The organism is Bifidobacterium amazonense (assembly GCF_018555435.2).
GTDB classification, from domain to species: domain Bacteria; phylum Actinomycetota; class Actinomycetes; order Actinomycetales; family Bifidobacteriaceae; genus Bifidobacterium; species Bifidobacterium amazonense.
Window position 1 is genome coordinate 1 of record NZ_JAFEJT020000024.1, and the last position, 43,655, is coordinate 43,655.

The 43,655-nt window shown below is 65.1% G+C and carries 35 protein-coding genes; 8 read left to right on the forward strand and 27 right to left on the reverse strand.

Annotated features, from left to right (window positions below):
* Positions 1-89: 89 nt before the first annotated feature.
* The 3 genes from lgt to JS533_RS06925 form a co-directional block, all read right to left on the reverse strand.
* Positions 90-1,028 (reverse strand): prolipoprotein diacylglyceryl transferase, encoded by a 939-nt coding sequence (gene lgt, locus JS533_RS06915; protein ID WP_241513708.1) that lies wholly within the window; start codon positions 1,026-1,028, stop codon positions 90-92.
* A 118-nt stretch (positions 1,029-1,146) separates the two neighbouring features.
* A complete protein-coding gene (gene trpA / locus JS533_RS06920; protein WP_241513709.1) occupies positions 1,147-2,016 on the reverse strand; it encodes a tryptophan synthase subunit alpha in 870 nt (289 codons plus the stop codon).
* Positions 2,017-2,037: 21 nt separating this feature from the next.
* Positions 2,038-4,125 (reverse strand): bifunctional indole-3-glycerol phosphate synthase/tryptophan synthase subunit beta, encoded by a 2,088-nt coding sequence (locus tag JS533_RS06925; protein WP_241513710.1) that lies wholly within the window; start codon positions 4,123-4,125, stop codon positions 2,038-2,040.
* A 493-nt stretch (positions 4,126-4,618) separates the two neighbouring features.
* On the opposite strand from JS533_RS06925, the gene JS533_RS06930 reads away from it, so the two are divergent.
* Positions 4,619-5,425: a hypothetical protein gene (locus JS533_RS06930; protein WP_241513711.1), complete on the forward strand. Its 807-nt coding sequence runs from the start codon at positions 4,619-4,621 to the stop codon at positions 5,423-5,425.
* Here JS533_RS06930 and JS533_RS06935 read toward each other — a convergent pair.
* The 15 genes from JS533_RS06935 to JS533_RS07005 form a co-directional block, all read right to left on the reverse strand.
* A complete protein-coding gene (locus tag JS533_RS06935) occupies positions 5,403-6,077 on the reverse strand; it encodes a DUF1287 domain-containing protein (protein WP_241513738.1) in 675 nt (224 codons plus the stop codon). The two genes, JS533_RS06930 and JS533_RS06935, sit on opposite strands and share 23 nt — an antisense overlap.
* A gap of 346 nt (positions 6,078-6,423) precedes the next feature.
* Complete coding sequence (gene trpE / locus JS533_RS06940) at positions 6,424-7,980, reverse strand: anthranilate synthase component I (protein WP_241513712.1); 1,557 nt, start codon at positions 7,978-7,980, stop codon at positions 6,424-6,426.
* Entirely contained in the window at positions 7,977-8,414 is a 438-nt protein-coding gene (hisI, locus tag JS533_RS06945; RefSeq protein ID WP_241513713.1) for a phosphoribosyl-AMP cyclohydrolase, read from the reverse strand. The genes trpE and hisI overlap by 4 nt, the downstream gene beginning before the upstream one ends.
* A 91-nt stretch (positions 8,415-8,505) precedes the next feature.
* On the reverse strand, positions 8,506-9,276 hold the full coding sequence (hisF, locus tag JS533_RS06950; RefSeq protein ID WP_241513714.1) for an imidazole glycerol phosphate synthase subunit HisF: 771 nt from the start codon (positions 9,274-9,276) through the stop codon (positions 8,506-8,508).
* Positions 9,277-9,398: 122 nt separating this feature from the next.
* A complete protein-coding gene (locus JS533_RS06955) occupies positions 9,399-10,268 on the reverse strand; it encodes an HAD family hydrolase (protein ID WP_241513715.1) in 870 nt (289 codons plus the stop codon).
* The gene (locus tag JS533_RS06960) at positions 10,265-11,215 is read right to left on the reverse strand and encodes an L-lactate dehydrogenase (RefSeq protein ID WP_241513716.1); all 951 of its coding nucleotides are present in this window, start codon (positions 11,213-11,215) and stop codon (positions 10,265-10,267) included. Before JS533_RS06960 ends, JS533_RS06955 begins: the two co-directional genes overlap by 4 nt.
* 101 nt (positions 11,216-11,316) lie before the next feature.
* On the reverse strand, positions 11,317-11,565 hold the full coding sequence (gene secG / locus JS533_RS06965; protein WP_033493659.1) for a preprotein translocase subunit SecG: 249 nt from the start codon (positions 11,563-11,565) through the stop codon (positions 11,317-11,319).
* A gap of 150 nt (positions 11,566-11,715) precedes the next feature.
* Positions 11,716-12,513, reverse strand: a complete 798-nt coding sequence (gene tpiA / locus JS533_RS06970; RefSeq protein ID WP_241513717.1) for a triose-phosphate isomerase — start codon at positions 12,511-12,513, stop codon at positions 11,716-11,718.
* A 100-nt stretch (positions 12,514-12,613) separates the two neighbouring features.
* Positions 12,614-13,819 carry a phosphoglycerate kinase gene (locus tag JS533_RS06975; RefSeq protein WP_241513718.1) on the reverse strand — a complete coding sequence of 402 codons (1,206 nt, stop codon included), beginning with the start codon at positions 13,817-13,819 and terminating at the stop codon, positions 12,614-12,616.
* 159 nt (positions 13,820-13,978) lie between these two features.
* A complete protein-coding gene (gene whiA / locus JS533_RS06980; protein WP_033493653.1) occupies positions 13,979-14,926 on the reverse strand; it encodes a DNA-binding protein WhiA in 948 nt (315 codons plus the stop codon).
* 185 nt (positions 14,927-15,111) lie between these two features.
* Positions 15,112-16,059 (reverse strand): RNase adapter RapZ, encoded by a 948-nt coding sequence (gene rapZ, locus JS533_RS06985; protein WP_241513739.1) that lies wholly within the window; start codon positions 16,057-16,059, stop codon positions 15,112-15,114.
* Between the two features lie 20 nt (positions 16,060-16,079).
* A complete protein-coding gene (locus tag JS533_RS06990; protein ID WP_241513719.1) occupies positions 16,080-17,036 on the reverse strand; it encodes a shikimate dehydrogenase family protein in 957 nt (318 codons plus the stop codon).
* 130 nt (positions 17,037-17,166) lie between these two features.
* The gene (uvrC, locus tag JS533_RS06995; protein ID WP_241513720.1) at positions 17,167-19,488 is read right to left on the reverse strand and encodes an excinuclease ABC subunit UvrC; all 2,322 of its coding nucleotides are present in this window, start codon (positions 19,486-19,488) and stop codon (positions 17,167-17,169) included.
* A gap of 6 nt (positions 19,489-19,494) precedes the next feature.
* A complete protein-coding gene (gene uvrA / locus JS533_RS07000; protein WP_420838633.1) occupies positions 19,495-22,491 on the reverse strand; it encodes an excinuclease ABC subunit UvrA in 2,997 nt (998 codons plus the stop codon).
* 390 nt (positions 22,492-22,881) lie between these two features.
* Entirely contained in the window at positions 22,882-23,514 is a 633-nt protein-coding gene (locus tag JS533_RS07005) for a pyridoxamine 5'-phosphate oxidase family protein (RefSeq protein WP_241513721.1), read from the reverse strand.
* A 238-nt stretch (positions 23,515-23,752) separates the two neighbouring features.
* On the opposite strand from JS533_RS07005, the gene JS533_RS07010 reads away from it, so the two are divergent.
* The 4 genes from JS533_RS07010 (at position 23,753) to JS533_RS07025 (ending at position 27,594) form a co-directional block, all read left to right on the forward strand.
* Positions 23,753-25,177: an amino acid permease gene (locus JS533_RS07010; RefSeq protein ID WP_241513722.1), complete on the forward strand. Its 1,425-nt coding sequence runs from the start codon at positions 23,753-23,755 to the stop codon at positions 25,175-25,177.
* A 95-nt stretch (positions 25,178-25,272) separates the two neighbouring features.
* Positions 25,273-25,689 carry a peptide deformylase gene (locus JS533_RS07015; RefSeq protein ID WP_241513723.1) on the forward strand — a complete coding sequence of 139 codons (417 nt, stop codon included), beginning with the start codon at positions 25,273-25,275 and terminating at the stop codon, positions 25,687-25,689.
* Between the two features lie 134 nt (positions 25,690-25,823).
* On the forward strand, positions 25,824-27,203 hold the full coding sequence (locus JS533_RS07020; protein ID WP_241513724.1) for an MATE family efflux transporter: 1,380 nt from the start codon (positions 25,824-25,826) through the stop codon (positions 27,201-27,203).
* 25 nt (positions 27,204-27,228) lie between these two features.
* Positions 27,229-27,594, forward strand: a complete 366-nt coding sequence (locus JS533_RS07025) for a phage holin family protein (protein ID WP_241513725.1) — start codon at positions 27,229-27,231, stop codon at positions 27,592-27,594.
* Here JS533_RS07025 and JS533_RS07030 read toward each other — a convergent pair.
* From JS533_RS07030 to pcp, 9 genes are all read right to left on the reverse strand, one after another.
* Entirely contained in the window at positions 27,562-31,095 is a 3,534-nt protein-coding gene (locus JS533_RS07030) for an ATP-binding protein (RefSeq protein WP_241513726.1), read from the reverse strand. The genes JS533_RS07025 and JS533_RS07030 overlap by 33 nt on opposite strands.
* Before the next feature lies 1 nt (position 31,096).
* The gene (locus JS533_RS07035; protein ID WP_338024168.1) at positions 31,097-31,771 is read right to left on the reverse strand and encodes a DUF4194 domain-containing protein; all 675 of its coding nucleotides are present in this window, start codon (positions 31,769-31,771) and stop codon (positions 31,097-31,099) included.
* Positions 31,772-31,812: 41 nt separating this feature from the next.
* Positions 31,813-33,354, reverse strand: a complete 1,542-nt coding sequence (locus JS533_RS07040; protein WP_241513728.1) for a DUF3375 family protein — start codon at positions 33,352-33,354, stop codon at positions 31,813-31,815.
* An 85-nt stretch (positions 33,355-33,439) separates the two neighbouring features.
* Positions 33,440-34,675: an ABC transporter permease gene (locus JS533_RS07045; RefSeq protein WP_241513729.1), complete on the reverse strand. Its 1,236-nt coding sequence runs from the start codon at positions 34,673-34,675 to the stop codon at positions 33,440-33,442.
* Positions 34,668-35,369, reverse strand: a complete 702-nt coding sequence (locus JS533_RS07050; RefSeq protein ID WP_241513730.1) for an ABC transporter ATP-binding protein — start codon at positions 35,367-35,369, stop codon at positions 34,668-34,670. The genes JS533_RS07045 and JS533_RS07050 overlap by 8 nt, the downstream gene beginning before the upstream one ends.
* Positions 35,366-36,487, reverse strand: coding sequence for a peptidoglycan-binding protein (locus JS533_RS07055; protein ID WP_241513731.1), 1,122 nt, complete (start codon positions 36,485-36,487; stop codon positions 35,366-35,368). Before JS533_RS07055 ends, JS533_RS07050 begins: the two co-directional genes overlap by 4 nt.
* Positions 36,488-36,550: 63 nt before the next feature.
* The gene (locus JS533_RS07060; protein ID WP_241513732.1) at positions 36,551-37,363 is read right to left on the reverse strand and encodes a hypothetical protein; all 813 of its coding nucleotides are present in this window, start codon (positions 37,361-37,363) and stop codon (positions 36,551-36,553) included.
* 166 nt (positions 37,364-37,529) lie between these two features.
* Complete coding sequence (locus JS533_RS07065; RefSeq protein ID WP_241513733.1) at positions 37,530-38,321, reverse strand: M15 family metallopeptidase; 792 nt, start codon at positions 38,319-38,321, stop codon at positions 37,530-37,532.
* 191 nt (positions 38,322-38,512) lie between these two features.
* Entirely contained in the window at positions 38,513-39,190 is a 678-nt protein-coding gene (gene pcp, locus JS533_RS07070; RefSeq protein WP_241513734.1) for a pyroglutamyl-peptidase I, read from the reverse strand.
* A 226-nt stretch (positions 39,191-39,416) separates the two neighbouring features.
* On the opposite strand from pcp, the gene JS533_RS07075 reads away from it, so the two are divergent.
* From JS533_RS07075 to JS533_RS07085, 3 genes are all read left to right on the forward strand, one after another.
* Complete coding sequence (locus JS533_RS07075) at positions 39,417-41,018, forward strand: ABC-F family ATP-binding cassette domain-containing protein (RefSeq protein ID WP_241513735.1); 1,602 nt, start codon at positions 39,417-39,419, stop codon at positions 41,016-41,018.
* Positions 41,019-41,095: 77 nt separating this feature from the next.
* Entirely contained in the window at positions 41,096-42,133 is a 1,038-nt protein-coding gene (locus JS533_RS07080) for a cation diffusion facilitator family transporter (RefSeq protein WP_241513736.1), read from the forward strand.
* A gap of 130 nt (positions 42,134-42,263) precedes the next feature.
* On the forward strand, positions 42,264-43,391 hold the full coding sequence (locus JS533_RS07085) for a 5-methyltetrahydropteroyltriglutamate--homocysteine S-methyltransferase (RefSeq protein ID WP_241513737.1): 1,128 nt from the start codon (positions 42,264-42,266) through the stop codon (positions 43,389-43,391).
* The last annotated feature ends 264 nt before the right edge of the window (positions 43,392-43,655 follow it).

Here is a 43,655-nt window from a genome sequence, read left to right on the forward strand (position 1 = left end):
TGCTGGGTGCGATTTGAATAGTCATGGTTGTCATTCTATGGAGTCTGAGCGACGAGCAGGGCGATCATGTCGCCGCCCGTCGCGGTTGTTCACTGATTGTTCTTCTTGCCTGCGGCCTCGGCCTGCGATTCGGCAATGGACTCGCGTTCGAGCTCGTCTGCGGTGACCGCCGTGAGCCGGCGGGACAGCTGCTCGGAGTCGCCGCCGAACCGCCACAGCACCACGAACAGGATGCAGCCGAGGATGAAGCACAGGATCGCGGTCCACACGTTGATGCGCAGGCCGAGGATGATGGTCGAGTAGTTGATGCGGATCATCTCGATCCACGTGCGGCCCAGACCGTACCACATCAGATACATGGCGAACTGCTGGCCCGCCTTGAGCGTGCCCCACAGCTTATGCCCGAGCCACACGATCAGCGCCGCGCCGATCAGGTTCCAGATCATCTCGTACAGGAACGTCGGATGGAACAGCGTGCCGGTAGGGCATGTCTGGCCGTCGTAGCAGATCTCGGTCTTGCCGATCGCGTCCGCGTCGTTGAGCTTCAGGCCCCACGGCAGGGTCGTCGGCTTGCCGTACAGCTCCTGGTTGAACCAGTTGCCGAGACGGCCGATGGCCTGGGCGACCATGAGCCCCGGGGCCAGCGCGTCGGCGAACAGCGCGAACGGGTAGCGCTTGTGGCGGCACCACAGGAACGCGGCCAGCGCGCCGACGGAGATGCCGCCGAAGATCGCCATGCCGCCCTCCCATACCTTGAGGATGTTGACAAGGTTGCCGGTGGGCGGGAAATACTGGTCGGGCGTGGTGATGCAGTGGTACAGGCGCGCGCCGACGAGTCCGCTCGGCACGGCGACCAGCGTGGTGTCGAGCACCTGGTCGAACGTGCCGCCAAGCCGCTTCCAGCGTTTCGTCAGGATCGTGACGGCCGCGAAGATGCCGATGAGGATGCAGATCGCGTACATGCGGATGGTCACCGGGCCGATCTGGAAATATGAGAACGTCGGTGACGGGATATAAGCCAAGTTCATCGTGTGATGCTCGCCTCTCTACTCGTGTATGCCGCTGTCATCCTACCCCAGTCCGGACGGAACCCGCGTGATTGCGCGTGGGTTCCGTCCAAGCACGGGCATGTCCGTCCGCCTCGGGCTATCGGGCGTTGTGGATGCCGTCGGCGAGCGATTCGGCCTTCGCTGCGAGGTCCTTCAGTCCTTCGGCCGGATCCTTCGCCGTACGGTCGTCGTTGTTGAGCAGCGTGTGCACGAGCGCGGAGCCGACGATGACGCCGTCCGCGTACGCGCCGACCTTCGCGCCCTGTTCCGGCGTGGACACGCCGATGCCGACGCACACGTTCCTCGCACCGGCCTTGCGGGTGCGTTCGACCAGCGCCTCCGGAGAGGCGTCGATCGTCGAGCGTTCGCCGGTCACGCCCATGCGGGCGGCCGCGTACACGAAGCCGCGGGCGTTGCGCGAGACGACCTCGAGACGTTCGTCGGCGGAATCCGGCGACACCAGGAAGATGCGGTCGAGGCCGTGACGGTCGGAGGCTTCGATCCACTCCCCCGCCTCGTCCGGGATGAGGTCCGGGGTGATGAGTCCCGCGCCGCCGGCGTTCTCGAAGTCACGGGCGAACCGCTCGACGCCGTAATGGTAGATGAGGTTCCAGTAGCTCATGATCAGCGGCACGCCGCCGGCCTTTGCCACGGTCTCCACGGCCTTGAACACGCCGTGGATGCTTTCGCCGTTGTTGAGGGCGATCTGGCTGGCGGCCTGGATGACCGGTCCGTCCATGACCGGGTCGGAGTACGGCAGGCCGATCTCGACCGCGTCGACGCCGTGCTCGACCATCGTCCTGAGCGCGTCGAGCGAGACGTCCGGGTTCGGGAAGCCGTATGGCAGATAGCCGATGAACGCGGGCTTGTTCTCCGCCTTGAACGCGTCGAACATCGCCTCGGTGCGGCTGGGCTTGTGGCTGATGCCGAGCGGCTGGCCGGACGGCGTGGTTGCTGTGTTCGTCATGGTATGTTCTCCCCTCGTTCCTCAGGCCACGGTGTTTCCGTGCGCGCCGGTCACGTCGAGCGCGGCGGCCTGCTCGTCGGTCAGGTAGCCGAACCACTTGCCGGCGGTGGCCATGTCCTTGTCGCCTCGACCGGAGATGTTGACGATCATCACGGCCTTGTCGTAGCCCTTCGCCTTGAGGTCGGCGGCGGCCTTGTAGGCGCCGGCGACCGCGTGCGAGCTTTCGATGGCGGGGATGATGCCCTCGGTCTGGCTCAGGTCGCGGAACGCGTTCATCGCCTCGTCGTCGGTCGCCCAGCTGTAGTTCACGCGGCCGATGTCCTTGAGCCACGCGTGCTCCGGCCCGACGGATGCGTAGTCGAGGCCGGCCGAGATCGAATACGTGTCGAGCGTCTGGCCCTCGTCGGTCTCCAGCAGGTAGCTCTTGGCGCCCTGGAACATGCCGAGCTGGCCGGTGCCGGGGGCGAAGCGGATCGCGTGCCTGCCGGATTCGGGGCCGTTGCCGCCGGCCTCGTAGCCGTACAGGTTCACGCGTTCGTCGTCGAGGAACGCGTTCATGATGCCGATAGCGTTCGAGCCGCCGCCGACACATGCGCAGATCGCGTCCGGATGATCGATGCCGTACCAGTCCTTGAGCTGTTCCTTGGCCTCCTCGCCGATGATCTTCTGGAAGTCGCGCACCATCGCCGGGAACGGGTGCGGGCCCGCGACCGTGCCGAGTAGGTAGTGCGTGTCCTTGACGTTGGTGACCCAGTCGCGCAGCGCCTCGTTGATCGCGTCCTTGAGGATGCGATCGCCGAGCGTGACCTCCACGACCTCGGCGCCGAGCATGCGCATGCGGGCGACGTTGAGCGCCTGGCGGCGCGCGTCGATCTGGCCCATGTAGATGCGGCACTTGAGGCCGAGCATCGCGCATACGGTCGCGGTGGCGACGCCGTGCTGGCCGGCGCCGGTTTCGGCGATCACGCGCGTCTTGCCCATGCGCTTGACGAGCAGCGCCTGGCCGAGCGCGTTGTTGATCTTGTGCGCGCCGGTGTGGTTGAGATCCTCGCGCTTCAAGAAGATGCGCGCGTCGAGGCCGGTCTTCTCCTTGACGAGTTCGGCGAAGCGCGGCGCCTCCGTGAGCGGTGACGGGCGGCCGACGTAGCGCTGCTGCAGCGTCATGAACTCCTTATGGAATTCGGGATCGGCCTTCGCCTCGTCGTAGACGCGCTCCAGCTCGTCCAGCGCGGTGATGAGCGCCTCCGGCACGTACCGGCCGCCGAACTGGCCCCAGTACGGTCCCTGATGCTCGCTTAACGGAGTGGTTTCGGATGCTTTCACTCTTGCTCCTGCCTTTACTAGTCGTTCCACTGCAAGTTCATGATCGGAGGCCGTGGCGACTCCCTCGCCCACCAGCACGGCGTCCGCGCCGGCACGGCCGTAGTCCTCGACCTCGACCGCGCCGAACACGCCGGATTCGGCGACGCGGATCACGTCGTCCGGCAGGTTTGCGGCCAGCTCGTTGTATTTGTTCACATCGACCTTGAGGTCCTTGAGATTGCGCGCGTTGATGCCGATGACCCTCGCGCCGGCGGCGATCGCGCGCTCGATCTCCTCACGGGTGTGCGTTTCGACGAGCACGGTCATGCCCAGCTCGTGCGCGAGATCAAGCAGATGCCTCAGCTTCGCGTCATCCAACGCCGCCACGATGAGCAGCACCAGGTCGGCGCCGTGGGCGCGCGCCTCGAACACCTGATAGTCGGTGACGATGAAGTCCTTGCGCAGCACCGGAATATGCACGGCGGCGCGCACCTTGTCGAGATCGTCGAGCGAACCGAGGAACCGGCGGCCTTCGGTGAGCACGGAGATCGCGCCCGCGCCGCCCGCCTCGTATTCGCGGGCCAGCGCGGCCGGATCGGGGATGTCGCTCAGATGGCCCTTGGACGGGGACGCGCGCTTGATTTCGGCGATCACCGGGATGCCGTCGGCGCGCTTGAGCCATCGCTTCGCGTCGATCGGGGCCGGGGCCGCCAGTGCGGCCTTCCTCACATCATCAAGCGACACGACTCGCTCGCGGGCCTGCTGGTCCTCCAGCGCGCCCGCCACCAATTCGTCCAGAACCGACATGATCCTCCCTTTGCTTGTGGTCGATCATGCGTCACTGTAAACCACCTTGCCCAGCGTTCGCCGGCTGTGTCCTACATTCTGGGCGCCGAGCCGACGGCATATGCCACGATCCAACGGCGGAGGTTGGGCAATCATGGTCCTACTGTGCCGTACTCATATTGCGATCGTATGCACCGAATTGGCGTGTCGCAATGCGAAAACGCTGACGTCAATTGCAAGCGATGCAGTCGGCAAATATGAAGACTCACGTCCGCAAGCGTTATTTTCGTTGATATTACAGGTGATTGCTGCCGGCATATCAATCCTGCGATACAGGTGCAAATTCTTTGATCGGACTGGTAACATGTCGATCACGTTTGCAGTTTACCGTGACATTTTTTCTCCACATATCCACATTTTTGCCAAATTCGATTGCGCTGAGGCGATATTGCCCATACAGTGTGCCCCACCGCAAGCGACACTGTTGGCGGTATTTGGAAAGGAAAAAACGACCATGACGAACACGATGATCAGCATCGGTGACGAAGAGAAGGCTCCGGTGATGCTGGACACCAAGGACGTGGCCGACATTCTCAGGACGCATGCGCCGGAATTCTACGCGGAATCACGGCGAACGTTCTACGGCGAGGTGAACCTGCATCCGTTCAAGAAGCACTCACGGCACACACTGGATTTCGTCGAGTGGATGTTCTGGGATTGGCTGGCCCTCGACCAGCGCATAGGTCTGTCCGGTCCCGACGAGGGGCGACTCGGAATCAGCCAGTACGACGACGGCATATCGCCGTATCTTGCTTTCGCGCGGGTGCTGCACAATGATGGAAGAATATCTGACCGACAGTTCGGCGACATGCGTGAAACGGACGAAACCAATTTCACGTCCGTGTTCTGGATCCGCAGTGCCAGCGCCGTACGTGGGACCATGCGACTTGAGGATGCGATGAACGGCGGCGAGTACATCGTGTCCACTCCGGACAAGTCGGCGGAATACGACGGTGCCCGAGGCGGCATGATCGTCACGCGAATCGCCAGGGTACGCGGCTCATGGAGGCCGTGCGCGATTCCGGTCTACGAGGCGCGACGGCCCGACTCCCCGCAGACCAGATTGGCGGTCATCGACGCATTCGGTTCCTACCGGACTGATTTTCCGGGACTGGTCCGGTTCTTCTACGGTCGGGCAAAAGACACCGGACTCGATTGGGAGGACGCCGAGGCGCTGCTGCACGGCCGGACGCCCAGCGCCCGGAGCCTGAGACGGTCGATCCGGAATGCGGGAACGGCTAGTTTCCCCGCCATGCCCTGAGTACGTTCTGCGGCACTTTCGACGCGTCGAAGCGATAATGGCCGGTGACGGTCATGTGACGGCGGAACGCGAGATAGTCGTTCTCGCGTTCACGCTGTCCCATGTTGTGGATGACGTACGGGATACCGTCGCGGTCGCGCTTGTCGGAGACCACGCCGATGTGGCGGCTCGTCTCGAACACGACGATGTCGCCGCCCTGCCATTGCGCATGGTCCGAGATGTCCGTGGTGAGCGTCTGGGCGTATTTGGCGAAGAACACGTCGAGCACGCCGGTGCGACGGAAGTCGATGTTCGGGTCGGGCTTCGCCGCGACAGCAGCGTAGGAATCTGGATCGGCGGCGATGTCCGCATCGACCATGGCCTTGAGATCGTATCCGGCCTGACGGAACGCCCGCCAGACCGTATCGGTGCATGCGCCGCGGTCGGAAGGCGGATAGCCGCCCTCGTAATACCCGCTGTCGTATTGCGGATGGTTCGTCGCGTCCGCCCGCGCACCGGCGACGATGTCGGCGTAGTCGTCGACGCCGTTGCCGTTGTAGTCCACCGGACTCGCCTCGCGCGGATACTCGCGATCGCTGTCGGCCTGCGGCATGACCGACGATGCACCGCCCGACGACGAACCCAGCAGCGCACGCCACGGCAGTCCCGCCATCTGCCGCACGGCGACCGACCCGGCGCACACCAGCGTCGCGGCCAGGACCACAGCCAGCACCGCGCCGAACGTCCGACGTCGTGCGCGACGTATCCGTGCGTCTGACCCGCTTGCGTCATACGTACCGTGCTGTGCCATGGTTCGTCATCCTTCCGCTACTTTTCCATTATCCGCATCCCGTCGCCGCCGGATCGCCCGGATCGTGGGAACGGTGGACGCCGGAACGCCGCCCGGCCATCAGCGTACCCGCATACGAACGGGTCCGGAATGGACATACAGAAAACCTGTATGCCCATTCCGGACCCGTTTGCGTTCATGCGGGCCGCATAAGCGCCGCAGAGCGTCTTTACAACTCGCGCAACTGTGCGGCGATCTTGACGGCCTCGACGCTCGCCTCGGCCTTGTTGCGCGTCTCCTGCCATTCGGTCGCGGGCACGGAGTCGAGCACGATGCCGGCGCCGGCCTGCACGCTCGCCTCATGGTCGCGGATGAACGCGGTGCGGATCGCGATGGCCATGTCGAGGTTGCCGGAGAAGTCGAAATAGCCGACGGTGCCGCCGTAGATGCCGCGGTCGGCCGGCTCCAGCTCGTCGATGATCTCGATCGCGCGCGGCTTGGGCGCGCCGGAGAGCGTGCCGGCCGGGAACGCGGACGTGAACACGTCGAACGCGGTCAGATGCGGATCGACACGGCCGGTGACGGTCGAGCAGATGTGCATGATGTGGCTGAAACGCTTGATGTCCATGAGCGAGACGACCTCGACGGTGGTCGGGTCGCACACGCGGCTCAGATCGTTGCGGGCGAGGTCGACGAGCATGATGTGCTCGCTGCGCTCCTTCGGATCGGCGAGCAGCTCCTTGGCGAGCCTCTCGTCCTCCTCCGGGGTCGCGCCGCGCGGGCGGGATCCGGCGATCGGGAAGGTCATCGCGTGCCCGTTGTCGACCTTGATGAGCGTCTCGGGGCTGGAGCCGATCACGTTGAAGTTGCGTCCGGCAGCATCGGTGAGCGACATGAAATACATGTACGGGCTCGGATTGAGCGTGCGCAGCACACGGTACACGTCGAACGGGTCGGCGGGCGAGTCGATGTCGAGCCGCTGCGAGATGACGACCTGGAACACGTCGCCGTCGACGATGTGCCGCTTGGCGGCTTCGACGGCCTGCTCGTAGTGGCTTTTCTCCGTACGGAAACGCAGCGGGGGCTGCGTCACGGACTCGTCGAGCACGTTGACGCGCGCCTCGCCCACGGTGGGGGTAGCTGCGTCACGCTGCATGCGGTTGAGTCGGGCGACGGCTTCGTCGTAGGCGGCATCGGCGCGCGTCGGCTTGTCGTCCACGTTCACCGCGTTCGCGATGAGCCACACGGAGCCGGAGACGTGGTCGACCACGGCGATGTCGGTGGCGAGGGCGAGCACGGTTTCCGGCTGACCTGTCTCGTTCGGGGCCTCGGCGCGCAGCGTCGGCTCCCAATGGCGGATCGCGTCCCAGCCGACCGTGCCGACCAGGCCGCTCGTCAGATTCGGCAGGCCGGCGACATGCGGCGCCTTGAGCGTCTTGAGCGCGGCGTGCGCGACCTCGATCACGTCGCCGCTGGTCGGAACGCCGGCCGGCACCTTGCCCAGCCAGTCGGCCTTGCCGCCGTTCGAGCGCAGCTGGGCCATCGAACGCACGCCGATGAAGCTGTATCGGCTCCATGTACCGCCGTATTCGGCCGATTCGAGGATGAACGTGCCGGTGCGGCCTCCCGCGAGACGCTCATAGAAGCCGACCGGGGTGAGCGAGTCGGCGAGCAGCCGGCGCACGATCGGGATGACGCGGTAGCCCTCGTCGGCCAGCTCGTGGAACTGTTCGCGGCTCGGCCAGGTCGCGCCCCATGTCAGATGTTCGACGCTGCATTCGCTCATGCCCGTTCCTCCTGTTCCTTGTCGGCCTTCCCGGTTTCCGATTGATTCGTCTGCTCGGCGGTGCGGTGTCCTTCGACGCACGGCAGCGGGCCTCCTTCGAGGAAGCAGCTGCGCTTGCCGGTGTGGCAGGCGGCGCCCACCTGGTCGACCTCGACGAGCAGCGCGTCGCCATCGCAATCAAGTGAGACGGACTTGACATACTGCACGTGGCCGGACGTGTCGCCCTTGCGCCAGTACTCCTGCCGCGACCGCGACCAGAACGTGACCCGGCCGGTCGTGAGCGTGCGCCGCAACGCCTCGTCGTTCATATAGCCGACCATAAGCACTTCGTGCGTGTCGTACTGTTGGATGACCGCGGCGACCAGACCTTTGGCGTCGCGCTTGAGACGTTCGACGATGCGCGGGTCAAGCGTCGTGCTGTTGTCGTATTGCATGACTGATGTGTTTCCTCTTTGCTTCACTATGATCGATGGACGATGATCGGCATACCGACGAGACGCCGACGGACCGAATCGGACGGTCGGTTCAGCGCACGGTGTAGCCGGCCCGTCGCAGCTCGTCCTTGACCTCGCCGATGGTGACCTTGCCGTAATGGAAGATCGATGCGGCGAGTACCGCGTCCGCGCCCGCCTCGATCGCGGGCGGGAAATCGGCGGCCTTGCCGGCACCGCCGGAGGCGATGATCGGAATGTTCACTTCCTTGCGCACGGCGCGGATCATTTCGAGATCGAAGCCCTGCTGCGTGCCGTCGGCGTCCATCGAATTGAGCAGGATCTCCCCCGCACCCAGTTCCTCGGCGCGCTTGACCCACCAGATCGCGTCGATGCCGGTCGACTTGCGGCCGCCCATCGTGGTCACTTCGAAGCCGGACTGCGTGTGCTGCTCGCCCTGTTCGCGACGGGCGTCGACGGACAGGACGAGCACCTGGTTGCCGAACCGGTCGGCGACGCGGCTGATCAGCGTCGGATCGTTGATCGCCGCGGTGTTCACGCCGACCTTGTCCGCTCCGCAGCGCAACAGCGAGTCGACGTCTTCGGGCGTGCGCACGCCGCCGCCGACGGTCAGCGGGATGAAGATCTGCTCGGCGGTACGCGACACCACGTCGACCATGGTCTGTCGATGCGAGCTGGACGCGGTCACGTCGAGGAAGGTGAGCTCGTCGGCTCCCTGACGGTAGTATTCGGCGGCCAGCTCGACCGGATCGCCGGCATCGCGCAGGTTCTCGAAGTGCACGCCCTTGACCACGCGTCCCGCGTCGACGTCCAAGCATGGGATGACTCGAATGGCCAGCGACATATTCACTCCTGTTCCGTGCGGTTGCCTTACCGCCATACAGGTTAGCGTGCCGCCGTTACAGCCGTGCCGTGCGATTCCATCTGACGGAATCGCACGGCACGGTCCGCGACGGGAGGTCCTCGTTACAGCAGCCGCTCCTCGATCCACCTGGCCACGCCGTCGTCGTCATTCGCGGGACAGGTGGCGTCCGCGATCGCGAGCACATCAGGATTCGCGTTCGCGACGGCCACGCCGAGCCCGGCCTCGCGCATCATCGCGATATCGATCACGTCGTCGCCGAACGCGACGGTGTTCGCCAACGGCACGCCAAGACGGTCGCACACGATGCCCAGCGCGTGCTCCTTGTTGGCCAACGGGCTCATAAGCATCCACATCGTCCCTTCGGAGATGTGCACGTCGAAATCGTCCGGGACCAGCGTTTCCAGCCGCTTCCACTGTTCGGCGTCGGGGAAGACGATGATCTTGTCGGCGATGCCGTCGGGCACGTCCCCGTCGGAGAAGTCGGTGAGACGCCACGTCTGCGTCTTCCAATAGACGCTGACGTCGAAGTTCGTGTACCGCACGTCGTCCATCACGATGCCGATCTTGAGTCCCGGCAGCTCGCGCAGAAAATCACGGCAGACCTCGCATGCGCGCGACGAGGGGAAGCCGATCTTCTCGAGATGCCCCTCCGCGGCCGGACGCTTGCCGGTGAGCAGGTCGAAGTCGGAATGCGCCGGATCGAAGTCGATGAGCGCGCCGTTCAGGTAGATCACCGCGTCGGCCGGAAGCCTGTCGGCGAACGCCAGTCCAGTGCTCACCGGCCGGGCCGTGGCGATCGCGAACAGATAACCGGCGTCGTGCAGACGACGGACGGCGTCGACCGAACGGTCGGTGATGTACCGTTCCTCGAACGTCGCGCCGCCGTGCAGCAGCGTGCCGTCGAGATCGGCGACGACGAGCCGGATATCGTCGCGTCCGTTATCCGCGAGTTTCCGGTTCCCGGCCGTCACAGCAGGCCCTCGCAGTAGGAGCGGACGATGTCGGCCGAACGGTGCAGCTTGGCGAGTTCGTCGTCGGCCAAGTCGAGTTCGACGATTTCGTTCGCGCCGTTCGCACGCAGTTCCGTCGGCACGCCGAGGAACACGTCATGCTCGCCGTATTCGCCGTCGAGCAGCGTGGAGACGGGCACGATGCGGCGCTCGTCCCACAGGATCGTCTGCACGATGCCGGCGACGGTGGACGCGATGCCGAAGTTCGTGCCGCCCTTCGCGGCGACGATCTCATTGCCGCGCATGCGCGTCTTCGCTTCGATCTCCTCGGTGGACACGGACGCGAAGCGATCCTGGTTGTCGGCCAGGAACCGGGCGAACGGCTTGCCGCCGAGCGAGACGGTGGACCATGCGGTGAACTGCGAGTCGCCGTGCTCGCCCATGACGAAGCCGCCCACGTTGCGCGGGTCAAGGCCGGTCTCCTCGCCGATGATGGTCTTGAGACGGGACGTGTCGAGTGCGGTGCCGGTGCCGAGCACCTGCGTGCGCGGCAGACCGGAGCGCTTCCACGCGTACCATGCCATCACGTCGACCGGATTGGAGACCATGACGATCACGCCGTCGAAGCCGGAGGCCATGACGTTGTCGACCACGTCGCCGACGAGACCGATGGTGAAGCCGAGTTCGGCGAGACGCGTGGAGTTCGCCGGCGGCTTGCGGCCCACGGTGATGACGACGATGTCGGCGTCCTTGCAGTCGGCGTAGTCTCCGGCATGCACCTTGACGTGACGGTCCTGGAACTCGCTGCCGTCGTCGAGATCGTGCGCCTCCCCAAGCGCCTTGGACGCGAAATGATCGATGAGCACGAGCTCGTTGCACAGGCCGTGCGTGACGATGCCGAACGCGGCGGTGGAGCCGACCTGGCCGGTGCCGACGATGACGACCTTGTTGCGGTTCATGGTGACCATGAATCCATGCCTCCTTCACGAAAAAATGAGCCATGATCGGTCGGGATCATGGCTCATGTCAATAATCGGTATGCTGTACCGCCGTACGGGTACGCCGTATGTCAGACGAGGTTGAACTTCGCCATCAGGCCGAGGGCGATGATGATCGCGACCCACAGCAGCGCGATGATGACGGTCCAGCGGTTCAGGTTCTTCTCGGCGACGCCCGAGGAGCCTGCGTTCTGGGTCAGGCCGCCGCCGAACATGTCGGACAGGCCGCCGCCCTTACCCTTGTGCATGAGGATGAGCAGGGTGAGCAGCAGGCTGAAGACGACGAGAATGATCTGCAGCACGAGCTTAACGATGGCCATAGCGGACACGGGCGAACCTCCAATTCATAAAGTGCTGTCCTATACCATACCCCAAGGTGGTGAACAATGCGGCAAAACCGCCGAATTCACAGTGGATTATTGCGGGGACCGTCCTTGGATGCGAGGCATGGAGACGACGGGGCCCGGACATCAGCGCCCGGATGTCGCCTTGAGCGTCATGCGGGCGATCTTCGCGAGCTCGTCGGCGTTGAGCGCGGCCCCGCCGATCAGGAAGCCGTCGACGTCCGGCTCGCCGATGAGTTCGACCGCGTTCTTCGAAGAGACGGAGCCGCCGTAGAGGATGCGCACGCCGTCGGCGATGTCGCGGCTGAACGTGGCGGCGAGATCGTCACGGATCGCCTTGGCGGCGTCCTGCGCGGATTCGGGCGTTGCCACCATGCCGGTGCCGATGGCCCACACCGGCTCGTAGGCGATGATGAGCTTCGCCGCCTGGTCGCTGGACAGGTCGCGCGTCACGTCGTGGACCTGACCGACCGCGAAGTCGAGTTCGATGCCCTGACGGCGTTCCTCGAAGCTTTCGCCGACGCACAGGATGGGCTGCATGCCGGCGGCGAGCACGGCGCGCACCTGATCGACGATGTTCGCATCGTCCTCGGGATGGTACTTGCGCCGTTCGGAATGGCCGACAATGACGTAGCTGCAGCCGAGCGCGGCGATCATGTCGGCGGACACGTCGCCGGTGAACGCGCCCTGCGTGGTGACGGATACGGACTGCGCGCCGTATCGGATGGGCAGCCGGTCGGCTTCGACGAGCACCTGCACGCTGCGCAGGGAGGTGAACGACGGCATCAATGCGACCTCGCAGCGCTTGTAGTCGAAATGCGCGTCGCGTAGCAGCCATGCGAGTTTCTGCACGAAGTAGGTGGCTTCCAAATGGTCGAAGTGCATCTTCCAGTTGCCCGCCACCAGCGGTGTGCGCGAGGCCATGCCGTTGTTCCTTTCCGTAGGATCCGTTATCGGACGCGATGTGTATTCCCGCAAAACGAAGCGCCCCTCCGTGAAGAGGGGCGCGACGTTCGGGTCAATCTCAGTCGAGCACCTTCAGGCCCGGCAGCTCCTTGCCCTCGAGGAACTCGAGGGAGGCGCCGCCGCCGGTGGAGATGTGCGAGAAGCCGTCCTCCGGGAAGCCGAGGTTGCGCACCGCGGAGGCGGAGTCGCCGCCGCCGACGATGGTGAACGCACCGGCCTTGGTCGCGTCGACCAGGCCCTGCGCCACGGCGCGGGTGCCGTCGGCGAAGGCCGCGATCTCGAACACGCCCATCGGGCCGTTCCACACGACGGTCTTGGAGTCGACGATCTTGTCGTGGAACAGCTTCTGGGACTCCGGGCCGATGTCGAGGCCCATCTTGTCCGCCGGGATGGCGTCGGCCGGGACGACCTCCGGGGCGACGTCGGCGTCGGACTTCGGGAAGCCCGGGTTCACGACGATGTCGGTCGGCAGCACGAGTTCGACGTTGTTCTTCTCGGCGGTCTCGATGTAGCCCTTGACCTTGTCGAGCTGGTCCTCCTCGAGCAGGGAGGTGCCGACCTCGTAGCCCTTGGCCTTGAGGAAGGTGAACACCATGCCGCCGCCGATGACGAGGCGGTTGGCCTTGTCGAGCAGGTTCTCGATGACGCCGAGCTTGTCGGAGACCTTGGAGCCGCCGAGCACGACGGTGAACGGACGCTCCGGGTTCTCGGTGGCCTTGGAGAGGGCCTTGACTTCCTTCTCGACGAGCAGGCCGGCGGCGGCCGGCAGATCGGCGGCCACGTCGTAGTTGGAGCCCTGCGCGCGGTGGACGACGCCGAAGCCGTCGGAGACGAAGGCCTCGCCGAGGGCGGCGATCTTCTTGGCGTAGGCGGCACGCTCGGCCGGATCCTTGCTGGTCTCCTCCGGGTTGAAGCGCACGTTCTCGAGCAGCACCACGTCACCGTCGTTCATGGCGGCGACCTTGGCCTGGGCGTCCTCGCCGTAGGTGTCCTTGGCCAGCGGCACGGTGATGCCGAGCAGCTCGCCGAGGCGGGCGGCGACCGGGGCCAGGGACAGCTCCGGGACGACCTTGCCCTTCGGACGGCCGAGGTGGGCCATCAGGATGACCTTCGCGCCTTCTTCGCGCAGCGTCTTGATGGTCGGCAGGGCAGCCTTGATGCGGCCGTCGTCGGTGATGGTGGTGCCGTCCAGCGGGACGTTGAAATCGGCGCGAACCAGAACGCGCTTGCCCTTGAGATCTCCAAGATCCTTGAGTGTCTTCATGAATATCCTTTCCTAACCGCGCGTCGCGTCGCGTGATGCTCCGCAACACGGGAAGAGTGGTGACGTGGATACGCCATTAGTGATGATACCGTGCCGAACGAACAAAAACACCGCCATTCGCAGAAAGCGAGGCGGTGTTTCGTGCTCTGGAAAACAAGGTCACAGCGACTGGCCGCGAGCCTTGGCGGTCTTGTCCGCAAGCTGCAGCAGACGGCGGATGCGGCCTGCGATGGCGTCCTTGGTGATGGGCGGATCGGACAGACGTCCCAGCTCCTCGAGGCTGGCATCGCCGTGGTCGAGGCGCAGCTGGCCTGCGGCCTTGAGATTGTCGGGAATGTCGTCGCCGAGGATCTCGAACGCCTTGCGCACCTTCTCGCTCGCCTCCGCGGCGGCCTTGGCGCTGCGGCGCATGTTCGCGTCGTCGAAATTGGCCAGGCGGTTCGCCTTGCCGCGGGCTTCCCCATCGGAGCGCTTGCCGGTCCATTCGCGGGCCGAACGCGGGGCTCCCATAAGATTGAGCATACGTTCGATGGCGTCCGGATCCTTGAGCGTGACGCGCTCGGAACTGCGCAGCTGGCGCGGCTTGGCGCTGATGCCGAGGCGCCGCGCGATGCCGGCCAGCGCAAGGGCCGCCTCGTTGCACGGGCAGGTGATCTCCAGATAACTGGCCTTGCCCGGATCGGACAGTCCGCCGTGGGCAAGGAAGGCACCACGCCAGGCCGCCTTGACCTGCGCGATGTTGCCGTTGACGATTTCGGCCGGCAGACCACGCACCAGCTGCTTGCGACGGTCGAGCAGACCGGTCTGCAGGGCCAGGGCCGCTCCTCCCCTGTCGACGTGGATCAGGTAGCGCTGCACAACGCCGTTGGGCGTCTGTCGCGAGACCTGGGTGAGCACCGCCTCATGGCCGTACAGATCCTTGATGGTGTCCTGAAGCCACTTCGCGGCCTCCAACGAATCGAACTGCGCCTGCACGATAATCTGACGCTGCACGAGCTTCAAGCCGCCGCCGAAGCGGATCATCGCTGTGGCCTGCGCCTTCTTGGCGGCGGGCAACTCATTATCGATTGCGGCGAGTTCGCTTTTGACATCATCCAGAAGAGCCAAGAGCCAACCTCCTATGTCCCGTTCTCCTCAATGCTTGGCCGGTTGCCGGGCATGAGCCCCGCCTTGCCACCGGCTTACTGTGATACCGAATCACTTGGACAAGCCAATCATGTTTGCCCGCCCATCGGACGGCGTCGGCTCGGTATGTGGTCGCCAAGCCGATGCCGCCTCAAGACGTCCGGGCGTCAACGCTCGGGGCGGCGTCGCTGCAGCTCGCGCGCGGAAACGCTTACCTCCAGGCCATGCGCGCGCAACCGCGCGGCCAGCGCCTCGCTCATCGCCACGGAACGGTGCTGCCCGCCCGTGCAGCCGATCGCGATGGTGACGAAATGCTTGTCCTCCTGGGCGTAACCCTCAAGCGCGATGAGGATCGCATGCTCATATGCGTCGAGGAACGCGGATGCCCCCTTGCTGGAGAGCACGTAGTCGGACACCGGCTTGTCCTGTCCGGTCAGCTCTCGCAGGCTGGGCACCCAGAACGGGTTCGGCAGGAAGCGCACGTCGGCCACGAAATCGGCGTCGAGCGGAATGCCGTATTTGAAACCGAAGCTGAAGATGTGCACGGCGACGGTTTTGGGGCCGGAGCCGAGCATCGCCTCGTACAGTTTGGTCGACAGCTGGTGGATGCTCAGCGCGGACGTGTCGATCACCATGTCGGCGCGTTCCTTGAGGTTCATCAGCAGCGCGCGTTCCTCCTTGATGCCGTCGATGAGCCGGTTGCCCCGCTGCAGCGGATGCGGACGGCGCACGGACTCATAGCGCTTGATGAGCACGTCGTTGCTGGCGTCGAGGAACAGGATGCGGGTTTTGACTCCCAGATCGTCGAGATGGCTGAGCACTGCGGACAGGTCGTCGAAGTATTCGCGCGACCGCACGTCGATGACGGCGGCGAGCTTGTGCACGCCGCTGCCGGACCGGCCGCCGCCCTGCGTCATCATGTCGACCAGCGGCACGAGCAGTTTGGGCGGCAGGTTGTCGACCACATACCAGCCCATGTCCTCCACGCTGTCGGCCGCATGGGAGCGGCCCGCTCCGGACATGCCGGTGATCAGCAGGACCTCGAACCCGTCGGCGGGCTCGGGTCTGCCGGCGTCCTGTCCTGCGGCCGCCCCGGCCGCGGCCCCCGCCGCCATATCGGTCTTGGCCTCGTCCATCACAACGCCTCCTCAAGCGCCCGCCGCATCGGCGGCTCCAATGTCGTCATCGCATCCCGGCCGGCCAGTGCGGCTTCGCCTTCGGCTCCGGTCATAAGCCTGACCTGCAGGATGGCCTGGTACAGCAGCATCTCCTCGCCGCCCATCGCCAGTCCGCCCTTGGCGCGCCATGCGCGGATGAGAGCGCTGGGACGCGGATCGTAGACCACGTCGAGCAGGATGCCGTGCGGGAAGAACGAATCGTCGGTTTCGATGGCTTCGGCGATCACGTCGGCCGCATGGCCGGGAATCGTGCTGACGGCCACGTCCGCGCCGCGCAACGCCTCGATCGCCTGCTCCATGTCGACCTCGCGCAGCTGTGCGCTGTTCTCTTCGGCGACGATGCGCGCGATGTCCGGGTTTTTGCCGGGATGACGCGCGGCCACCGTGAGCTCGCCCTTATGTCCGTCGACGGCGTCCGCCGACGCGGCAAGCATGACGGAGATCGCGCATGCGGCCGATGCGGCCGTATTGCCGTTGCCGATCACCGTCGCCCGGCGGATGTCGCGTTCCTCGAGCGACGGTCCGCCGTCCGCGTCACATGCATGCTGGAATGCGTAGATGATGCCCGGCACGTCGGTGTTGTACAGGCCGATCTCCGGCCTGCCGCCGTGCGCCTCGGCACGGGACCAATCGAACACGGCCGTGTTGGCCACCTTGAGGGACTTGGCCCATGCGTCCTTCGGCGTACCGTACGGCTGGACGGTCTTCTTGAGCGGCATGGTCAGGCTCAGGCCTCGCCATGTCGGATCAAGCCCGTCAAGGAAGCCTTTGAGATCGTCCTCGCCGATCTCGTGTCGTTCGTACGCCCAATCGTCAAGGCCGAGGGCCTTGTATGCGGCCCCGTGGAGCACCGGGGACAACGAGTGGGCGATGGGCTTGCCGAGTACGGCGCAACGATGGTTGACCTGAGTCATACCCCCTCCTTCATATCCTCATTTATCGTATCGTATTCGGCGTCGCCCGAAGGTCATTCGTCCGTGGCGATCTTCGGCCCGGGGAACGGCCGCCGTTCCTGGCCATGGGCATCGTTCCCGCGCTTGAAGTTCAGTCCTGCCTCTCCTGCGCGTGCAACGCATGGTATATCGCCTCGGCCTTGGCATGCCCGATGCCCTTGACTCCTTCGAGTTCCTCGACCGATGCTTCCCGCATGGCGCGAACCGAGCCGAACCGGGCGAGCAGGCGCTTCTGGTATGCCTCGCCGATGCCTGGGATGTCGTCCAATGCGGATCGCAGGGCGCCTTTGCGGCGGGTCTGCCGATGATAGGTGATGGCGAAGCGGTGTGATTCGTCACGTACGCGCTGCAGCAGATACATGCCCTGAGACTGGCGTTTGAGGATGATCGGATAGTCGTCGTACGGCACCCATACCTCTTCGAGGCGTTTCGCCAGTCCGCACAGGGCCACGTCGTCCACGCCGCATTCGGCGAGGGCCTTGGCCGCGGCCATGACCTGCGGCTGGCCGCCGTCGACGACGATCAGGTTCGGCTTGTATGCGAATCGGCGTCGGTCCGTGTTCTGCTGCACGATCGGCTCGTCCGCGCCATCGCCGTCATCGGCGCTCCCTGCGCCGCCGGTTCCGAAGGCCGGTGTTTCGGACGAGACGGACGGATCGGAGCGAACGGAACGTTCCCTTCGCTCGTTGTCCATGCTGTCTCCCGTATCGCCTGCGATGTTGCCGTGACGAAATCTGCGCGTCAGGGTTTCGTACAGGGCGCTCAGATCGTCGACCGCGCCGTTGCCGTCCTTGCCTCGGATGGCGAAGCGCCGGTATTCGGACTTTTTGGCGATCGCATCCTCGAATACCACCATCGAGGCGACCTGGTATGCGCCGCCGACGGTGTTGGAGATGTCGTAGCATTCGATGCGCAACGGTGCCTGCGCGAGTCCCAACGCCTTCGCCACATCGTTCATGGCGTCCGAACGGGCTCCCATGTCGCTGATGCGACTCATCTTGCTGCGTTGCAACGCCTGCCCGGCGTTCTCCGCAGCACGGTCCATCAGCGCTTTCTTTTCACCGCGGCTGGCGGTGCGGATCGTCACCGCGGCGCCGCGCAGGCCACCCAGCCATGATTCGAGTTCCTCGCGGCGTGCCGGGTCGACCGGCACGATCACTTCGCGCGGTATCGGGGAAACCGGCGCCAACAGGTCGGCCCTGCCGGTCTGCTCCTGTCGCTCGTGCCGCTCGCGCGTCGCCTGCGCCCGTGATGCGGCGTCGATGGCGGTCAGCGACTGCGTCGAGCCGATCGCGTCGCGGCGTTCCTCGATCCGGTTGGCGGATCCGTTCGAGGCGGCATCCGTATCGGCGTCCGCATACACCTGCACGATGAGATCGGCGATGAGCTCGGCATCGTCCACGTCCTCTACCCGTTCGACGCTCCAGTTGCGTTCGCCGCGAATCGAACCGTCGCGCACGATGAACGCGTGCACCGACGCCTCCAGTTCGTCGGATGCCATGCCGAACACGTCGGCGTCGACGTCCTGGTCAAACACGACCGCGTTCTGCTGCATGACGGTCTGGAGCATCTGGATCTCATCGCGCAACCGGGCCGCTTTTTCGAATTCGAGTTCGGCGCTGGCCTCCTTCATGTCGCGCGTGAGCTGAGCGACGTACGATTTGCCCAGTCGACCGGTCATCACACCGACCAGCCGTTCGCACATGCGCCGATGCTCCGCCGCGTCGATGCGTCCGACGCACGGTGCGGAGCACTTGCCGATGGACGCGAGCAGGCATGGCCGTCCCGTCAGTTCCGCCTTGCGATACACCCCCTCGGCGCAGGTTCGCACCGGGAAGGCCCGCAACAGACGGTCGAGCGATTTGCGCAGCTCCCATACTTTCGCGTAGGGGCCGAAGTAGCGGGTGTCGCGTCGTTTGCGGCTGCGCGTCACCCACACTCGGGGGAACCGCTCCCCTGCCGATACGGCCAGATACGGATAGGTCTTGTCGTCACGGAACTGCACGTTGAACCGTGGATCGAATTCCTTGATCCACGTGTATTCAAGCGTAAGCGCCTCAAGCTCGGTGCCGACGACCGTCCATTCGAGACTGCGCGCGGTGAGCACCATCGTCTGCGTGCGCGGATGTAGCAGGTACAGCGGCTGGAAATAGTTGGTCAGACGGTTGCGCAGGCTTTTGGCCTTGCCCACGTAGATCACACGGCCTTCGCCGTCACGCCACTTGTAGACGCCCGGCTGCGCCGGAATGTCGCCGGTCTTCGGCCGGAACAGGTCGCGGGTGTCCCCCAGCAGCGGCGCGCCGTTCCTGTTGACGCCCGCGGACGCATCCACCCCGGCCATGTCCTGCCGCTGCAGCGCTTCCGCCGTCCTGCGCCACACATCCGGCGCATGTCGTTCGATGTCGTTGGTCATGGCGGCTCACAGCATCGGCTTGAGGAATCGGCCGGTCCACGAATCCGCGCATTCGGCCACCTGTTCGGGCGTGCCCTGCGTGACGACCGTGCCGCCGCCGTCGCCGCCCTCCGGGCCGAGGTCGATAATCCAGTCGGCCGACTTGACCACGTCGAGGTTGTGTTCGATGACGATCACCGTGTTGCCCTTGTCGACGAGCCCCTGCAGCACGAGCAGGAGTTTCCTCACGTCCTCAAAGTGCAGGCCGGTGGTCGGCTCGTCGAGGATGTACACGGTCTTGCCCGTAGAGCGGCGCTGCAGTTCGGTGGCGAGTTTGACGCGCTGCGATTCGCCGCCCGACAGGGTGGGGGCAGGCTGGCCGAGGCGGATGTAGCCGAGGCCGACCTCGACGAGCGTGTCGAGGTAGCGGGAGATCGACGGGTATGCCTTGAAGAATTTCGCGGCCTCCTCGATGGGCATGTCGAGCACGTCGGACACGGACTTGCCGTTGTACTTGACCTCGAGCGTCTCGCGGTTGTACCGCATGCCGTGGCATTCCTCGCATTCGACGTACACGTCGGGCAGGAAGTTCATTTCGATCTTCAACGTGCCGTCGCCATGGCAGGCCTCGCATCGGCCGCCTTTGACGTTGAACGAGAAGCGGCCCGGCCCGTAGCCGCGCACCTGGGCCTCCGGCGTCTTGGCGAACAGGGTGCGGATCTTGTCCCACACGCCGGTGTAGGTGGCGGGATTGGATCGCGGCGTGCGTCCGATCGGGTTCTGGTCGACGTGGATGACCTTGTCGCACTGGTCGACGCCTTCGACGCGCGTATGCTTGCCGGGCACGATGCGCGCGCCGTTAAGCTTGTCGGCGAGGACGGGATAGAGGATCTGGTTGACGAGCGTGGATTTTCCGGAGCCGGAGACGCCGGTGACCACGGTCATCACGCCGAGCGGGAAATCGACGGTGAGGTTCTTGAGGTTGTTCTCACGTGCGCCGACGACACGCAGCTGGCGGGTCCGGTCGGTCTTGCGGCGGTGGCCGGGCACGGCGATCTCGCGACGGCCGGCGATGTAGTCGCCGGTGATCGATCGGGGAGCCTCCACGAGCTTCGACGCGGGGCCCGAGTAGACGACTTCGCCGCCGTGTTCGCCCGCTCCCGGTCCGATGTCGACGAGCCAGTCGGCCTTTTCGATGGTCTCCTGATCGTGCTCGACGACGATCAGCGTGTTGCCGAGGTCACGCAGGTGATGCAGCGTTTCGATGAGCCGCTCGTTGTCGCGTTGGTGCAGGCCGATGGACGGTTCGTCGAGCACGTACATGACGCCGACGAGGCCGGAGCCGATCTGCGTGGCGAGGCGGATGCGCTGCGCCTCGCCACCGGACAGGGTCTTCGCGGCGCGCGACAGCGTCAGATAGTTCAGGCCGACGTCGTTGAGGAAGCCGAGCCGTGCACGGATCTCCTTGAGCACCTCGCCCGCGATCTGCGCGGCGGATCCCGTGAGTTCCAAACCGTTCACCCATGCCAGGCTCGCTTCGGCGGACATGTCGCACACGTCGGCGATCGACTTGCCGTTGACCGTCACCGCCAGCACTTCGGGGCGCAGACGCCGTCCCTTGCAGGTCTGGCACGGCACCTCGCGCATGTACGACTCGTAATACTGCTTCATCTGGTCGGAATCGGTCTCGTCGTGGCGGCGCATCAGCGTGCGCACCACACCCTCGAATCCGGTCGAATACTCGCGCATGCGTCCCCACCGGTTGCGGTAGGAGACCTTCACCTTGAAGTTGCGGCCATACATGATCGCATGACGAACCTCATACGGCAGATCCTGCCACGGAGTGTCCAGGTCGAAGCCCATTTCCTCGCCGAGGCCCTCCAGCACGTGGCGGTAGTACTCCCCTGTGCCCTTGGTGAGCCCCCATGGTTCGATCGCGCCTTCGTTGAGCGTCTTGCTTGGGTCGGGAATGACGAGTTCCGGGTCGATCTCGAGCGAATAGCCGATGCCCGTGCAGTCGGGGCACGCGCCGTACGGTGCGTTGAACGAGAACGTGCGCGGCTCGATCTCGTCGAGTTCGAGCTGGTGGCCGTTCGGGCAGGCGCGCTTTTCGGAGAACGGCTGGCGACGGGCCGGATCGTTCTCGTCCCGGTCCACATAGTCCGCCACGATGACGCCCTTGGCGAGTTTCAGCGCGGTTTCGACCGAGTCGGTGAGCCGCTGGCGAATGCCGTCCTTGACGACGAGACGGTCGACGACCACTTCGATCGTGTGCTTCTTCTGCTTGGCGAGCTTGATGTCGTCGCTCAGCTGCACCATCTCGCCGTCCACGAGCGCGCGGGCGTAGCCGTCGCCGCGCAGCAGTTCCAACAGGTCGGCGAATTCGCCCTTGCGGCCACGCACCACGGGGGCGAGAATCTGGAAACGCGTACGTTCCGGGTTGGCGAGCAGCGTGTCGACCATCTGCTGCGGCGTCTGGGCGCTCACCGGCTCTCCGCACACCGGGCAGTGCGGAATGCCGGTGCGGGCGAACAGCAGTCGCAGGTAATCGTAGATCTCGGTGATCGTGCCGACCGTCGAACGCGGGTTGCGGTTCGTGGTCTTCTGGTCGATCGACACGGCCGGGCTGAGTCCTTCGATGAAGTCGACGTCCGGCTTGTCCATCTGTCCGAGGAACTGTCGCGCATACGCGGACAGCGACTCCACATATCGCCGCTGACCTTCGGCGAACAGCGTGTCGAACGCAAGCGACGACTTGCCCGAACCGGACAGGCCCGTGAACACGACCATGCGATTGCGCGGGATCGACAGGTCCACGTTCTTGAGGTTATGCTCACGCGCACCCTGGATGGTGATTTTCAGGTCGTTGGGGATGTGGGAGATGTCCGCCACGAGCGACGTGTCGGTGCGACGCATCGGCGCCTTCTTGATTTCCCTCGACAGAAACGTGTCGCTGGTCATGACGCGTTCGACCACCACGTCGCCGTTTTTCCCGCCGTTCGGGGCCTTTCGGTTTGCCGCCATCGCTGCCGCCTTCTGTTCGTTCGTCGTGCGTTCTCGGTGCTGCGCCCTAGGATACCTGATTCCCGGACAAATTTCGAACGCTTGTTCGATCGGCGTGTTTTGGCACGACTGCGTGCGGATACGGCATATGCGGTCACTCCGGACTGTCCGCCCGCAGCGGAACCGCGAGGCGGATACGCCCGCGAGCGCGGTTATGCGCTGCCGGTCGCGTTGGCGTGGTTGCGTCATCGCCCGCAGGTTGCCGGTCCTATCGCTTCGGTGTCGCTTGATCTGTCCGCGGATGAGATCGCGGTGCTTGATAGGGCGAGCGCGCCGTTTGTGAAGTGACGGATGGGATGTCGATGATGGGGCGTGTGACCGTTGCGGTTGCGCGCCCCGTTTCTGTTGTTGTCATGATGCCATGTTGTCGCTGGAATGCTGTCTCATGGCGTGGGTTGGGGTTGGTTTGGCGTGTTCTTTGGCGGTCAGTCGTGTCGTGTCGATGCGCCAGACCGTGACGCTGTTGACTTGCGTGTCGGTGAATTCGACGTGTGGCATGTGTGCTTGGTGTGCCATGAGTCGTTGCAGTCCGTGGCGGCGTTCTTCGAGGTCGTTCGCGATCGAGGCGGTGCCGTTGCCGATGATCGACGTGAATGCTTCGCCCCAGTTGCATGCGGTGCGGCCTGCGATGACTTCGCAGTCGGCGTGCATGGTGAATGCCACGGGCAGATGGTTGTCGGCTGCCCGTATTGCGTCGAGTTTGCGTCCTTGCTTGGCGGAGTGCATCCACAGCGTGAGTGCTCCGGTCTGTTCGTCGTAGTCGTAGCCGAAGTTCAATGGCACGATCGTCAGTCCTTCGGCGTCCGCGTATGCGACGTCGACGATGTCGCAGCGGGCGATGATCTCGCCGATGCGTGCGGGGTCGGTGATTTCCCGGTCTGCGCGACGCATCCTGCGGTGCGCGCCGGCCACTGTCCGCTCGTCGTCCCGTCGTTTCGGCGTTTGTACGCCGTCATACGCAACACTGCCGTTGTCCGCACTCATGTTTTCCTCCGTTCGTCCCGGTCACGTCGAACAAGGCAAACATATCATCGACCAGGCCGACGAATCATTCGACACGATCAGCTCCGTCATCGAGAGCATCTCCGGATAACCGCACGCGGCACCTTGCCGACCGTTGGGACGGCATGCCACGTGTTCGACGCAGGCTCGGACCGGTATCATTGGTTCGACATAATCCGAACAGTGGCTGCACGTGGTCAAAGCAAAGGAACCCCGAAACATGACGGATGCCGGCAATAAGCAAACCAGCGCAACGGAGAACGGGCGGACCGAGCTCGAACGGAACATGGAATCACGCCACCTGACGATGATCTCGCTCGGCGGCGTGATCGGCACGGGCCTGTTCGTCAGCTCTGGCTACACCATCCATCAGGCGGGCCCGCTCGGCGCGATCCTGGCGTACGCGGTCGGCTCGCTCCTGGTCTACTGCGTGATGGTCTCGCTCGGTGAGCTGTCCGTGGCCATGCCCTACGCCGGCAGTTTTCACCTGTATGCCAAACGGTTCATCGGCCCTGGCACCGCGTTCACCATCGCCATCCTGTACTGGCTGAACTGGGCCGTGGCGCTCGCCAGCGAATTCACCGCGGCCGGCCTGCTCATGCAACGCTGGTTCCCGGATTCGCCGGCATGGGCGTGGTCGGCCGTGTTCATCGCGGTGGTGTTCGTGCTCAACATCATGTCGGTGCGATTGTACGGTGAGGCGGAATTCTGGTTCGCCTCGATCAAGGTGCTGGCGATCGTCGCGTTCATTCTCATCGGACTGCTGGCGATCTTCGGCGCGATCCCGATCGCCGGGGACGATCATGCGCCGCTGTTCGGCAATTTCGCATCGGACGGATGGTTCCCGAACGGTTTCGCGCCGGTGTTCTCCACGCTGCTCACCGTGGTGTTCGCGTTTTCCGGCACCGAAGTGGTGGGCGTGGCCGCGGGCGAGACGAAGGATCCTTCAAGCGCGATCCCGAAGGCCGTGCATACCACGGTGTTCCGTCTGGCGATCTTCTTCATCGGCTCGATCGCGGTGATGGCCTCGCTGATCCCCTGGCACAGGGCCGGCGTGGAGACCAGCCCGTTCGTGCTGGTGTTCCAGTCGATCGGCATGCCGTTCGCCGGCGACGTGATGAACTTCGTGGTGCTGACCGCGGTATTGTCCGCGGCGAATTCCGGCCTGTACGTGTGTTCGCGCATGGTGTGGTCGCTGGCGAAGGAGCGGCTGATCCCGGCTCGCTTCGCCAAGACGAACTTCCATGGCGTGCCCGTGTGGGCCGTGCTGTTCAGCATGGTCGGATCACTGCTCGCATTGCTGTCCTCCGTGATCGCCGCGTCCACCGTGTATCTGGTGTTGGTGGCCGTTTCCGGGTTGGCCACGCTGGTGGTGTGGTTTTCGGTGTGCGTGTGCCATATCCGGTTCCGCCGCGAATGGGCGCGCGAGGGGCATTCCGCCGGCGAATTGGGCTACCGTGCGCCCGGATACCCGCTGCTTCCCTGGCTCGCCATCGTGATGTGCATCGGCGCGCTGGTGCTGGTGGTGTTGGACGAGACGCAGCGTTCGACGCTGTACTGCATGGTGCCGTTCGTCATCTGCTGTTACGCCAGCTATTACGCATTGGAGCGACGCCGCCGGCGGGACGAACACGGCGATGACTGACGATCCCCCGCCGATCCGCGAAGGATGGGAGACGGGAAGGGCTGGTACGATGCGATGCGCATGCACCATATCGCATTCACGGGAAGGGAACGACCATGCAGCAGCCGATCATGACCGACGAACGATTCCTGAGCAAGCCGTCCGAACCGGCGACGACGGACGATCTGCATGTGGCCGTCGATCTAGCGGACACGTTGGCCGCGCACGCCGACTCGTGCGTGGGCATGGCCGCGAACATGATCGGCGTAGGCAAGCGGATCATCGTGTTCTCGGACGAGACGACCGGCCGCAATACGGTCATGTTCAATCCGCGCATCGTCGAACGTTCCGGCGAATACGAAACCGAGGAAGGCTGCCTGTCGCTGACCGGCATGCGCCCGACCGTACGATACGAACGCATCACCGTCACGTGCCAGACGCGCCGGTTCCGTGAAGTCACCGCCACGTTCGACGGTTTCACCGCACAGATCATCCAGCATGAGATCGACCACTGCAACGGCATCCTGATCTGAACCGTTTCGACTCCCCTACTCCCTCCCGCTCCCCGCTGGCGTGTCGTTTGTCCGCACTGTGGCGGCTATGATGCCCGTGACAATCCGCCGGAAAAATCGCGGCACGGCCACGGAAAGAAGGGACAAGGAGACGTATGAACAGTGAACTGTTCGAAAAGGCACCGGTACCGAAGGCGTATTTCTCGTTGGCGACGCCGGTGGTGCTCGGCATGCTGGTCACGCTGGTCTACAACATGGTCGACACGTACGTCATCGCGCACACCGGCGATACGAGCATGGTGGCGGGCGTGTCCCTGACCGCGCCCGTGTTCACGGTGATGATCGCGCTCGGCGACATCTTCGGCCTCGGCGGCGCGTCGGTCATCTCCCGCCTGTTCGGACAGCGCCGATACGCGGACGGCAAGCGGCTGAGCGTGTTCTGCTTCTACGCCGCGATCGTCACCGGCATCCTCATCGCCGTCCTCGGCCTCGTCTTCCGCGACCCCATGCTCACGCTGCTCGGCGCGACCGCCGACACGTGGCGGCATGCATCCGACTTCTACACGCTCATCATCATCGGCTCGCCGTTCATCATCGTCTCCATGACCCCGGTCAACCTGTTGCGCACCGAAGGCCACGCCGTGCAGTCGATGACCGGCTCGGTCGCGGGCACCGTCGTCAACATCATGCTCAACCCGCTGTTCGTCCACGTGTTCGGCTGGGGCGCGGCCGGATCGGCCGGCGCGACCGTCATCGCGAACATCTGCGCCGACCTGTACTTCGTCTGGTTCCTGCTGCGGCGCAGCCCGAACCTGTCGATCGCCCCACGGCTCGTCATCGACCGCGCCACACGCCGGCTGCATGTCGCGGCGCACGAGATCCGCGACATCTTCGCCATCGGCATCCCCGCGGCCATCACGAACCTGACGCAAAGCGTCGGCATCGTCATGGTCAACCTGTTCCTGCTGCCCTACGGCACCGACGCGGTCGCCGCAATGGGCATCGCGCTCAAGATCGTCATGATCGCCGTGCTCGTCTTCGCCGGATTCGCGTTCGGCGCGCAGCCGCTCATCGGCTACAACTGGGGCGCGCGCAACATGCCTCGGCTGCGCGCGATCATGCGCTTCTCGTACGTGTTCCTATGCCTGTTCGCGCTCACCATGACGCTCGTGCTCAGCCTCGCCGACCGCATGCTCATGCGCTTCTTCATCGCCGACGAGACGATCGTCACGCTTGGCGCGGGCATGCTGCGCGTGCAGCTGCTCAGCCTCGTATGCGTGGCGATCGTCATGGTCACGACCTGCACGTTCCAGTCGGCGGGCAAGGCGCTCGGCGCGTTCGTCCTGTCGATCGGCCGCCAGGGAGTGATCCTCGCCGTCACGCTGTTCGTGGGATCTCGCATGGCCGGCTATACGGGCGTGATCGCCGCGCAGGCGCTCGCCGATCTGCTCACCGCCGTGCTCGCGGTCGTTTTATTCGCGGTGATGCTGCCGGAGCTTCGCCGCGGCGAATCGTCCACGATCACAGTCCGGTGACATTTCGGCTGGGATAATCGACGGTATGAGTCACTTCGTTTATCGTTGGCTGGTATTGACGATCGCCGCGGGCGTCATGGTCGCCCTGCTGCCCGGCATGGAGGCGGTCGGCGAGCCGCCGATCCTCGGCATCGCCGCGTTCTCGCTGTTCCTTGCTCTCATCAACGCGTCGATCAAACCGGTCGTGCACCTGCTCGCCCTGCCGATCTCGATCCTGAGCTTCGGCCTGTTCGCGCTGGTGCTCAACTGGCTGTTCATGGAACTCGCCTCATGGCTGGCGCTCACCCTGTTCGACGTGGGCGTGGTCATTCACGGCTTCTGGTGGTCGGTGATCGGCTCGCTCATCATGGCGATCGTCTCAGGACTCGTCGGCGACGTCATCGGCGAGTGAGCCCGTGCCGTCGACACCGGCGGCAGTAGCGGCGCCGTCGCCGAGCGCATCCTCATAGCCGTTCCAGGTGGCCTCGCGCAGCGACGTGCGTCCGCTGTCCGGATCCTTGCGCGTCACGTACGCCTTGGTGGACACTTCGATGATCTCCCCCGTCTTGCTTTCGGGCGCGGAGACGATCACCTGGAAGCCGAGCCGTGGCAGCACGCTCAGCGCGCGCCTCGTGTACCGGCCGTCGGCCTTGATGAGCGCCTCGTCGAGGAACAGCGTCGTGTAGCTGGGCTTGAGCCGACGTTCCATGCCGCCGCCAAGCATGTAGATGAGCGCCGCGCCGTACACGAACGACGTGAGCTCCTGCAGTGCGCCGCCGGAGCGTCCGCCGGTCGACGTGATGCGCTCATCCTGCCCATCGTCATGATGCACAAGCGCGTAGAACGCCGAACGGCATCGCGGGTCGAGGTTGCGCGCACCGTAGCTGCGTACGCCGTTGACGTCCTTGACCTTCGCCAGGTCGACGCGCAGGAGTTCGATGATCGTCGCGCATGCGGCGAACGTTCGCCGCGAATCGATCGCGTTGGACTGTCCCTGCGATGATTTCCAATCATTGAGCGTGCCGATGGCATGCTGCATCTTCGTCGTGAAATCACGGTCGGGCCTGCGCACGTCGGCATGCAGGGACAGACTGCCGTGACGCGGACCGAACTGCTGGCCGCGAAGCATCGCGTTGATGCGGTCGAGCTGGTCGCGGATGTCGCCCGCATCCGTGTCGAGGGCGCGCTTGAGCGTGAGCAGGCTCATGAGCAGATGGTTGAGACAGCGATGGTATTCGCCCGCGGTCGCGGTGGTGGCGACCAGTTGCGACAGATCGTTGAGCTCCTCGAGATAGTACCGGTAGTCGTTCACGCTGGCGGCGAGCGCGTCGTCGTCGGACGCGTACTGGTCGATGTATCCGCTCATGTGGAGCTCGACGGCGGTGCGTTTGGTTTCGGTCGTGTTGTTCAGTCTGTCGATGGTGGCGGTCACGTCCTTGCCGATGCCGTCGATGATTCGCGCGTCGAACGGTGTGTCGTTGGGGCCGGTGGTTTTTCCGGCTCCGATGATCATGTGCGCGCGCATGGCGTCGTCGGGGAGGCCGTCGAGTCGCTGGTTGTAGGCAGTTTGGAGCGTGTTGACGACGACGTCGTCGAGCGGCGGGGTTTGTCGGTCGTCGGTGGCGATGGCGTCGCGATGGCTGTCCAGCCATGCGTGGGCTGCGTCGACGGCTGCGGACGCGTGGTCGGCGGCTTGCTGTGCTTCGGATTGGCGGCGTAGCGTGTGGGTGAGTTCGTCGCCCAATGCGTCTTTCAGTTCGGTGAGTTCGGCGAGCTTGGGGTTGTTTGTGATGGATTGGATGGTGGTTTCGATGTCGTGGATGTGTTGTTCGGCGCCGTCCGTGTCCACGTTGTCCCATTCCGTGTAGACGATCTGGCTTGCGATTTCGCGTTCGTGTCGCAGCTGGTCGATGGCTGCTTTGGCGTCCGCGTATGCGTGTTCCGCTTCGTCGGCGGCAGTGCGGGCGTCGGCGACGCGTTGCCGGAGTTGTTCGAGGTATTGTTCATTGACGAAGCCGATGATCTGCGGGCGGTCTTTGACGCCGTGTTGGCCGCGTTTGCCGGATTTGATCTGTCCGTCGGCTTGGACCTGACGGGTGGTGCGGTCCGTGTCGTCGATGGCGGTGACGCATCGTGCGTCGAACCGTTCGGATCGGGTTTGTTCGCGTAGCCATGCAGCGAATGGGGAGTCTTCGCGGAATCGTAGTTTGTCGGACATCCAGTCGTCGGCTGTGTCGGCGAGCGCGGATGCGGGCGCATGGCCGTCTCCTGGTTGGCGTGTCGTGTCGACGAACTGCCAGGTGCGTCTTGCCATGGCGTGCGGGTCGATGGTGCTGACTTTGGCGGCGAATCCCTGTTCGTGGCGTTTGTCGACGAGGATGGTTTGGGCGATGGGCCCGTATACGACGTTCATGGCAAGACGCCATGGTTCGTCGCCGTCGCGTACGTCCATGAGTTCGGCGACGTATGGCAGTTCGGAGGGTTTCAGTCCGGTCGCGTGGCACAGCATGGCGCGCGAGTCGTCCATTTGCTGTGTGATGCGGGTGCGTTGCGCGCTTTGTCGCTGGTAGTCGCGTTCGAGCGTGCGCAGTGTGATGTTGGCGTTGGTTCGGGCGTTGGATGCCGTGTCCCGTGCCGTTTCGAGTTCGTCGTTGCGTCGTTCGTAGTCGCGGATGAACGTGGCTGCGTCGATGCGCGCCTGTTCCCATGCGCTGTGGTCGGCGGGCATGGTTTTGCCGATGGCTTCGCATCCGCGTGCGATGCGTTCGCGTGTGGCCGTTGCGGTTTGCAGCGTGTGTTGGGCCGTGGTGAGCTCGTATTCGAGGCGTGTGAGGTTGCCGCCGTCCAGACCGTTGATCTGGCTGCGGATCGCGTCGATGCGCGCATTGAGTTCGTCTGCGTGGCGGCCGGCCGCGTCGGCGTCGGCCTGTCGCGTGTTGCGTTCGGTTTCGTCGATCGGCAGTTGCGCGGCGACCGTGGCGGCCATACGGGAGGTGCCCCATCGTCGTATCGTGCGCGCGCCGGTTTCCGTGTTCGGGTCGATGGTTGTGAACCGGTTCGCCTCCTTGCGTGCCGTATCGTATGCCTCGTAGCTGTTGCGGATGGCGCGCAGCTTGTCCATACGTTTGGCTTTGTCTTCCATGCTGCGGAAGTTTTCCGCGTATCGGTCGTAGTCGTCGACGGTGGCGCGGGCCAGTTCGAGCGCTTCGGGCACGCCGAGCACGCCTTGTTTGAAGATGTCGTCGAGGCGCGAGGGTGCGTCGGCGGACTGGATTTTGGCGAGCAATCGGCATGCTTCGGCGCTCAGGCCCATGATGGGCCAGATGTGTTCGTGGAACGCCTCCGCGCTGGGGAAGGTGAGGCATTGCGGGTAGGCGGCTTTCAGCTGCGTGGGCGTGAACGGCGAGTCCCGGTACTGGTCCATGAGACGCGGGTCGATCGGCTTGTTCCATACCACGTATTGGCGGCGGACGGCGTTTTTCTCGTCTCCCGGCATCAGGTACAGGAATTTACCGCATGACAGCGTCTGCCCGTCGGTCAGGTTGCGGTAGGTGTCGACGATTGCGCCCCATACGGCCTGCGGCGTGCCGTTGTCGTCGTTTCCGCGCAGGTAGTTGGGCCGGTCGTCGTCACCGGTGCCGGTCATGCCGAGCAGGTACGTGTAGTCGTTGCGTTCGGAGCGTCCAGAGTTAGACGCCTTGTTGAATGGCGTGCCCGTCGGGTATAGGAGCGAGATCTGCGCGTCCACGAGCGTCGACTTGCCGGATTCGCTGGCGCCGGCGAGCAGCGTCACCGGCAGGCTCTTGTCCATCGAGGGGCGGAACTCATGGTATCCCTCGTATGAGCCCCAGTTGACGAGCTGGCGGCTTTCCATCATCCACCGGTCGGCGATCATCTGCAGTGCTGCGGGCATGTCACTCCCCTTCCTTGTCGTCCGTGTCCGTGCGCGTCGTGCCGGTCGCGGTCTCGTCGTTGCCGGTTGCGATGTCCAGCCAGGATTCGGCCAGTTCGCGGTCGAGCACCACCGGCACGAGCGGTGTGATCCGGTACAGGGTTTCGTCGTCCGTGCTGCGTTCGAGATACCCGTACGTGCACATGGCGGATACGACCGATCCGACCTGTTTGAGCACGCCTTCCTCGTCGTTGCGCGCGGCGAAGTAGCCGGTGCCGGTGGCGAGCGCGGATCGTATCTCTTCGAGGCTGATCAGCCAGTTGTCCGCGGGTTCGCGCGCGTTGTCGTATTCGAGTACGCGGATACGCAGGAAGGCGAGCAGTACGGCTTCCTCGCGTTTGAGGCTGACGCGGGTTTTCAGCGAACGTAACGTGATGTCGCCGCTGGCCACGGGCATGGCGATCATGATGCGGTAACGGTCGTTGATGACCAGTTCGAGCAGATCATTGTTGAGGGAGCGTTCGACGGCGTCGCGGTTGTCGAGCGCGATCTCGTACAAGTCTCCGCTGATGTAGCGTTCGCGTTTGAGCGCGATCGCGGCCCGACGCGCGTCGGCGGTCATGTCGCCGCTGTCTCCTTCGAACAGGGCGTATGGGTTGACCGCCGGTTCAGTCTGTCCGACGGTCGTGTCCGTCATGTCGTGTTCGTCGGTGCCGCGTATGGCTGTGTCCGGTTCGTTCATGCCGGTTCCCCTTCCTCCTTGATGATGTCGTCCAGTTCGTCGTGACTGGCCAGGATCGGCAGCGTCGTCCAGTCCCGGCGATCATTGTCGAGTGATATGCAGTGCCATGTGGCGGCGTTCGGCCCGTCGCATGCCGGTAGGGCGCCGAGGAAGCCGACGAGTTCGCTTTCGCGGCGTTCCTCGTCCGGCAGCCGGTTGAAGCTGGCGGCGATGTCGATGCGCCCGTCGTCGGCGGTGACCGGGTCGAGACGGATGAGTGAGATCATGCGTGCGAGCCGCGGTCCGCCGCCGATGATCAGGTCTTTGAGATCGATGGGCTGGCCGTCATTGCCCGTTAGGATGTCCGGTTCCATGTCGGCGAGGCTGCGGGTGGCGGCGCGGGTCATGGATCGGGCCGGTCGTGTCGGCAGGGCGGTGATCTGCGCGATCGAGCTGTCGGTGCGGTAAGGTCGCGTCGGATCATTCGGATGCGCTTTCGCGTCCGCGTTGAGATGGACGAACAGACGGTTGAGCATGCCGAGCATGGTGCGGTAGCGTGTGTCGGTCTGTTGGCGGACGAGTCGGCTGACCGCTTCGTCGGAGACGCGCCGCTGGCGTCGTACCGCTTCCAACCCGTTGTAGATGAGGGCGAGTTCGTCGCGTACCTGATTGAGCAGCGTGCCCGCGGAACCGGCCAGGTAGGGGGTTCTGGCGATGTCTCGCAACGCGTCGTCGATCTGCTGGCGTCCTTCGTCGGTGATGATCACCTGGAACGCGTCGTTGAACCGGCGGCCCGAATCGGATTCGTCGAACGCTTTGCGGTATTCGTTATGGTAGGCGTTGAGGATGTCGTCGACGCTCATGTCGCCGCCCTGCATGCGCCGGCGCAGCGCATCGCCGTTGTCGCGTTCGGACAATACGAGTTCGCGCAGGTCGATGGGCACGCCGCGCAGCGTGTTGTGGATGACGGCGATCACGTCCGCGACCTGCGCGTCGGTCAGGTCCGCGTTTGTCTGGCCTTGCTGGATGCGTTCGATTTCGCGCTGGCGTTCGTTGATCTCCTCGGTGAGCAGGCGCACGCGCTCGCCCGGATCGGAGGTCAGCTGCATGCGCGCATGTTCGATTTCCATGATGATGCTGTTGGCCTGGGCGCCGGACAGGGTTCGCGTGTCGTCCTCGAGCTTGGACAGGGCTTCGATGGCGCGATGCGCGCGGGCGGTGAGCCGGTAGAGGAAACGATGCGATGCGGCGTCGTGCGCGTTGGCGAGCCACGCGTAGTCGCCGTCGCCTTCGCGGCTCAGGTCGATGAGGATCTGACGCGCGGCTTCGGCGTAGGTCTGATCCGGCCTTGGCGCGTATTCGCCGGCATCGGCGAGCATGGACAGGCTTTGCGCGAAACGCTCTTCAAGGGTTTCGCGGGGCAGCTCACCGGTGAGCGGGTCGAATGCGGCGCGCAGCAACGCCACGTAGAGTCGTGAGGTTTCCCGTCTGAGCAGGCGCAGCACGCCGGTCTCGTAGACCGGTCGCAGCCGTTCCATTTCCCGTCTGACATCGCCCATAGGTCACCTCGCTTGTTACGCGCCGCAGCTTATAAGGCTATCATGCGGGTTTCCGGGATTCGTTGACGGCATCCCGGAAACCGGTTCATTCGCTTCTGAGCGCTTCGGTCGGCGTGAGCCGGGCGGCCCGTCCCGCCGGATACAGTCCGGCCAGGATGCCGACCGTCACGGCCGCGCCCCATGCGAGCGGCAGGCTCCCCCAGTCCAGGGCGAGCGGCTGACCGGCCGCGAGCGCCACGCCCGCCGCCGTGCCCGCGCCGAGCCCTATGCCGGCCAGTCCGCCGAAGGCGGAGAGCATGGCGGCTTCGGTGACGAACTGCATGCGGATGGTGCCGGGCGTGGCGCCGAGCGCGCGTCTCAGGCCGATTTCGCCGCGGCGTTCCATGACGGTGACGATCATCATGTTGGCGATGCTCATGCCGCCGACGGCGAGTGCGATCATGCCGATCATGAGGCCGAGCGTGGTCAGGGAGTCGCTGGTGGCGTTGCGCGCCTTGGACAGGTCGGCGCTTGCGGTCACGCTCACGTTGCCGTCGGTGAGGTTGGCCGCGTGGGCGAGCGTGCGTCGGATCGTTTCGGCGTCGCCCGGCGTGGTGCGCACGTAGATCGCGCTGATTTGGGCGATGTCCGCCGCCTGGTCGGGATAGTGGTCGAGCGTCCATGCTTCGCCGATGATGGCTGACGTGTTGAGCGTTTCGGCCTGCGGCATGGGGTCGAGGATGCCGATGACCCCGTACCATTCGTTGTCGATGAGGATGCGGTCGCCGACGTCGTTGACGCCGAGCCGGTATGCGGCCTCGGAGCCGAGCACCGTCACTGGCAGGTGTTCGTTGTTGCGGTCGATGCCATGGCCGCGCGCGAAGGTCGTGCCGAGCGCGTCGAGGGCTCCGGGTCGCATGATGGCGAGCGCGAGCGCGTTGCCGTTGGATGCGGGGACGAGTTCGTTTTTGAAGATCCGGATGTTCTGCGGTGGCGTGTCGAAGACGCCGACCTGTTCGACGATGGGTTGGCGGGCGATCGTGTCGGGCGCGTATTCCGGCAGTGGGATGGTCTGTCGGGCGGCGTCCTGGCCGGGGGCGACGATCTGCAGGTTCGCGCCGAGCGCGTCGAGCCGGGCGAGCAGCGCGGTCTGGTTGGATGCGGCGATGCCGGACAGGGCCACGTAGGCGGCGACGCCGAGCGCGATGCCGAGCGAGGCGAGTATGGTGCGTGAGACGCGGCCGGTCGTGCCGATCCATGCCGTGTGCAGGAGGTCGGCGATGCGTGTGCGCAATGGTTTGCGTATGCGCGGCGATCGTCTGGTGGATGTCGGGTTACGCATGCTCGTCTCCTTGCGTCGTTTCGCTCACCATGCCGTCGCGGATGTGCAGTCGTCGGTCGAAGCGTGCGGCCACCGTGGGGTCGTGCGTGACGACGACGAGGCTTGCGCCGTCGCCGGCCGCGTCGAGCAGCAGGTCGATGATCGTGTGCCCGGTGTCGGTGTCGAGCGCGCCGGTCGGCTCGTCGGCGAAGATGATGTCGGGGTGTTTGACGAGCGCGCGTGCGATGGCGACGCGCTGCTGTTCGCCGCCGGACAGTTGCGAGGGACGGTGGCGCAGCCGCTCCCCCAATCCGACCTGTTCGAGCGCTTCGGTGGAGCGCTCGCGGCGTCTGGCGCGCGGCAGGCTGGTGTATTGCAGGCCGATCGTCACGTTTTCCAGGGCGGATACGCCGGCGATGAGGTGGAATTGTTGGAATACGAAGCCGATGCGGGCCGCGCGCAGTTCGCTGCGCCGTCGTTCGCCCATCGCCGTCACGTCGTCGCCGTCGTAGCGCAGCGTGCCTGTGGTGGGCATGTCGAGCGTGCCGAGCAGCGACAGCAGCGTCGATTTGCCGGAGCCGGAGGGCCCCACGATCGCGATGCGTTCGCCGTGGCCGATCGCCAGCGTCGTCGGATGCAGGATCTCGATCATCGTCCCGGACCTGCCGGCAAACGCCTTGGTCACATGGTCCAGCGTCAGCAGGTCGCCGGTCATGAGATCACCACCTTGTCGCCTTCCTTGAGCCCGTCGGCCTTGGTGATCTGGACCTGGGCGTTCGCGACCAGTCCGATTTCGACGGGTATGCGTTCGAGCCGGTCGCCGCGCACCACGTCGATCGCGTACGTGCTGCCGGCGGACGCGATGATCGCGGTGACCGGCACGATGAGCGTTTCGACGGTCGACTGGCCGGACGTGTTGGGGATGACGAGGCTGACCGTCGTGGGCCCGAATTTCGCGACCTGCGACTGGTCGGGGAAGTCGACGCGGGCCGACGGCGACGTGACCTGCCCGTCCGTTCCGGTGGCCTGGCCACCTTGGTCGACGGCGGTGAGCGTCGTGTCGATGGTCGTGTTGTCGGGCAGGACGACCTGCGCCTTGTCGCCGGCCTTGAACGTGGCGGCCTGCGTGGCGGTGAGCGTGGCCTCGACGTGCAGGGTGACGTTCGTGTAGCTGGCCGGCACCGCGTTCGATTCGCCGAGTTTCGCGTTCACGGTCGTGATGCGGATCGGCGCCGCCGGTGCGAGCGCCACGGACGTCGGGGCGAACGTGCCGGACGCCGCATCGCCCGTCAATCCCAACGAAAGCTGCCATTGGCGAACCGCCTCGCGGGTCGTCCAGTCGAAATGCGCGTCCGGCTCACCGGCGAAAAGCCCAAGTTCGGCAAGGTTCTCCTCAAGCTGCGTGACGTCCGGGCCATCCGCCGCATCGGTGTCCAGCGTGCGCCAGAACGGGCGTTCGCCGTGGAAGAGCGGCACGGGAACGCCGTCCATCTCGTACACCTGTTCGCCGGTGTCGATCTGTTTGCCGGCGACCGGCAGTTGGGTGATCATGCCTGGCGCGGCCGCGAAATCGTTCGCCTTGTCGTATCGCAAGGTTGCGCCGAGCCGGGTTTCGGCGTCGAGCACGCCCCGGGTGACCTGTGCCGTGCGCAGCGTGGTCACGTCGATCGTTCTGCCGTTCGTCGCCTGTCCGGATGCGATCAGCCGCCCGATCGCATCCCATGGTTTCGTGACCATGCAGGCCGCCGCCAGCGCGATCACGACGATGACCGCGACGACCAGCGTCACGGCCTTGCGTCGCATGCCGATCCTTCGTGTTTGCGTTCGTGCCATCCCATACGCTCCTTGACCGTGTGTTCCGCGCGTCGCCCTCGCCTTACCTACTTCGGATTCGGGTCATTCCATGCCGTTGTATATCGCCTGCAGTTCTTCCTGCCCCTGGCTGAAGAGGATCGAGAAATCCGGTCTGTCGTCGGCGGGGAACGTTTCCAGGAAACGGCGGAATTCTTCCGCGGACACGGTGTCGGGGATGCTCAGCGTATTGCCGTAGTCGTTCGGCCCGGGATCGGCCACCCAGTCGAATCCCGCTTTCCGGGCCTTGAGGGCGAATTCCAGCATGGCCTGCTGCACTTGCGGATTCGGTTTGGGACGGGCCGCGTCGCCGGAAAGCGGCGGCTGGGAGAAATCCGGATTCGCGGCCTCGCACGCGGCATAGTCGGATTGCCTGGACGCGTATGGCGTGTCGGCGAGCGCCGCGGAGCCGGATACCGCGAACCATGATCCGTCCGAGCCGGTAAGACGGTATTGCACGTTCCCGTACAGGTTCGCGATGGACGCGTCGGTTTCGATCCCGTATCCGTCCGTTTCGACCGGATTGCCGTCCGCGCCGATGGTGCGCAGGACGACCGTGGTCTGCGGCGCTGACGTCGTCGATCCGTCCATGGTCAGCGACAGGGTGTCCGCCAGTTTGGCGACGAGTCCCCGTTCGGTCAGGCATGCGACGAATCGTTTGGCGACGGTCTCCAGATCGGCGATCCGATCGTCGGATGGCAGCTGCGACGCATACGTCGTGCCCGTGTCGTCTCCTGCCGGTGTCGCCGAGCAGCCGCCCGGCAGGCACAGGCAGAGCGCCGCCAGTCCGGCCGTCATCCATCTGCGGGTTCCTGCTGTGCCGCCGTGTCGCTCATTCGTGTCATGTCGTGTTTCCATGACCGTTTCCTTCTCTGGGTCCCGGCCCCGACTCGGCATTGAGGGGGGGGGCAAGCGGCGGGCCGATCGCGTTGCACGCATGCGGTCCGTCTCCTGCCATCCAGCGTAGCATTTGCGGCCGGAACGGCAAAAGAGGAACGGGAAACGCCCTACCGAAATGACGAGGTCACGGTTGGTACTCTTCGAGCGCGATGCCGGACTCATGGATGGCCTTGGCGGCTTCGGCGCCGACGAACCGGTAATGCCACGGCTCGTGTTCCACGCCGGTCACGGACGTCTTGCCTGCCGGATAGCGCAGGATGAACCCGTACTCCCACGCGTTGGTGGCAAGCCAGTCGTAGACGCGTTGGTTGGCGTCCGCGTCGGACGCGCCCACGGCGTTGATGTCCGCGGCGACTCCCAGCTCGTGTTCGCTGGTGCCGGGCAGGGCGACCTGCAGTCGGGCCTTCGCTTCGGCGTCCTTGGCGTCCATGCCATTGTTCTCGTACAGGAAGATCTTGTCGTCGAGCAGCTGCTGCTGTTCGTCATGCGTGCGATAGCCGGCGGTCACTTCGGGGTTCAATCCGTCCGCGCGCATCGCGTCGAACATGCGTTGCAGGTCCGGATAGGCCCGCGAGTCGATCTGCTGGCCGTTGGCGAGTTGCGTCAGGTCCGGCGCGGGCCAGTCGTCGGGGATGCGCTGCCACTGGTTGACGACGATCGTGTTCCACGAGTCGGCCGAATAGGTCGCTTCGGGAATGCCCGGCGTGAACGGGCCCCAATGGGCGAGACGTCCGAGTCCGAACAGCAGGCCGGCGACGACCGCGATCGCGGCCAGAAGCGCCGCGGTCAGCCGGACCAGCGTTTTCGCGGCGCGCTGCCGGCGGTAGCGGGCGAAACTGCGCACGGTCCCCGCGCGGACGGCTCCCCGTGCGGCGGATGCGGTCGGAACGCCGTCCGTTGCGATGCGTGCTGCCATGTCGTCATCCTTCCCTCGGCGGCGCATCCGTGGCATGATCCACATGATCAAGCCTTGCGCCGTGTGCATACCGTCAAGGGTAGGGTTTCCGGCTTTCGCGTACCATCGGCCGACGGGATGAAGATACCCTGATTCCCGGGGATGACGCCGGGGACGAACCCCTAAGGGTCGATGAGGCGTCCCACGGATATTCAGCAGATCGTCCCGGCGGCACTGCTCCCGCCATCGTGTCCCTTGGCGCCGGTCTCGTCGTGCACGATCGCTTCGATCGCGTACTCGAGTGCCTTCGCCATCGTCGCGACCGCCATCGTGGGCGTCGCCGCCGACTTGCCGACGCCCTGTTCGACCGCGTACGGCACGTGGATGAACCCGCCTTTGACGCCGGGGAACCGGCGGTCGAGCAGGTAGAGCACGTGGTACATGATGGCGTTGCACACGTAGGTGCCGGCCGTGTACGACACGGCGGCGGGAATGCCGTGATCGTTGATGTTCCGGACCATCGCCTTGACCGGCAGGGTCGCGAAATACGCGGTGTCGCCGTCTTCGCGCAAGGGTGCGTCGAACGGCTGTTCGCCGTCGTTGTCGGGGATGGACGCTTCGGCGAGATTGATCGCGACCCGTTCGACGGTGATCGCGGCGCGTCCTCCGGCCTGGCCGACGCACAGCACCCAGTCGGGCCGTTCGCGTTCGATGGCCTCCTCGACGACCTGCGCGCTGCGCGTGAACGCGGTGGGGATCTCCAGGCCCACGACCGTGGCCCCGGCGATGTCGTCGGGCAGGAGTTTGACCGCTTCGAACGCGGGATTGACCGGTTCGCCGCCGAACGGGTCGAATCCGGTGACGAGGATCGTGCGTTTGCTGTCGGACATGCTTGGGCTCCTTTCGTCGCATCGAACGTAGGCCGGCAATCCGGCCTTCCGGTTGTCCGCCGCGTCCAGCCTACCGCCGGCCGGCCGGTTTCGCTTCGCGATTCGCACCCATTCGCTATAGTGGACCGTTGGACTTTACGGCGGGCGGCATACGGAACGGATCGGCCGAACGCGGACAGACGGAAATGACGACAACGGGAATACGACGGAAGGCGGGCTGAACGGCATGGCCATCGAAGCGCAGGGACTTGAGATTCAGATCGGAGCACGTACGCTGCTGCATCCGACCGACTTCCACGTGGCCAAGGGCGACAAGATCGGTCTGGTCGGCCGCAACGGCGCCGGCAAGACCACATTGACGCGCGTCATCACCGGCGACATGCTGCCCACCGCGGGCAAGGTGCGCGTCTCGGGCAAGCTCGGCTACCTGCCGCAGGACACGCATGCGGCCGACCAGACGCAGACCGCGCTCGACCGCATGATGAGCGCGCGCGACATCGCCTCGATCATCGCCCGCATGCGCAAGTGCGAGAAGGAGATGACCGATCCGGATCCGGACGTGATGACGCGCGCGATGAACCGTTACGACAAGATCATGCAGGACTTCGACAAGGCGGGCGGCTACGCGGCGCAGTCGGAGGCGATCGCCATGGCCGACAGCCTCGGCCTGCCGCAGGACGTGATGGGCCGCGAACTCGGCACCCTGTCGGGCGGCCAGCGCCGACGCATCGAACTGGCGCGCATCCTCTTCTCCGACGCGGACACGCTGATCCTCGACGAGCCCACCAACCATCTGGACGCCGACTCGATCGAATGGCTGCGCGGGTTCTTGAAGAAGTTCGAGGGCGGGTTCCTCGTGATCTCCCATTCGACCGAACTGCTCGACGAGGTCGTCAACAAGGTGTGGCATCTCGACGCGCAGCTCGGCCAGATCGACATGTATTCGCTCGGCTGGAAGGCGTACCTGCACCAGCGCGCCGTGGACGAGGAGCGCCGCCGCCGCGAACGCGAAGTGGCCGAGAAGAAGGCCGAACGTCTCATGAAGCAGGGCATCCGCCTGCACGCCAAGGCCACGAAGGCCGTGGCCGCGCAGAACATGATGCGCCGCGCCGAAAAGCTGCTCGAAAACACGTCCGAGGCGCAGAAGCAGGAGAAGGTCGCCGACATCCGCTTCCCCGAACCCGCGCCCTGCGGCCGCACGCCGATTATGGCCAAGGACATCTCCAAGGCGTACGGTTCGAACATCGTGTTCGCCGGCGTGAACCTCGCCGTCGACAAGGGCTCGCGCGTCGTCATCCTCGGCTACAACGGCGCCGGCAAGACCACCACGCTGCGCCTGCTCGCGCACATCGAACAGCCCGACACCGGCGTGGTCGAATACGGTCACGGCTGCAAGATCGGCTACTTCGCGCAGGAGCACGACACGCTCGACCTGAATGCCACCGTGCTCGAGAACCTCACGCACGTCGCACCCGAACTGAACGACACGCAGGCACGCTCCATCCTCGGCTCGTTCCTGTTCTCCGGCGACGACGCGCTGAAACCCGCACGCGTGCTCTCCGGCGGCGAAAAGACGCGACTCGCGCTCGCCACGCTCGTCACCTCGCGCGCGAACGTGCTGCTGCTCGACGAGCCGACCAACAACCTCGACCCAGCCTCGCGCGACGAGATCCTCAAGGCCATCGCCAAATACGAGGGCGCGATCGTGCTCGTCACCCACGACGAGGGCGCCGTGCAGGCGCTCAACCCCGAACGCGTGCTGCTCATGCCCGACGGCGACGAGGATCTGTGGAACGACAGTTATCTCGAACTTGTGGCCGAGGAGTAACGTTCCTTTCCCATCCCGGTTCCCGACGCTCCTACAATGTGTGGTGTTTCCAGCAACATCATGGGAAGAGGGGCATCATGGGCGAGCCGAACGATCGGAACGCGCACGCCGGCGACACCGGTACGGGAATCCAGCAACAGGCCAAGCATGCGGGAGCCGCCGTCAAGGCGGCGCTCGCCGCGAACATCGGCGTCGCGGCGGCCAAACTGTGCGCGGCCGTATTCACCGGATCGTCGGCCATGCTTTCGGAATCCGTGCATTCCATCGCCGACTGCTCGAACGAGATCGTCCTCATGATCGGCGGCCGCTTCTCCAAGCACCGCACCGACGGCGACCATCCGTTCGGACTGTACCGCGCGAAATACCTCGCCTCGTTCGTCGTCGCCACGCTGCTGTTCTTCGTCGGCGGCTTCTTCTCCACATCCGAGGCGGTCAAGAAGATCGCCGCGGTGATCGCCGACCCCGCATTGCGCGACGCCAGCCGGATCGAACTGTTCGCCGCGCTCGTCGTCGTGGCCGTCAGCGCCTGCCTCGAAGGCTACGGCCTGCACTCGAGCATCCGCGAGGCGAACGAGCGCATGGAACGCACGCGCACGCCGCACATGGGCGTCTTCCGCTTCTGGCGGCGCACCAAGTCCGCCGAACTCGCCTCCGTCATCATGGAGGACACGCTCGCGCTCATCGGCCTCGCGTTCGCCGGCGCCGGCATCGGACTCGCGATCGCGTTCGACGACGAACTGTGGGATGCGGTCGGCGGCCTGATGGTCGGCCTGGTCCTGATCGCCGGATCACTGCTGCTCGCGTTCAAATCCGGCTCACTCCTGCTCGGCGAGACCGTCGACCAGGTGACGCGCGACGAGATCGTCCGCGCGGTCACGTCGACGCCCGGCGTGACCAGGCTGCTCAACATGCAGACGATCCACATGTCCGAAGACGACATCCTGTTGTGCCTCAAGGTCGAAACGTCGAAGCTCGACCGCGACTACGACGTCGAAACGGTCGACAAGATCGAACGATCGGTGCGCGGCGCGCTGCCATGGTACCGGTTCGAGATCTACGTCGAACCCGACGTCTTCCGCCCGGAGGCGCACCGCGGCGCGACGGCGAACGCATAAGACGCCCCGCGCACGGCCCGACCGGCATGCGGGACGCATACGGAACGTCGTCGGCCGGGTTGCGGTAAGGTTACGCAACGTATCAACCAATCGCCATGCGCAACCGATGCGCAAGATCGTGAGGACATCCATGGCATACGCACACAACGCGCCGTTCCGCGCCGACGTGGTCGGCAGCTACCTGCGCCCGGCCGAGCTCAAGGCCGCCCGCGCCGACTTCGAGGCCGGCCGCATCGACGCCGCGGCGCTCAAGGCCGTCGAGGACCAGTGCATCACCGAACTGGTCGCCAAGCAGAAGGCCGCCGGCCTGCACGCGATCACCGACGGCGAGTTCCGCCGCGGCTGGTGGCATCTCGACTGCATGTGGGGCTTCGCCGGCGTGGAGAAGGTCGCCATCGACCAGGGCTACGTGTTCCACGACGAGGTGACCCGCGCCGAATCCGCCCGTCTGAGCGGCCGGATCGCGTTCGACGGCACGCATCCGTTCGTCGACCATTTCCGCTTCCTCAAGCAGTTCGAGGACGACACGGTCGTGGCCCGTCAGACCATCCCCTCCCCCTCGCAGCTGTACGCCGAACTGTTCCGCCCGGAGAACATCGAATCCGTGCACGAGTTCTACGGCAGCGACCAGGCCGCCTACGACCAGCTGGCCGACGACACGGCCGCCGCGTTCCACGGGCTGATCCTCGCCCTGTACGAGGCCGGCTGCCGCAACGTGCAGCTCGACGACTGCACGTGGGGCATGTTCTGCGATCCGAACTTCAATAGCCACTACACGGCCGAGGAGTTCGCCGCGATGCAGGAGCAGTACGCGGCGATGAACAACGCGGCGATCGCCGACCTGCCGGCCGACCTCGTGATCACCACGCACGACTGCCGCGGCAACTACCATTCGACGTGGGCGTCCGCCGGCGGCTATGCGACCGTGGCCGACGTATTGTTCGGCAAGGAGAACGTGGCCGCCTACTACCTCGAGTTCGACGACGACCGTTCCGGCGACTTCGCGCCGCTCGCCAAGGTCTCGGGCGACAAGAAGGTCGTGCTCGGCCTGATCACGTCGAAGAAGCCCGAGCTCGAGGATCCCGAGGTCATCAAGGCGCGCATCGCCGAGGCCGCCGAGATCCTGCCGCTCGACCGCCTGTGCCTGTCCACCCAGTGCGGCTTCGCCTCCACCGAGGAGGGCAACAAGCTCACCGAGGAGCAGCAGTGGGCCAAGATCGCGCTCGTCCAGTCCATCGCCAAGGAGGTGTGGGGCTGACGCGTTAAGCGGACAGTGCGGTGCACTGTCCGTAGCGTCGGCCTGAGCGAGGCGATAGCTGAGCGAAGGTAGGAATGAGTCTCGCCGTCAGGCGAGTCTATTGTTGCAGGGCTGACGCGTTAAGCGGACAGTGCGGTGCACTGTCCGTAGCGTCAGCCTGAGCGAGGCGATAGTCGAGCGAAGGCAGGCATGAGTCTCGCCGCAAGGCGAGTCCTTGATTGCAGAGCCGACGCGTGAGAAGGATCCTTCACCTAGCAAAAGCGA

What these genes read in the sequence shown, in the direction of transcription:
- lgt (WP_241513708.1), bottom strand. Translation starts at nt 1,028, where the DNA reads ATGAACTTGGCTTATATCCCGTCACCGACGTTCTCATATTTCCAGATC.
- trpA (WP_241513709.1), bottom strand. Translation starts at nt 2,016, where the DNA reads ATGACGAACACAGCAACCACGCCGTCCGGCCAGCCGCTCGGCATCAGC.
- JS533_RS06925 (WP_241513710.1), bottom strand. Translation starts at nt 4,125, where the DNA reads ATGTCGGTTCTGGACGAATTGGTGGCGGGCGCGCTGGAGGACCAGCAG.
- JS533_RS06930 (WP_241513711.1), top strand. Translation starts at nt 4,619, where the DNA reads ATGACGAACACGATGATCAGCATCGGTGACGAAGAGAAGGCTCCGGTG.
- JS533_RS06935 (WP_241513738.1), bottom strand. Translation starts at nt 6,077, where the DNA reads ATGGCGGGACTGCCGTGGCGTGCGCTGCTGGGTTCGTCGTCGGGCGGT.
- trpE (WP_241513712.1), bottom strand. Translation starts at nt 7,980, where the DNA reads ATGAGCGAATGCAGCGTCGAACATCTGACATGGGGCGCGACCTGGCCG.
- hisI (WP_241513713.1), bottom strand. Translation starts at nt 8,414, where the DNA reads ATGCAATACGACAACAGCACGACGCTTGACCCGCGCATCGTCGAACGT.
- hisF (WP_241513714.1), bottom strand. Translation starts at nt 9,276, where the DNA reads ATGTCGCTGGCCATTCGAGTCATCCCATGCTTGGACGTCGACGCGGGA.
- JS533_RS06960 (WP_241513716.1), bottom strand. Translation starts at nt 11,215, where the DNA reads ATGGTCACCATGAACCGCAACAAGGTCGTCATCGTCGGCACCGGCCAG.
- secG (WP_033493659.1), bottom strand. Translation starts at nt 11,565, where the DNA reads ATGGCCATCGTTAAGCTCGTGCTGCAGATCATTCTCGTCGTCTTCAGC.
- tpiA (WP_241513717.1), bottom strand. Translation starts at nt 12,513, where the DNA reads ATGGCCTCGCGCACACCGCTGGTGGCGGGCAACTGGAAGATGCACTTC.
- JS533_RS06975 (WP_241513718.1), bottom strand. Translation starts at nt 13,819, where the DNA reads ATGAAGACACTCAAGGATCTTGGAGATCTCAAGGGCAAGCGCGTTCTG.
- rapZ (WP_241513739.1), bottom strand. Translation starts at nt 16,059, where the DNA reads ATGGCGGCGGGGGCCGCGGCCGGGGCGGCCGCAGGACAGGACGCCGGC.
- JS533_RS06990 (WP_241513719.1), bottom strand. Translation starts at nt 17,036, where the DNA reads ATGACTCAGGTCAACCATCGTTGCGCCGTACTCGGCAAGCCCATCGCC.
- uvrC (WP_241513720.1), bottom strand. Translation starts at nt 19,488, where the DNA reads ATGACCAACGACATCGAACGACATGCGCCGGATGTGTGGCGCAGGACG.
- uvrA (WP_420838633.1), bottom strand. Translation starts at nt 22,491, where the DNA reads ATGGCGGCAAACCGAAAGGCCCCGAACGGCGGGAAAAACGGCGACGTG.
- JS533_RS07005 (WP_241513721.1), bottom strand. Translation starts at nt 23,514, where the DNA reads ATGAGTGCGGACAACGGCAGTGTTGCGTATGACGGCGTACAAACGCCG.
- JS533_RS07010 (WP_241513722.1), top strand. Translation starts at nt 23,753, where the DNA reads ATGACGGATGCCGGCAATAAGCAAACCAGCGCAACGGAGAACGGGCGG.
- JS533_RS07015 (WP_241513723.1), top strand. Translation starts at nt 25,273, where the DNA reads ATGCAGCAGCCGATCATGACCGACGAACGATTCCTGAGCAAGCCGTCC.
- JS533_RS07020 (WP_241513724.1), top strand. Translation starts at nt 25,824, where the DNA reads ATGAACAGTGAACTGTTCGAAAAGGCACCGGTACCGAAGGCGTATTTC.
- JS533_RS07025 (WP_241513725.1), top strand. Translation starts at nt 27,229, where the DNA reads ATGAGTCACTTCGTTTATCGTTGGCTGGTATTGACGATCGCCGCGGGC.
- JS533_RS07030 (WP_241513726.1), bottom strand. Translation starts at nt 31,095, where the DNA reads ATGCCCGCAGCACTGCAGATGATCGCCGACCGGTGGATGATGGAAAGC.
- JS533_RS07035 (WP_338024168.1), bottom strand. Translation starts at nt 31,771, where the DNA reads ATGACGGACACGACCGTCGGACAGACTGAACCGGCGGTCAACCCATAC.
- JS533_RS07040 (WP_241513728.1), bottom strand. Translation starts at nt 33,354, where the DNA reads ATGGGCGATGTCAGACGGGAAATGGAACGGCTGCGACCGGTCTACGAG.
- JS533_RS07045 (WP_241513729.1), bottom strand. Translation starts at nt 34,675, where the DNA reads ATGCGTAACCCGACATCCACCAGACGATCGCCGCGCATACGCAAACCA.
- JS533_RS07050 (WP_241513730.1), bottom strand. Translation starts at nt 35,369, where the DNA reads ATGACCGGCGACCTGCTGACGCTGGACCATGTGACCAAGGCGTTTGCC.
- JS533_RS07055 (WP_241513731.1), bottom strand. Translation starts at nt 36,487, where the DNA reads ATGGCACGAACGCAAACACGAAGGATCGGCATGCGACGCAAGGCCGTG.
- JS533_RS07060 (WP_241513732.1), bottom strand. Translation starts at nt 37,363, where the DNA reads ATGGAAACACGACATGACACGAATGAGCGACACGGCGGCACAGCAGGA.
- JS533_RS07065 (WP_241513733.1), bottom strand. Translation starts at nt 38,321, where the DNA reads ATGGCAGCACGCATCGCAACGGACGGCGTTCCGACCGCATCCGCCGCA.
- pcp (WP_241513734.1), bottom strand. Translation starts at nt 39,190, where the DNA reads ATGTCCGACAGCAAACGCACGATCCTCGTCACCGGATTCGACCCGTTC.
- JS533_RS07075 (WP_241513735.1), top strand. Translation starts at nt 39,417, where the DNA reads ATGGCCATCGAAGCGCAGGGACTTGAGATTCAGATCGGAGCACGTACG.
- JS533_RS07080 (WP_241513736.1), top strand. Translation starts at nt 41,096, where the DNA reads ATGGGCGAGCCGAACGATCGGAACGCGCACGCCGGCGACACCGGTACG.
- JS533_RS07085 (WP_241513737.1), top strand. Translation starts at nt 42,264, where the DNA reads ATGGCATACGCACACAACGCGCCGTTCCGCGCCGACGTGGTCGGCAGC.